This is a genomic window from Actinomadura gamaensis (genome assembly GCF_042652125.1).
GTDB lineage: Bacteria > Actinomycetota > Actinomycetes > Streptosporangiales > Streptosporangiaceae > Spirillospora > Spirillospora gamaensis.
The window spans coordinates 343,604-399,498 of the sequence record NZ_JBHSIT010000009.1; the positions used below are offsets into that span (position 1 = coordinate 343,604).

At 73.7% G+C, this 55,895-nt stretch carries 56 protein-coding genes (2 of these 56 running past the window's edge); 35 read left to right on the plus strand and 21 right to left on the minus strand.

What is annotated here, in order from left to right; translation table 11 throughout:
• The 9 genes from ACFPCY_RS29620 to ACFPCY_RS29660 all read left to right on the plus strand — a co-directional run.
• Positions 1–517: the 3' end of a sensor histidine kinase gene (locus ACFPCY_RS29620; protein WP_378260454.1), read on the plus strand. Its footprint begins 2,294 nt before the window's first position; only the last 517 of its 2,811 coding nucleotides appear in the window; the start codon falls outside the window, past its left edge; it ends in the stop codon at positions 515–517.
• Positions 514–933 carry a roadblock/LC7 domain-containing protein gene (locus ACFPCY_RS29625; RefSeq protein ID WP_378260456.1) on the plus strand — a complete coding sequence of 140 codons (420 nt, stop codon included), beginning with the start codon at positions 514–516 and terminating at the stop codon, positions 931–933. The genes ACFPCY_RS29620 and ACFPCY_RS29625 overlap by 4 nt, the downstream gene beginning before the upstream one ends.
• 6 nt (positions 934–939) lie before the next feature.
• Complete coding sequence (locus tag ACFPCY_RS29630) at positions 940–1,308, plus strand: DUF742 domain-containing protein (protein WP_378260458.1); 369 nt, start codon at positions 940–942, stop codon at positions 1,306–1,308.
• Positions 1,289–1,897 (plus strand): GTP-binding protein, encoded by a 609-nt coding sequence (locus tag ACFPCY_RS29635; RefSeq protein ID WP_378260460.1) that lies wholly within the window; start codon positions 1,289–1,291, stop codon positions 1,895–1,897. Before ACFPCY_RS29630 ends, ACFPCY_RS29635 begins: the two co-directional genes overlap by 20 nt.
• Before the next feature lie 55 nt (positions 1,898–1,952).
• Entirely contained in the window at positions 1,953–2,717 is a 765-nt protein-coding gene (locus ACFPCY_RS29640; RefSeq protein ID WP_378260462.1) for a glucose 1-dehydrogenase, read from the plus strand.
• A gap of 106 nt (positions 2,718–2,823) precedes the next feature.
• Positions 2,824–3,051 (plus strand): RNA polymerase subunit sigma-70, encoded by a 228-nt coding sequence (locus tag ACFPCY_RS29645; RefSeq protein ID WP_378260464.1) that lies wholly within the window; start codon positions 2,824–2,826, stop codon positions 3,049–3,051.
• Complete coding sequence (locus ACFPCY_RS29650; protein WP_378260466.1) at positions 3,051–3,509, plus strand: Clp protease N-terminal domain-containing protein; 459 nt, start codon at positions 3,051–3,053, stop codon at positions 3,507–3,509. Before ACFPCY_RS29645 ends, ACFPCY_RS29650 begins: the two co-directional genes overlap by 1 nt.
• A gap of 29 nt (positions 3,510–3,538) precedes the next feature.
• A complete protein-coding gene (locus tag ACFPCY_RS29655; RefSeq protein WP_378260708.1) occupies positions 3,539–4,363 on the plus strand; it encodes an ABC transporter ATP-binding protein in 825 nt (274 codons plus the stop codon).
• Positions 4,360–5,193: an ABC transporter permease gene (locus ACFPCY_RS29660; protein WP_378260468.1), complete on the plus strand. Its 834-nt coding sequence runs from the start codon at positions 4,360–4,362 to the stop codon at positions 5,191–5,193. Before ACFPCY_RS29655 ends, ACFPCY_RS29660 begins: the two co-directional genes overlap by 4 nt.
• Before the next feature lie 180 nt (positions 5,194–5,373).
• On the opposite strand, the gene ACFPCY_RS29665 is transcribed toward ACFPCY_RS29660, so the two are convergent.
• The gene (locus ACFPCY_RS29665) at positions 5,374–6,576 is read right to left on the minus strand and encodes a S53 family peptidase (protein ID WP_378260470.1); all 1,203 of its coding nucleotides are present in this window, start codon (positions 6,574–6,576) and stop codon (positions 5,374–5,376) included.
• A 223-nt stretch (positions 6,577–6,799) separates the two neighbouring features.
• Between ACFPCY_RS29665 and ACFPCY_RS29670 the strand changes: the two genes are divergently transcribed.
• On the plus strand, positions 6,800–7,393 hold the full coding sequence (locus ACFPCY_RS29670; protein WP_378260472.1) for a hypothetical protein: 594 nt from the start codon (positions 6,800–6,802) through the stop codon (positions 7,391–7,393).
• A gap of 105 nt (positions 7,394–7,498) precedes the next feature.
• Here ACFPCY_RS29670 and ACFPCY_RS29675 read toward each other — a convergent pair whose 3' ends face one another.
• The gene (locus ACFPCY_RS29675) at positions 7,499–8,620 is read right to left on the minus strand and encodes a serine hydrolase domain-containing protein (protein WP_378260474.1); all 1,122 of its coding nucleotides are present in this window, start codon (positions 8,618–8,620) and stop codon (positions 7,499–7,501) included.
• 339 nt (positions 8,621–8,959) lie between these two features.
• On the opposite strand from ACFPCY_RS29675, the gene ACFPCY_RS29680 reads away from it, so the two are divergent.
• On the plus strand, positions 8,960–10,498 hold the full coding sequence (locus ACFPCY_RS29680; protein WP_378260476.1) for a S53 family peptidase: 1,539 nt from the start codon (positions 8,960–8,962) through the stop codon (positions 10,496–10,498).
• 75 nt (positions 10,499–10,573) lie between these two features.
• Here ACFPCY_RS29680 and ACFPCY_RS29685 read toward each other — a convergent pair whose 3' ends face one another.
• Together ACFPCY_RS29685 and ACFPCY_RS29690 are read right to left on the minus strand one after the other, a co-directional pair.
• Positions 10,574–11,212 carry a response regulator gene (locus tag ACFPCY_RS29685; RefSeq protein ID WP_378260478.1) on the minus strand — a complete coding sequence of 213 codons (639 nt, stop codon included), beginning with the start codon at positions 11,210–11,212 and terminating at the stop codon, positions 10,574–10,576.
• On the minus strand, positions 11,209–12,339 hold the full coding sequence (locus tag ACFPCY_RS29690) for a sensor histidine kinase (protein WP_378260480.1): 1,131 nt from the start codon (positions 12,337–12,339) through the stop codon (positions 11,209–11,211). The genes ACFPCY_RS29685 and ACFPCY_RS29690 overlap by 4 nt, the downstream gene beginning before the upstream one ends.
• 165 nt (positions 12,340–12,504) lie before the next feature.
• On the opposite strand from ACFPCY_RS29690, the gene ACFPCY_RS29695 reads away from it, so the two are divergent.
• Entirely contained in the window at positions 12,505–13,044 is a 540-nt protein-coding gene (locus ACFPCY_RS29695) for a GlcG/HbpS family heme-binding protein (RefSeq protein WP_378260482.1), read from the plus strand.
• A 124-nt stretch (positions 13,045–13,168) separates the two neighbouring features.
• On the opposite strand, the gene ACFPCY_RS29700 is transcribed toward ACFPCY_RS29695, so the two are convergent.
• The 5 genes from ACFPCY_RS29700 to ACFPCY_RS29720 form a co-directional block, all read right to left on the minus strand.
• Complete coding sequence (locus ACFPCY_RS29700; RefSeq protein WP_378260484.1) at positions 13,169–14,902, minus strand: DUF2207 domain-containing protein; 1,734 nt, start codon at positions 14,900–14,902, stop codon at positions 13,169–13,171.
• 120 nt (positions 14,903–15,022) lie between these two features.
• A complete protein-coding gene (locus ACFPCY_RS29705) occupies positions 15,023–15,421 on the minus strand; it encodes a phage holin family protein (RefSeq protein WP_378260486.1) in 399 nt (132 codons plus the stop codon).
• A 128-nt stretch (positions 15,422–15,549) separates the two neighbouring features.
• Positions 15,550–17,178 carry a phospholipase C gene (locus ACFPCY_RS29710; protein WP_378260488.1) on the minus strand — a complete coding sequence of 543 codons (1,629 nt, stop codon included), beginning with the start codon at positions 17,176–17,178 and terminating at the stop codon, positions 15,550–15,552.
• Positions 17,179–17,393: 215 nt separating this feature from the next.
• Entirely contained in the window at positions 17,394–18,584 is a 1,191-nt protein-coding gene (locus tag ACFPCY_RS29715) for a Dyp-type peroxidase (protein WP_378260490.1), read from the minus strand.
• 133 nt (positions 18,585–18,717) lie between these two features.
• A complete protein-coding gene (locus ACFPCY_RS29720; protein ID WP_378260492.1) occupies positions 18,718–19,863 on the minus strand; it encodes an EfeM/EfeO family lipoprotein in 1,146 nt (381 codons plus the stop codon).
• Between the two features lie 445 nt (positions 19,864–20,308).
• On the opposite strand from ACFPCY_RS29720, the gene ACFPCY_RS29725 reads away from it, so the two are divergent.
• From ACFPCY_RS29725 to ACFPCY_RS29745, 5 genes are all read left to right on the plus strand, one after another.
• A complete protein-coding gene (locus ACFPCY_RS29725; RefSeq protein WP_378260494.1) occupies positions 20,309–22,348 on the plus strand; it encodes a sensor histidine kinase in 2,040 nt (679 codons plus the stop codon).
• Positions 22,349–22,454: 106 nt separating this feature from the next.
• Positions 22,455–22,859: a roadblock/LC7 domain-containing protein gene (locus ACFPCY_RS29730; RefSeq protein ID WP_378260496.1), complete on the plus strand. Its 405-nt coding sequence runs from the start codon at positions 22,455–22,457 to the stop codon at positions 22,857–22,859.
• Entirely contained in the window at positions 22,856–23,209 is a 354-nt protein-coding gene (locus ACFPCY_RS29735) for a DUF742 domain-containing protein (RefSeq protein ID WP_378260498.1), read from the plus strand. The genes ACFPCY_RS29730 and ACFPCY_RS29735 overlap by 4 nt, the downstream gene beginning before the upstream one ends.
• The gene (locus ACFPCY_RS29740) at positions 23,190–23,792 is read left to right on the plus strand and encodes a GTP-binding protein (protein WP_378260500.1); all 603 of its coding nucleotides are present in this window, start codon (positions 23,190–23,192) and stop codon (positions 23,790–23,792) included. Before ACFPCY_RS29735 ends, ACFPCY_RS29740 begins: the two co-directional genes overlap by 20 nt.
• Before the next feature lie 11 nt (positions 23,793–23,803).
• Positions 23,804–25,111 (plus strand): cytochrome P450, encoded by a 1,308-nt coding sequence (locus tag ACFPCY_RS29745; RefSeq protein ID WP_378260503.1) that lies wholly within the window; start codon positions 23,804–23,806, stop codon positions 25,109–25,111.
• Between the two features lie 62 nt (positions 25,112–25,173).
• Here the strand turns inward: ACFPCY_RS29745 and ACFPCY_RS29750 are convergent, their stop codons facing one another.
• Entirely contained in the window at positions 25,174–26,391 is a 1,218-nt protein-coding gene (locus ACFPCY_RS29750; protein ID WP_378260505.1) for a cytochrome P450, read from the minus strand.
• A 239-nt stretch (positions 26,392–26,630) separates the two neighbouring features.
• Between ACFPCY_RS29750 and ACFPCY_RS29755 the strand changes: the two genes are divergently transcribed.
• The 7 genes from ACFPCY_RS29755 (at position 26,631) to ACFPCY_RS29785 (ending at position 32,677) form a co-directional block, all read left to right on the plus strand.
• Complete coding sequence (locus ACFPCY_RS29755) at positions 26,631–26,774, plus strand: hypothetical protein (RefSeq protein ID WP_378260507.1); 144 nt, start codon at positions 26,631–26,633, stop codon at positions 26,772–26,774.
• A gap of 217 nt (positions 26,775–26,991) precedes the next feature.
• Entirely contained in the window at positions 26,992–28,461 is a 1,470-nt protein-coding gene (locus ACFPCY_RS29760; RefSeq protein WP_378260509.1) for a hypothetical protein, read from the plus strand.
• Positions 28,462–28,556: 95 nt separating this feature from the next.
• Positions 28,557–28,982 (plus strand): hypothetical protein, encoded by a 426-nt coding sequence (locus ACFPCY_RS29765; RefSeq protein ID WP_378260511.1) that lies wholly within the window; start codon positions 28,557–28,559, stop codon positions 28,980–28,982.
• A gap of 72 nt (positions 28,983–29,054) precedes the next feature.
• Positions 29,055–29,714, plus strand: a complete 660-nt coding sequence (locus tag ACFPCY_RS29770) for a DUF5701 family protein (protein WP_378260513.1) — start codon at positions 29,055–29,057, stop codon at positions 29,712–29,714.
• Between the two features lie 34 nt (positions 29,715–29,748).
• Positions 29,749–30,906, plus strand: coding sequence for a hypothetical protein (locus ACFPCY_RS29775; protein ID WP_378260515.1), 1,158 nt, complete (start codon positions 29,749–29,751; stop codon positions 30,904–30,906).
• Positions 30,903–31,850 (plus strand): ABC transporter ATP-binding protein, encoded by a 948-nt coding sequence (locus ACFPCY_RS29780; protein ID WP_378260517.1) that lies wholly within the window; start codon positions 30,903–30,905, stop codon positions 31,848–31,850. The genes ACFPCY_RS29775 and ACFPCY_RS29780 overlap by 4 nt, the downstream gene beginning before the upstream one ends.
• Entirely contained in the window at positions 31,847–32,677 is an 831-nt protein-coding gene (locus ACFPCY_RS29785; RefSeq protein WP_378260519.1) for an ABC transporter permease, read from the plus strand. Before ACFPCY_RS29780 ends, ACFPCY_RS29785 begins: the two co-directional genes overlap by 4 nt.
• Before the next feature lie 57 nt (positions 32,678–32,734).
• On the opposite strand, the gene ACFPCY_RS29790 is transcribed toward ACFPCY_RS29785, so the two are convergent.
• Positions 32,735–33,550 (minus strand): esterase/lipase family protein, encoded by an 816-nt coding sequence (locus tag ACFPCY_RS29790; protein ID WP_378260521.1) that lies wholly within the window; start codon positions 33,548–33,550, stop codon positions 32,735–32,737.
• 172 nt (positions 33,551–33,722) lie between these two features.
• Between ACFPCY_RS29790 and ACFPCY_RS29795 the strand changes: the two genes are divergently transcribed.
• Positions 33,723–34,700, plus strand: a complete 978-nt coding sequence (locus ACFPCY_RS29795) for a quinone oxidoreductase family protein (protein WP_378260523.1) — start codon at positions 33,723–33,725, stop codon at positions 34,698–34,700.
• A 35-nt stretch (positions 34,701–34,735) separates the two neighbouring features.
• On the opposite strand, the gene ACFPCY_RS29800 is transcribed toward ACFPCY_RS29795, so the two are convergent.
• Entirely contained in the window at positions 34,736–35,137 is a 402-nt protein-coding gene (locus ACFPCY_RS29800; protein WP_378260525.1) for a VOC family protein, read from the minus strand.
• A 55-nt stretch (positions 35,138–35,192) separates the two neighbouring features.
• Between ACFPCY_RS29800 and ACFPCY_RS29805 the strand changes: the two genes are divergently transcribed.
• Positions 35,193–36,086 carry an aminoglycoside phosphotransferase family protein gene (locus tag ACFPCY_RS29805; RefSeq protein WP_378260527.1) on the plus strand — a complete coding sequence of 298 codons (894 nt, stop codon included), beginning with the start codon at positions 35,193–35,195 and terminating at the stop codon, positions 36,084–36,086.
• Here ACFPCY_RS29805 and ACFPCY_RS29810 read toward each other — a convergent pair.
• Positions 36,067–36,726 (minus strand): response regulator, encoded by a 660-nt coding sequence (locus tag ACFPCY_RS29810; protein ID WP_378260529.1) that lies wholly within the window; start codon positions 36,724–36,726, stop codon positions 36,067–36,069. The genes ACFPCY_RS29805 and ACFPCY_RS29810 overlap by 20 nt on opposite strands.
• Positions 36,723–38,033, minus strand: coding sequence for a sensor histidine kinase (locus ACFPCY_RS29815; RefSeq protein ID WP_378260710.1), 1,311 nt, complete (start codon positions 38,031–38,033; stop codon positions 36,723–36,725). The genes ACFPCY_RS29810 and ACFPCY_RS29815 overlap by 4 nt, the downstream gene beginning before the upstream one ends.
• A gap of 200 nt (positions 38,034–38,233) precedes the next feature.
• On the opposite strand from ACFPCY_RS29815, the gene ACFPCY_RS29820 reads away from it, so the two are divergent.
• Together ACFPCY_RS29820 and ACFPCY_RS29825 are read left to right on the plus strand one after the other, a co-directional pair.
• The gene (locus ACFPCY_RS29820; RefSeq protein ID WP_378260531.1) at positions 38,234–38,902 is read left to right on the plus strand and encodes an ABC transporter ATP-binding protein; all 669 of its coding nucleotides are present in this window, start codon (positions 38,234–38,236) and stop codon (positions 38,900–38,902) included.
• On the plus strand, positions 38,899–41,319 hold the full coding sequence (locus ACFPCY_RS29825) for an FtsX-like permease family protein (RefSeq protein ID WP_378260533.1): 2,421 nt from the start codon (positions 38,899–38,901) through the stop codon (positions 41,317–41,319). The genes ACFPCY_RS29820 and ACFPCY_RS29825 overlap by 4 nt, the downstream gene beginning before the upstream one ends.
• Positions 41,320–41,347: 28 nt before the next feature.
• Here ACFPCY_RS29825 and ACFPCY_RS29830 read toward each other — a convergent pair whose 3' ends face one another.
• Both ACFPCY_RS29830 and ACFPCY_RS29835 read right to left on the minus strand, forming a co-directional pair.
• Complete coding sequence (locus ACFPCY_RS29830; RefSeq protein ID WP_378260535.1) at positions 41,348–41,578, minus strand: hypothetical protein; 231 nt, start codon at positions 41,576–41,578, stop codon at positions 41,348–41,350.
• A 92-nt stretch (positions 41,579–41,670) separates the two neighbouring features.
• The gene (locus tag ACFPCY_RS29835; RefSeq protein WP_378260537.1) at positions 41,671–42,249 is read right to left on the minus strand and encodes a TIGR03086 family metal-binding protein; all 579 of its coding nucleotides are present in this window, start codon (positions 42,247–42,249) and stop codon (positions 41,671–41,673) included.
• A gap of 66 nt (positions 42,250–42,315) precedes the next feature.
• Here ACFPCY_RS29835 and ACFPCY_RS29840 point away from each other — a divergent pair, with 66 nt between their 5' ends.
• Together ACFPCY_RS29840 and ACFPCY_RS29845 are read left to right on the plus strand one after the other, a co-directional pair.
• Positions 42,316–43,095, plus strand: a complete 780-nt coding sequence (locus tag ACFPCY_RS29840) for an AraC family transcriptional regulator (protein ID WP_378260539.1) — start codon at positions 42,316–42,318, stop codon at positions 43,093–43,095.
• A gap of 100 nt (positions 43,096–43,195) precedes the next feature.
• The gene (locus tag ACFPCY_RS29845; RefSeq protein ID WP_378260541.1) at positions 43,196–43,780 is read left to right on the plus strand and encodes a TetR/AcrR family transcriptional regulator; all 585 of its coding nucleotides are present in this window, start codon (positions 43,196–43,198) and stop codon (positions 43,778–43,780) included.
• A gap of 141 nt (positions 43,781–43,921) precedes the next feature.
• Here the strand turns inward: ACFPCY_RS29845 and ACFPCY_RS29850 are convergent, their stop codons facing one another.
• The 4 genes from ACFPCY_RS29850 to ACFPCY_RS29865 all read right to left on the minus strand — a co-directional run bounded on the left by ACFPCY_RS29850 (position 43,922) and on the right by ACFPCY_RS29865 (position 48,570).
• On the minus strand, positions 43,922–45,055 hold the full coding sequence (locus ACFPCY_RS29850) for a family 2 encapsulin nanocompartment cargo protein polyprenyl transferase (RefSeq protein ID WP_378260543.1): 1,134 nt from the start codon (positions 45,053–45,055) through the stop codon (positions 43,922–43,924).
• A gap of 35 nt (positions 45,056–45,090) precedes the next feature.
• On the minus strand, positions 45,091–46,476 hold the full coding sequence (locus ACFPCY_RS29855) for a family 2B encapsulin nanocompartment shell protein (protein WP_378260545.1): 1,386 nt from the start codon (positions 46,474–46,476) through the stop codon (positions 45,091–45,093).
• Positions 46,473–47,867: a family 2B encapsulin nanocompartment shell protein gene (locus ACFPCY_RS29860; protein ID WP_378260548.1), complete on the minus strand. Its 1,395-nt coding sequence runs from the start codon at positions 47,865–47,867 to the stop codon at positions 46,473–46,475. Before ACFPCY_RS29860 ends, ACFPCY_RS29855 begins: the two co-directional genes overlap by 4 nt.
• Before the next feature lie 295 nt (positions 47,868–48,162).
• Complete coding sequence (locus ACFPCY_RS29865) at positions 48,163–48,570, minus strand: hypothetical protein (RefSeq protein ID WP_378260550.1); 408 nt, start codon at positions 48,568–48,570, stop codon at positions 48,163–48,165.
• 154 nt (positions 48,571–48,724) lie between these two features.
• Between ACFPCY_RS29865 and lpdA the strand changes: the two genes are divergently transcribed.
• The 5 genes from lpdA to ACFPCY_RS29890 all read left to right on the plus strand — a co-directional run bounded on the left by lpdA (position 48,725) and on the right by ACFPCY_RS29890 (position 54,925).
• A complete protein-coding gene (gene lpdA / locus ACFPCY_RS29870) occupies positions 48,725–50,128 on the plus strand; it encodes a dihydrolipoyl dehydrogenase (protein WP_378260552.1) in 1,404 nt (467 codons plus the stop codon).
• A gap of 457 nt (positions 50,129–50,585) precedes the next feature.
• A complete protein-coding gene (gene ddaH, locus ACFPCY_RS29875; RefSeq protein WP_378260712.1) occupies positions 50,586–51,431 on the plus strand; it encodes a dimethylargininase in 846 nt (281 codons plus the stop codon).
• A gap of 43 nt (positions 51,432–51,474) precedes the next feature.
• On the plus strand, positions 51,475–52,275 hold the full coding sequence (locus tag ACFPCY_RS29880) for a tyrosine-protein phosphatase (protein ID WP_378260554.1): 801 nt from the start codon (positions 51,475–51,477) through the stop codon (positions 52,273–52,275).
• A 91-nt stretch (positions 52,276–52,366) separates the two neighbouring features.
• On the plus strand, positions 52,367–53,905 hold the full coding sequence (locus ACFPCY_RS29885) for a serine/threonine-protein kinase (RefSeq protein WP_378260556.1): 1,539 nt from the start codon (positions 52,367–52,369) through the stop codon (positions 53,903–53,905).
• A 27-nt stretch (positions 53,906–53,932) separates the two neighbouring features.
• On the plus strand, positions 53,933–54,925 hold the full coding sequence (locus ACFPCY_RS29890; RefSeq protein ID WP_378260559.1) for a hypothetical protein: 993 nt from the start codon (positions 53,933–53,935) through the stop codon (positions 54,923–54,925).
• A 20-nt stretch (positions 54,926–54,945) separates the two neighbouring features.
• Here the strand turns inward: ACFPCY_RS29890 and ACFPCY_RS29895 are convergent, their stop codons facing one another.
• On the minus strand, positions 54,946–55,895 hold the 3' portion of the coding sequence (locus tag ACFPCY_RS29895) for a WS/DGAT/MGAT family O-acyltransferase (protein ID WP_378260561.1). It continues 505 nt past the right edge of the window; 950 of the gene's 1,455 nt are visible here — the last part of the coding sequence; its start codon lies beyond the right edge, outside the window; its stop codon occupies positions 54,946–54,948.

Here is a 55,895-nt window from a genome sequence, read left to right on the forward strand (position 1 = left end):
CGGGATCGGCGGTTGGGGCGACGGGTCCGAGGTGCAGCAGGGGACCGGCGCCCACGCCCGCCCCGCAAACGAGCCCGACGCCCAGGACCCGCACGCCCGCCCCGGAAGCGGGGCCGACGCGCAGGGCTCGCATGCCCGGCCCGCGAGCGCGGCCGAGACGCACGGCACTCACGCCCGGCCCGAAGGCGAGCCGGAGATGCCGAGGGCGCGCGCTCACTCCGAAGGCGAGCCCTCGACGCGGGGAACGCACGCTCAGCACGCAGGCGAGCCGGAGATGCATGCCGGGATGCCCAGGCGGGTTCGGCGGGCGAACCTGGCTCCGCAGCTACGGGACGGCGAGGCCCGGCGGGGCGCCGCCGCTCCGCCGGACGACGAGCCCCAGCGGACGCCCGGACGGTCCCCCGAACGCGCGCGGTCGGTGATGGCGTCCATGCAGAGCGGCTGGCGGCGCGGGCGGGCCGAGGCGCCCGCGCCGCCGCGGTCGGTGCGGTGGAACGACGACGAGGGGGAGCGATGACGGAAGCGGCGATGAGCGCCGAGCAGGTGGGCCGGGCGCTGGACGGCCTGGTGGCGCGGGCGGTGCCGGACGGCGGCGGCGCGGTGCTGCTGTCCAGCGACGGGCTGGTCGTGGCGGCCTCGTCCGGGCTGCCCAGGGAGGACGCCGAGCATCTGGCGGCGCTGGTCGCGGGCGTGCAGGGGCTCGCGCGCGGCGCTTGCCGCCGGTTCTCCGGCGGCGAGGTGATGCAGAGCGTCATCGAGCTGGACTCGATGCTGGTGTTCATGGTGCCCGCCGGCGAGCACGCCGTCCTCGCGGCGCTGAGCCCGGCCGAGGCGGACGCGGGCGCGGTCGCGTTCGCGCTGGCCGATCTCGCCGAGCGGTTCGCCGAGCGGCCCCCGATCCTCCCCCGGCTGTCGGGGTTCGGCGTGAGGTGAGCACGGGTGAGCAATGACCGCTGGCTCGACGAGGACGCGGGGCCGATCTTCCGGCCCTACACCGTCACGCGCGGCCGGACCCGGCCGCGCGACGACACCCTCGACCTGATCTCCCTGCTGGAGGCGACCGGCCTGCCCGCCCCGCGCCGGATCCGGCTCGATCCCGAGCACCGCCGGGTGCTGGCCGTCTGCGCGCAGCCGATCACCTTCGCCGACCTGTCGTCGGAGATCGATCTGCCCGTGGGCGTGGTGCGCGTCCTGGTGGACGACCTGCGCGACGAGAACCTGCTCAGGGTCCTCCGGCCGACCCCGACCGGCGACGTCCCGGACGAGCTCGTACTAAGGAAGCTGCTGCATGGACTACGCGCACTCTGACACCGCCGTCCACGATCCCGCGGTCTCCCGGAGCCAGCCGATCGCGGCGAAGATCCTCGTCGCGGGCGGGTTCGGCGTCGGCAAGACCACGATGGTGGGCGCGATCAGCGAGATCCGCCCGCTGCGCACCGAGGAGCTGCTCAGCGACCGCGGCGTCGGCGTGGACGACACGACCGGCGTCGCGGGCAAGACCAGCACGACCGTGGCCATGGACTTCGGCCGCATCACCATGCGGGACGGCCTGGTGCTGTACCTGTTCGGGACGCCGGGCCAGCAGCGGTTCTGGTTCATGTGGGACGAGCTGGCCCTCGGCGCGGTCGGCGCGGTCGTGCTCGCCGACGTCCGGCGGCTGGCCGACTGCTTCGCCGCCGTCGACTACTTCGAGGACCGCGGCACCCCGTTCGTGGTGGCGGTGAACTGCTTCGACGGCGCCGAGCGCAAGGACCCGGCGGACGTCCGGATCGCGCTGGACCTGGACGAGGACGTCCCGCTGGTCATGTGCGACGTGCGCAGCCGCGAGTCCGCCAAGCAGGTGCTCATCGCGATGGTCGAGCACGTCCTCGCCCGTACGACCGCCGTCCGCGGCTGACAACCCAGCCCCCGCACAGGCTGGCAACCCAACCCCCGCACAGAAGGAGACAAGCGTGAGCGGAAAGCTCGCCGGCAAGGCCGTCCTCATCACCGGTGCCTCGCAGGGCATCGGCGCGGCGACGGCGCGCGTGTTCGCCGGTTACGGCGCGCGCGTCGCGATCGCCGACGTCAACGAGGAGGGCGGGCGCGAGACCGCGGCCCAGATCGAGAAGGACGGCGGCGAGGCCCTGTTCGTCCGCGCCGACGTGACCGTGGGCGCGGACGTGGAGGCCGCCGTGGCCGCGACGGTCGCCGCGTACGGGCGCCTGGACGCGGCCGTCAACAACGCGGGCGTCGAGGAGCAGGGCTCGGCGCTGCACGAGGTCACCGAGGACGCCTGGGACAAGCTCGTCGCGGTGAACCTCAAGGGCGTCTGGCTGTCGATGAAGTACGAGATCCGGCAGATGCTCGCGCAGGGCGGCGGGACGATCGCCAATATGGCGTCCGTCGCGGGCCTGGTCGGCCTGCCGCTCGGCATCTCGGACTACTCGGCGACCAAGGGCGGCGTCGTGGCGATGACGCGCACGGCCGCGATCGAGTACGTCCGGCAGAACATCCGCGTCAACGCGGTCTGCCCGGGCGTCGTCCGCACCGCCCTGCTGGACGCCGCGATCGAGGGCGGCATGTTCACCGAGGCCGAGGCCGCCGCCCTGCACCCGTCCGGCGTCCTGATGGACCCGGAGGACGTCGCCGAGACCTTCGCGTTCCTCTGCTCCGACGAGTCGAAGCACATCACCGGCCAGTCGATCGCCATCGACGCCGGCATGTCCGCCGGCTGACCCCGGTTCCACTCCCGAAGGCCCTCCCCGGCAGCCCGCCGGGGAGGGCTTTCGCGTTAAGCAACCTCGGTTGACAAAGCGAGATTAAGCAACCTAGGTTGCTTATATGAGCGGGGACGAGGCGGGGCGGGATCCGGGGGACGATCTGGCGGCCGTCGTGGCGATGCGGAAGCTGGCGGACCGGCTGGAGGACGCGGCGGTCGAGCGGGCCATGCGGGCCGGGTGGAGCTGGTCGGACGTCGCGCAGGCGCTCGGGGTCACGCGGCAGGCCGTGCACAAGAAGCACGCGAAGCGGCTCATCGACGCCGGGGTCCGGCTGCGGAGGAGGAAGTGATGGGCCGGGTGTACGTGGACGCGCTGCTCGTGCGGGCGGCGGAGGAGGCGCGGCGGGCCGGGTCGCGGACGATGGAGGCCGAGCACGTGCTGCTCGCGCTCGCGGCCGAGCCGGACGGCGACGTGGCGGAGGTGCTCGGGGCCGCGGGGCTGGATTACCAGGGCGTCCAGGACGCTCTGCGGCGCGAGTTCGAGCACGGCCTCGGGACGGCCGGGATCTCGATCGACGACGAGGACGTTCTTCGGCCGCGTGCGGCGCGGCGGCAGCCGTCCGATATCGGGGAGTCGGGGAGGTTCGTCCTTGAGCAGGCGATGGGCACCGTCCGGAAGCGGGACATGCGGGCGCCGCACCTGCTGCTGGGGATTCTGGAGCTGAAGGTCGGGACCGTCCCGCGCGCGCTCGACCTCGCCGGCGTGGACGTCGAGGGCCTGAAGGCCAGGACGCGGGCGTTGCTGTGAGCGTCGCCCTTGAGGTCGAGGACCTGCGGATGCGGTACGGCGACCACGACGTGCTGCGCGGGGTGAGCTTCAGCGCGCGCCGGGGCGAGGTGCTGGCGCTGCTCGGGCCGAACGGCGCGGGGAAGACGACGACGATCGAGATCCTCGAAGGGTTCCGGACGCGGTCGGGCGGACGCGTCGAGGTGCTCGGCGTCGATCCGGCGCACGCGGGCGAGGGGTGGCGGGCTCGGATCGGGATCGTCCTCCAGTCGTGGCGCGACCACGGGCGATGGCGCGTCCGGGAGCTGCTGGCGCATCTCGGGTCGTACTACGCGCGGCCGTGGGACGCGTCGGAGCTGGTCGCGGCCGTCGGGCTGGCCGACCAGGCGGACCACCGGGTGCGGACGCTGTCGGGCGGGCAGCGGCGGCGGCTGGACGTGGCGATCGGCATGGTCGGACGGCCCGAGCTGCTGTTCCTGGACGAGCCGACGACCGGGTTCGATCCGGAGGCGCGGCGCGAGTTCCACGACCTCGTCCTCGGCCTGTCCCGGGCGGACGGCACGACGATCATGCTGACCACGCACGACCTGGCCGAGGCCGAGAAGCTGGCCGACCGGATCGTGATTCTGAACGACGGACGGATCGTCGCGGACGGCACGGCGGCCGAACTCGCCGAGCGGATCGCGGGCGAGGACGAGGTGCGGTGGACGCTGGACGGCCGGCGGCACGTCCGCACGACGCGGGACTCGACGCGGTTCGTCCGGGAACTGTTCGAGGAGCACGGCGACGCGGTGGAGGCGCTGGCGGTCCGGCCGTCCTCGCTGGAGGACACCTACCTGTCGCTCGTCCGCGGCGCGGAAGAGGCGGTCCGATGAGAGCGTTCAGGGCGGGGCTCGCGCGCGGGGTGATCGAGCTGCGGCAGGCGTTCGGCGGGTCGGAGCTGGTCAACCACCTGCTGTGGCCCGTCCTCACGCTGGTCGCGATCTCCTTCTACCGGAACCGGGAGTTCCGGCACACCGGGGTCAGGCTGGGGACGCTGGTCCTGCCGGGCGTGCTCGGCATGTTCGTCGCGCTCGGGACCGTCCTGGTGATCCAGTACCTCACGGTCGAGCGCGAGGACGGCACGCTGCTGCGGGCGCGCGCGACGCCGCACGGCGTCCGCGCGTACTTCGTCGGGAAGCTGTTCATGACGTCCGGATGCGTGCTGGCGTACCTGGCGATCCTGCTGGTGCCGGGTGTGTTCCTGGTGGACGGCCTGAGACTCGGCTCCCCGGCGGCCTGGCTCACGCTGGCGTGGGTGCTGCCGCTCGGGCTGGTCGCGACGCAGTCGGTCGGCGCGGCGCTCGGCGCGCTGGTGGCCGGCCCGCGCGCGGCCGGGCTGATCACGCTGCCGGTGATGGCGGTGATCTCGGTCTCCGGGATCTTCTACCCGATCACCGCGCTGCCCGGCTGGCTCCAGGACGTCGCGCAGGTCTTCCCCGTCTACTGGCTCGGCCTCGGGATGCGCTCGGCGCTGCTCCCGGACGGCATGTCCGCGGTCGAGATCGACCACTCCTGGCGTCATCTGGAGACGTTCGGGGTGCTCGGCGCGTGGGCGGCGGTGGGGACGCTGGTCGCGCCGGTCGTCCTGCGGCGGATGGCGCGCCGCGAGTCCGGCGCGCGCGTGGCCGCCTACCGGGAGAAGGCGCTCCAGCGGATCGGCTAGGACGCGACGCGTGCGAGGCGGTCGGACCCTGCGGGGTAGGGGTCCGACCGCCCCGGGCGTTCAGCCGGTCGGTCAGTCGTTCAGCCGGTCAGCCGATCGGTCAGTCGTTCAGCCGGTCAGCCGGTCAGCCGGTCGGTCAGTCGTTCAGCCGGTCAGCCGGTCGGTCAGTCGTTCAGCCGGTCAGAAGGCGCCGGTGCCGTTCGGCGTGCCGAGGCCGGTGGGGCCGTCCCAGCCGGTGCGGGCGGTGCACAGCTGCGACGGCGAGCACGAGCCGTTGCTGCCGCTGGTGACGTCGAACAGGGACGTCTTGTGGTTGTACGGGTAGTTGTTGTCCACCGAGGACGCGTTGCCCGCGAGGGCGTAGACGGCCGCGATGAGCGGGGCCGACGCGCTCGTCCCGCCGAAGACCATCCAGCCGCTCTGGCCCTGGTAGGCGGTGCTGTCGTAGACGGCCACGCCGGTCGCCGGGTCGGCGACGGCGGAGACGTCGGCGACGGCGCGCCGCGAGCAGCCGGTGCCGGCGCTCGCCTGGCCGGACAGCGCGGTGTTGTAGGACGAGCAGCCGCTGCCCGCGCCGCTCCAGGCGCTCTCGGTCCAGCCGCGCGCGTTGCTCGACGACCGGAGCGAGGTGCCGCCGACCGCCGTCACGTAGTGGGACGAGGCCGGGTACTCGACGCCGTAGCCGTTGTCACCGGAGCTGACGGTGATCGCGACGCCCGGGTGGTTGTAGTACGAGCCGTACGAGGAGTCCGACGCGTCGGAGCCGCCGTAGCTGTTGCTCACGACGTGCGCCAGCTTGGCGGCGGTGTTCTCGGCGGCACCGAGGTTGGCGAACGACGGCGTCTTGGCCTCGACCAGGACGATCTTGCAGTTCGGGCAGGCCGCGGAGACCATGTCGAGGTCGAGGGAGATCTCCTGCGCCCAGCCGCCGTCCTTGGACGGGTAGCTGGTGCCGCCGTTCTGGTCCACCTTCTTGAAGCAGCCGTTGGCCGTGGTGCAGGCCGACAGCCCGTACTGCTTGCGGTAGACGTTCAGGTCGGCCTCGGCGGTCGGGTCGTCGTAGGCGTCGACGATCGCGACCGTCTGGCCCGAGCCCGCCGTCGAGGACGGCAGCTTGTAGGCGCTCTGCAGGTTGGCGGGGCTCAGGCCGCTCGGGGCCGCGGCGGCGGCCTTGAGCGTCCGGTCGGCCACCGCGACGTCGTTGCGGACGATCGCGTGGCAGTGCGCCCTGCCGGCGGTGACGGTGGCGCAGGAGTGGTGCGTGCCGGCGGGAGCTGCCGGGATCGCGGGGCTCGCCGAGGCCGTACCGAACGGGGTGCCGAGCACGGACGCCGCGGCCAGGATCATTCCGGCCATGGCGGTCCGCATGGGGGGTCGCCGCATGGGCTCTCCTCGTGAAGCGGGGGGACAAGGGCGGCGCGCGGGGAAGGCGTGCCGCCCTGGAGGATCACATGCGAAGACCTGGCCCGAATAGACCAGAAAAAGACCTTTCATCACTTCTGTCACTGGTCGCCAGCCGGACCCCCGGCCGGGTGTGACGAGCCGCCAAAGTTGCCCGCTTGAGCAACCGGTAGGGATTCCCCCCTTGCCGCGGAAGGTGCAGCATGTGCGGGTGCCCAGCCTCGACGACCTGCGCCGCCTCTCCCCCGGCGAACGCGCCGAACTGCTCCGCGAGCTGATCCGGCTCGCCGACGACGACCCGCTCGCGCTGCCCGGCGTCCGGCTGCGCCGCCGGTTCGCGCTCGCCGTGCTCACCGCCTGCTGCGTCTGGCTCGTCCCGTGGACGGTGCTGCTCGCCTTCACGCTCCCCGCGCACTACGAGGCCGGCCAGTGGCGGATCGCCTGGATCGGCTTCGACATCGCGCTGACCCTGGCGATCGGCGGGACGGCGCTCGCCGCCTACCGGCGGCTGCAGGTCGTCGTGTTCGGGCAGATCGTCTGCGGCACCCTCCTGATCTGCGACGCCTGGTTCGACATGATGCTGTCCTGGGGGACGCACGACTTCCCGCTGAGCCTCGCGACCGCGCTGCTCGGCGAGCTCCCGCTCGCCGGGCTGCTCTTCTACGCGGCGCGGCACGTGGTGATCGAGACCGTCCACACCATGTGGGTGCGCGAGGGCCGGCAGGGTCCGGCACCGCGCCTCCGGGAGATCCGGATCTTCACCATCGACCCCCGTCATCACCACCACCGCCACGACTGAGCAGCCCGAGCGAAGGTCGGCCGCGCAGGCCAGCCGCGCGGGCCAGCAGGGCAGGCCAGCCCTGGGCCAGCCCCGCGGGCCAGCCCCGCGGGTCAGCCGCGCTGGTCAGCCGCGCTGGTCGGCTACCGCCTTGGCGACGGCGTGGAGGGCGGGGAAGGTGTCGGCGTCGTTCACCGAGAACAGCGTCGAGCGGACGATCACGACGTGGCGCACGGGGTCGACGTAGATGAGCTGGCCGCCGAGGCCGCTGGCGTAGTAGCCGTCGTTCCCGTCGATCCACCAGTGCAGGCCGTAGGACGGGCTGACCCCGGACGGCTTGTGCACCGCGTCCACCCAGGACGCCGGGACGACCGTCCGGCCCGCGACCCGGCCGCCGTCCAGCATCATCTTGCCGAAGCGCGCGAAGTCGCGGTCGGTGGAGTAGATGCAGCAGTAGCCGAGCGCGTGCCCGTGCGAGTCGGTGCCGACGTAGTCGGTGTCGGCCATGCCGGTCGGCTCCCAGATCCGGTCCTGGAGGAACTTGGAGAACGGGATGCCGTAGGCGTTGGCGACGACCTGCGCGAGGACGGCGCTGTTCAGGCTCGTGTAGTTGAACTTGCTTCCCTGCGGCCAGCCGGTGTGCCGTCCGGCCGCCCACTGGACGGGCGTGGCGAGGCCGAGGCTGAACGCGGGGTGCATCGCGATGTCGTCGGTGGTCTCGTTCCAGTCGATTCCGGACGACATCCGCAGCAGGTTGTAGAGCGTGACCTTGCCGTAGTCGGCGTTCACCAGCTCGGGGATGTACCGGGCGACGGTGTCGTCCAGCGAGTGGATCTTCCCCTCGGAGAGCGCGATGCCGACCGCGTCGCCGGTGAACGACTTGGCCATCGACCAGGACTGGAAGCGGCTGTCCTTGCTGTAGCCGGGCGCGTACCACTCGGTCACGACCTTGTCGCCGTCCAGCACCAGGAAGCCCTGCGTGCCGGACGAGCTGAGGTAGTCGTTCAGCGTCTTGGTCTGCCCGCCCGACTGGTAGGTGACGTGCAGGTCGCGCTGCGCGTCCACGAGCCGGACCGGGTCGCCGGACGGCTTGAGCGGGTCGAATCCCGGCAGGATCGACATGATGTCCGGGACGGCGGGCGGCCCGGGCGGCGCGGCGTCCGCGCGCGCGGGGGCGGACGGCACGGCCAGCGCGGCGGCGCTGAGGACGGAGGCGGTGGCGAGGGACAGCATCCTGCGGCGGCGCATGGCAGCTCCCGGGGGTGGGCCGCGATCTGATCATCCGGACGCTAGCCCCGGGGCCTATTGGACAACAAGTACATCGAGTGACAAGAGCGGCGCTTCGCGGCACTCAAGCGAACACAAACGTTCTTCTACCACGCGATTCCGGTCACACCGTCGCGCAAGGACGGCTGACCGGAACCGGACGGGCCGCGCCCTCTTGACCGACCGATCATCAGCGTCTTCAATGCTCCTGCGGTGCACGCGGTCCCGCGCACTGGGCGGTGCGCGGGCCAGGAGCGGCCCCGGGGACACTGCCCGCGCGGCGACCGCCGCGCGGTGGCCCGACCGTGCCGGGAGTCCCCCTTGTCCCAGCCCACCACCGCGTTCCGGCGCGCCCCGATGTTCCGGCGTGCCCCGATCGGGCGGCGCCGGACCGTCCCCGCCCGGCTCGCGGCGATCGCGCTCGCCGGGGCCGCGCTGTCGGCCGTCCCGGCGGCGCAGGCGTCCCACGACGGCGACGCGCTGCCCGTGCCGCGCCCGCACGCGACCGACTTCGCCTACCTCGGCGCGTCCGAGACACCCCCGACGCAGGCGCAGTGCGCGTCCGTCGGCCGCCGCTGCTTCGGCCCGCAGGCCCTCCAGAACGCCTACAACGTCGGCCCGCTCCACGCCAAGGGCCTCGACGGACGCGGCCGCACGATCGCGATCGTCGACTCGTTCGGCTACGACCAGGCCGAGGATGACCTGAAGGTCTACAGCCAGCAGTTCGGCCTGCCGCTCATGTGCGGAATGCCGGGCGTCGCGTGCAAGCCGGGGATGCCGTCCTTCACGCGGCTGCGACTCGGGGACCGTCCGGTCAAGGAGCCGCCGTCCGGCAGCAACGGCACCGGCCAGGAGGACAGCAACGGGTGGGCGCTGGAGGTCGCGCTCGACCTCGACATGGCGCACACCATGGCGCCCGGCGCGAACATCGTCCTGGTCAGCACGCCGACCGCCGAGACCCTCGGCACGCAGGGCTTCCCGCAGCTCATGGACCTGGAGCAGCAGGTCGTGGACGGCGGCATGGCCGACGTCATCTCGCAGAGCTTCGGCTCCGGCGAGGAGGCGTTCCACTCGACCGCCGCGCTGGAGAACCTCCGGCACGCGTTCAGGTCGGCGGCGGCGAAGGGCGTGACCGTCCTCGCCAGCTCCGGTGACGACGGCAGCGAGAACGGCTTCAAGACGCCGGTGAAGAACCCGGCGGCCATCCCGTACGCGTCCGTCGGCTGGCCCGCGTCCGACCCGCTGGTCACCGGCATCGGCGGCACCTACCTGTGCCTGGACGGCGCGACCGGCACGCACGTCGACAACACGAGCCCTCCGGCCTCGTGCTCGACGTTCCCCGGACAGCGCGAGGTCGGCTGGACGTTCGCGGGCGGCGGCTTCAGCCACGTCTTCGCCAAGCCCGCCTACCAGAACGCGCTACCGGCCGGATCCACCCCGATCGGGTCGATGCGCGGCGTCCCGGACATCGCGTCCCAGGCCAGCTCGGGGACCGGCGTCCTCGTCCGCGACACCGCCCCCGGCGCGACCGGGATCACGTGCCCGAGCGGCGACCCGTGCAGCTCCGGCTGGTACGTCGTCGGCGGCACCTCCTCGTCCACCCCGCAGTGGGCGGGCCTGGTCGCCATCGCCGCGCAGATCACCGGCCACGGCCTCGGCCAGATCAACCAGTCCCTCTACGCCCTGGCGAACGGCCCGGACTACGGCACGTACTTCCACGACGTGACGACGGGCAACAACTCCAACCCGGACTACCCGAACATCCCGGGCTACCCCGCCACCAAGGGGTGGGACCCGATCACGGGCCTCGGCACCCCCGACGCCGCCACCCTGATCCCGGCCCTGGCGGCCCGCTCCTGACCCTCCCCCCACGGTCCCGGCGCGGAACCTCCCAGCTCCGCGCCGGGACCACCCTTCTCCGCCCGCGCGGCGGAGTCACTCGGAGAGGCGGATGAGGCGGCGGTCGGCGGCGGCTCGGACGGCGGCGGTGCGGGAGTCGACGCCGAGCTTGCCGAAGATGTGGACGAGGTGGGTCTTGACCGTGGCCTCGCTGATGAACAGGGCGCGGGCGATCTGGCGGTTGGACATGCCCCGGGCGAGGTGTTCGAGGATCTCGATCTCGCGGGGGCTGAGGGCGGGGGCCGGGTCGCGGACGCGGTTGACCAGGCGGGTCGCGACGGCCGGGGAGAGGGCGGTCTCGCCGCGGGCGGCGGTGCGGACGCCCTGGAACAGCTCCTCCGGCGGGCCCGCCTTGAGCAGGTAGCCGGACGCGCCGACGTCGAGGGCTCGGGCGATGTCGGCGTCGGAGTCGTAGGTGGTGAGGACGAGCACGCGCGGCGGGTCCGGGAGGGCGAGGACGCGGCGGGTGGCCTCGACGCCGTCGATGCCCTCGCCGAGGCGCAGGTCCATCAGGACGAGGTCGGGGCCGAGCAGGCCCGCCTGCCGGACGGCCTCCTCGCCCGTCCCGGCCTCGCCGACGACCTCGATGGCGTCCTCGCCGGCGAGCAGGGCGCGCAGGCCCGCGCGGACGACGGGGTGGTCGTCGGCGATCAGCACGCGGACGGGCACGGTCACGGGTGGCTCCTGGGCAGGCGGGCGGCGACGACGGTGCCCTCGCCGGGTTCGCTCTCGACGACGAGGGTGCCGCCGAGCGGGACGAGGCGGTCGCGCATGGCGGGCAGGCCGTAGCCGCGGTCGGGGGCGGCGGCGCGCGGCGCGGACGGGTCGAAGCCGCGGCCGTCGTCGGCGACGTCCAGCGCGACCTCACCGTCCAGGTAGGACAGGGTGATCACGATCGTGGTGGCGGCGGCGTGCTCGCGGGCGTTGGCGAGCGCGGCCTGCGCGACGCGGTGCAGCGCGGCCTGCGCGTCGGCCGGCAGCGGGTACTCCTCGCCCTCGACGCGCAGCAGCGCGTTCTCGCGGTCGGCGAGCGAGCGGAGCGCGTGCGGCAGGGACCCGGCGGCGAGGTCGGACGGGGCGAGCGCGCGGACGAACCGGCGCGCCTCGTCCAGGTTCCCGGCCGCCTCGCCCGCCGCCCGCCGGACCAGCTCGCGGGCCGCGCCGGGGTCGGTGTCGAACGCGCGGTCGGCGGCCTGGAGGAGCATTCCCATGCTGGTCAGGCCCTGCGCGAGGGTGTCGTGGATCTCGCGGGAGAGGCGCTGGCGCTCGCCGAGGATCCCGGCCGTCCGCTGGGTCGCGGCGAGCGCGTCCGCCATCCGGTGGAACTCCAGGAAGATCACCAGGATCATGCCGGACACCGCGACCGGCGCGAGGACGAGGCTGAGGTCGATGGTCGCGGCCAGCCTGAGCTGCGCGAACACCACCGCGGCCGTGACGACGACCGCGCCGAGGACGGCCGTGCGGCGGGTGAGCAGCCGCAGCGCGGCGAAGTACAGCGGCGGCGCGCACCAGGCGAAGCTCGGCGCGATCAGCACCAGCGAAAGCCACACGACCATGACGACGACCAGCCAGGCGAGCAGTCCCCGGTGGCCGAGCCGGTCCCACAGGACGGTGCCCGCGACGTAGAGGAGGGCGAGCGCGCCGCAGAGCGCGAGCTTCGGCCACGCGCTCTCCGCCAGCCCGTGCCGGGCGGCGAACCGGGACGCGGACGCGGCCAGCAGCAGGAAGAACGCCACGTGCATGGCGAGGTCGATGCGCGACTCCGCCGTCCGCGCCACGCGCGCCGCATCGGCACTGGTCACCGGGCCCTCCTTCCCCGTTCCCGACGGTACTCGGAGCGTGGCTTCCGGCAGGGCATCAGGCATCCATCATTCGGTTGATGTCCGTGCCCACCGTCCTTGCGATGGAAAGGGAATCCCCGGCGACCAGGCTTGGAGACAACGCAGACGGAAGGGACCGAAAGCATCATGAAGAACATCAAGACTCTGGTCGGCATGGCGGCGGGCGTGGCGCTGGTGGGCGGCGCGGTCGCGACGACGGCGGCGACCGCGTCCGCCGCCCCGGCGGCCCCGGCGAAGAGCGCCGGCGCGGTCACGCAGACGCGCGTCCTGACCGCCGACGCGGCGATGAAGGCCGTCCAGGCCGCGCAGAAGGAGGCCGCGAAGCAGAACCAGCGCGTCGCCATCGCGGTCGTGGACCGGTCCGGCGACCTGAAGCTGGTCGTCAAGGGCGACGGCGCCGGCCCGCAGACCGTCGAGTCGGCCAAGCGCAAGGCCTACACGGCCGTCGCGTGGGGCCAGCCGACGTCCAAGCTGGCGCAGAACGCGGGCGGCACCGGCCCGTCCGTGCGGGACATCCCGAACACGCTGTTCCTGGCGGGCGGCGTCCCGGTCGCGTCCGGCGGCGCGCCGATTGCGGGCATCGGCGTGGGCGGCGCTCCGCAGGGCTCGATCGACGAGTCCATCGCGCAGGCCGGGCTCAACGCCATCGCGAACCAGCTCGGCTGACGCGTTTTCTCGGCCTCTCCTCCGGGCCCCTCCCCTGTGGGCCCCGAACCGGCCCGTGGCCTCCCCTGCCACGGGCCGGTTCGCTGTTCTCGACCTTGCGTCACCAGGAGCCGCCGTTCTCCGCTCACCAGGAGCCGCCGCCTCCGCCGCCGTCACCGCCGCCGCCGTGACCGCCACCGCCGCCCAGCCCTCCGCTGAAGCCGCCGCCGTCGTAACCGCCGGCCCGGTAGCCGCCCAGGCCTCCGACCGAAGGACGGCTGCCCCGCCTGCTGCTCTTCCCGGCCCGGACGGGCCGGACCCGCCGATGCTCGCGCTCGGTGTTCGGCCTGCCCACGAACATGTGGACGAGCGCCACGAACCGGTCCTCGGCCTCGGCGTCCTCGCCCGTGTAGGAGTACCAGGGCAGCGGAGTACCGGCTTCCCTGCGTTCCTGGATGAAGGTCCTCATCCAGGAACGCTGGTCCGTGGCGACGGCGTACGGAAGGTCGGCCTCCCTGCGCGGTTCCTTGCGGTTGGCCCACATCGCGTTGAGGTAGCGCTGGTAGCGGACGCTGAGCGCCTGCCCCTTCCGCGTGACGGGACCGTTCCGCGGCCGGAGGAAGGCGACCGCCACCGCGAGGACGAGCAGGGAGGTGCCGAGCGCGGAGCGGTCGTCGAAGCCGCCGTTCGCCCGGAGGCTCCAGAGGACGAGGATGAAACCGATGATTCCGGCGGTCCACGACGCCGCGAGCAGCCAGGTGCCGATGTGCGTCGTCCGCCGGCGCTCGTACTGGCGTCCGCGCTCGTGGCTCGCCGAGCGGATCCGCCGCTCCACCGACTTCAGCCGTGTCCGCGCGGACGGCCCCGCCTCGGCGCCGTCGCCGTCGGCGTCGGCGTCGGCGTCGGCGTCGGCGAAGAACTCGTCCAGGAAGGCCCGCTCGTAGTCGAGGAGCTCGTCGGGAGCGTCGCCCGTGCGGGTCAGAGTCACGTGCTCGCCGTCGTCGGCTATGCGCACGTGGCCGCGGATCGCGAGATCGACGGCCACGGTCGCGAGCAGATCCCACGGGACGATGCCGTTCGGCAGGCTCTCCACCTCGGCCGGGGGTGCGATGCTCCGCGGCATCTTCGCGGGCAGCCGGTTCCGGCGGCGGTGGTCGAGAAGCCGCAGGCCGAACCCGGAGACCGCGGCCAGCAGCGCCAGCGCGAGCACGGCCGCGCCCGGCGCGCCGACGTCCACCGGGAACGGCCCGGGACGCTGGTTCCGCACCACGCCGGCCGGGAACCGCGCCCGGACGATCATGCCCTCGCCCGCGCCGAGCCCCTGCCCGAACACGGCGTTCCCGCCGCCGGCGTCGTGCGCGCTCCGGCACGGCTTCATGCCGAGCGCCGGGCCCGCGAGGCACTCCAGCGACCTGAACGCGCCGGGACCCTTGAGTTCGACGGTCGCGGCGTCGATCGGCACCGTCCATTCGGCGCCGATGGCGTTCCAGTTCAGCTTGTCCGAGGCGACGGCGTGCCGCACGTCGTAGTCGATCGTGTAGTGCCGCTGCCCGGTGACCGTCTTCGTCGGGTCGCCGATCCGGATGTCCAGCTCGTTGCCGTGATGGGCGATCTGGCTGGCCGCGGGCGCGTCCGTGCTGGTGGCGCGCACGTGGTCGATCTCGATGCGGTTGGTGGGGATCTTCCGCTCGATGCCGTGCCGCGCCGACGCGTCGCCGAAGTCGTAGGCGATCTCCTCGTGCACGCGGAGCAGGCCGTCCGCGCCGAGGTCGAGGCGGACGTCGTAGGTGCGGACGTGTTCGGGTGACGCCGCCTCGGCGGGCGTCGGCGCGGCGAGGACGGCCAGGCCGACCGCGGCGCAGAGGGGGAGCCAGCGCATGACACTTGGACCTACCAGACTCTCGCGCCGGTTCCCAGCCCCCACCGGGCTCCCTTGCCCGGCCGGCCCGGACGGTCAGTCGCCGGACGGTCAGTCGCCGAACGGTCAGTCGCCGAACGGTCAGTCGGACGACTGGTCGGTGATGACCTCGACGACCTGGCGGGCGGTCTCGGTCGGCAGCGGGACCGGATGCCCCCGCCAGCGGTTCGCGGCGAGGATGGCGGCGCCGGTCGCGCCTCCCCCGTAGGCGGCCGCGGCGACGAGGGCGGCGAGTTCGGGTGGCAGTTTGCGTTCGAGGAGTTGGACGCTCGCCCGGTAGGACGCGGCGGTGGCGCACGCCCCGAGGACGCTCGCGACCGCGCCGAAGCGGAGGGCGGGGAGGCGGAGGCGGGCTTTCCGGGCCATCTCGCGCTGGGCCGCTTCCATGACGGCCTGCGCGAGGTCGAGGTTGTCGTCCAGCGGCTCGGCGGGGACGGTGTCGGTGCCCGCGCGGCCGGAGACGTTCGGCTGGCGGCTCATGCGCCTGCGATACCCGGGAGAAAGTCGGAAAAACACCAGGAAGAGCGACCGCCCCCGCCGTCCGGGGAGGCGGACGGCGAGGGCGGGCGATCAGGCGGCCCGGGCGTTCCGGGGCCGAGGCGCGGGCGTCAGGCGCGGGCGCCGGTCTTCGGGTCGAGGATCAGCTTCCCGGCCCGCGGGTGGCGGAAGTCGAACATGCCGCCGAGGCCGTTCGAGCGGGTGTCGAACGAGTGGTCGCCGATGCGGCCGAGGCCCCAGTTGTCCTCGATGAACCGCAGCACCGAGGTCTGCTCGCTGTAGGAGTGGTCCACGTGGTTGACCTTGCTGTAGGGCGAGATCACCAGCAGCGGCAGGCGCTGGGACGGGCCGCAGCGGTCCTGGTAGCCGCCCGCGACGCGGGCCTTGCCGCACAGCTTGGCGTCGTCCGCCGACGCGTCCTTGGAGCCGTTGAGGATCGGCGGCTTCTGGTGGTCGTACCAGCCGTCGGAGTCGTCGTAGGCGACGACGATCGCGGTGTCCTTCCAGAACTTCGACTTCTGGATCGCGTTGATGTACTTCACCAGGAAGCGCTGCTCGTCCAGCGGGTCGGAGTAGCCCGCGTGGCCGTCCTGGTAGGCGCCGGCCTTGAGGAAGGTGACCGACGGGAGGTTGCCCGCCTTGAGCGCGGCGTCGAAGTCGGTCAGGTCGTACTGGTGGTTCGCCCGGTCCTGGTGGCCGATCTTGGCGACCGACGACGGCGGCAGGTGCTTCTCGTTCGCCGTCGACTTGTAGTACTGGAACGGCTCGTGGTGCGGGATGTAGTCGGTGGACGAGATGCCGCCGACGTTCGGGTGGGCCGCGTCGCAGGCCGCGTAGGACCCGTTCTTGCCGGTCGGCTTGAAGCCGCCCTGGAACCAGCCCCAGGTGACCTTCCGCTTGTTCAGCAGGTCGCCGACGTTCGGACCGGTCATCACGCCCAGGTTGTTGGTCGCGGTGTGGTTCTTCGCCGAGCAGTCGTCGAACGCGGGCTGCGGGTCGTTGATCATCGTCCCGACGCCGCGGCCGTCCGGCGACTGGACGACCGCCGGGTCGGTGACCTTCTTGTGGGTCTTGTTGTCCACGGCGTAGATGCCGTGCGTCTGCCCCGAGACGAGGTTGATCGCGCCCGGCGAGGACGGCCCGAACACCGTGTCCCACGAGTTGTCGCTCATGGAGTAGTGCTGCGCGTAGTTCCACAGCGCGGTGGTGGTGTTGCCGTCGTAGTAGTCCATGACCAGGCCGGGCTCACCGAAGAGGACCGGCTGGCCGGTGCACTTGTCGCGCTCGGTCGACTGGACGAACTTGTCCATCTTCCCGGCGTTGACGGCCTTCTGCTCGTGCCCGTAGCTGTGGTCCTGGTCGCAGGTGAGCGCCTGCTTCGGCGACAGCCGCTTGGGGTTGTACTGGTTCGGGTTGTGCGTGAGCAGGTTCTTGGTCAGCCCGTTCACCCGCGGCGTGTTCCGCGCGGCCGTGAACTTCGTGCCGTCGGTGTTCGCCGCCTTCGGGTAGGTGCCGAAGTAGTGGTCGAACGAGTTGTTCTCGTCGAACAGCACGACCACGTGCTTGATCGGCGTCGCCGTGCGCGCGTGGGACGCGTCGGTGAAGGTCTCGGCCGCGGTCAGGGCCGTGCCCCGGCCCGTGGCCGTGCCGCAGCCCGCGGCGGTGGCGAGCGCGAGCACGCCCGCCGCGGCCGTGGCGACCAGGACGGGGCGCCGCCTGGTCCAGTTCCCGGGGGTCATCTTTCTGCCTCCTGAACGGTTCACGGCCTGCGACCTCGGTTCCCGCGGTCGCGCCGATCTCCGGATCGATCTCCGGGCGGTATCCCACCAGCGCGCGGCGACTAACTCAAGGGCCTCGGGTAACACGCAGGTGACCAGCCGAAATCCGGAAGATGATCCGACCGGAAAGGTTAGCGAAAGGTTAATGAGCCAAGCGATCTTTAACCGTTCGCTGCTCAGGACAGCAGCGCGCGGCCCAGGAAGTCCCTTTCATCGCGGACGCCCGGCAGGACGAGGAAGTACCCGCCGCCGAAGGGGCGGATGTAGTCCACGAGCGGCTCGTCCTTGAGCCGGTGCTGGACGGCCTCGAACTGGGACGGGATGTCGCGCTGGTAACAGGTGAAGATCAGGCCCATGTCGAGGTCGCCCGCCGCGTCCACGCCCCGGTCGTAGTTGAAGCCGCGGCGCAGGATGCGGTTCCCGTCGGTCCGCGGGGTGCGCGGGTTCGCCAGCCGGATGTGGCTGGTCAGCGGGATGATCTTCCCGATCGGGTCGGCGGCGAACTTCGGCTGATCCGACTCGTGCTCGCCGTCGAGCGGCGCGCCGGTGTCCCGCGCGCGTCCGATGAGCTGCTCCTGCTCGGCGATGCCGATCCGGTCCCAGAACTCCACCAGCATCCGGATCAGCCGGACGACCAGGAAGCTGCCGCCGTCGCCCGTCCAGACCAGCCGGCCGAAGTCGGCGGGCGCGGGGTTGGAGATCCCGTCCCGGAAGCCCAGCAGGTTGCGCGGGGTGCCGCTCGGCCGGGGCGGGCTGACGAACCCGTCGATCTTCCAGCGGATCTGCGCCGCGCCGCGGGTGTGCCGGGCGATGTCGCGCAGCGCGTGCAGCACGGTGTCCTCGTCGCGCGCGGAGAGCTGGAGGCTGAGGTCGCCGTGGCACCACGCCGGGTCGAGCGCGTCGTTCGGGAAGGTCGGCATGGCGGTGAACCGCTCCGGACGGCGCTCCGCCAGGCCGTAGCGCCGGTCGAACAGGGACGCGCCCACCCCCACGGTGACCAGCAGGTTCCCGCCCGGGACGTCCGGGCCGAGCACGCCGGAGTCGGTCGGCGGTCCGGAGATGCCCGCGCCGTCCGGCGTGCCGCCGGCGGTCAGCACGCGCGCCCGGTCGGTGATCGCGCGCATCAGGTCGGTCAGCTCGCGGCGGTCCTTGGCGATGACGTCGAACGAGACGACGGTCGTGCGCGGAAGCGGCGACTCCTCGATGCCCGCCTGGTGCACGCCGTGGAACCCGCGCAGCGGCTTCGCGTCCGGCTCGGACGCCGCCGCGCCCCGCTCCGACGCCGCCGCGCCCGCCACCGACGTCGCGGCGACCCCGCCGACACCCGCGGCGAGCGCTCCTCGCAGGAACGACCGGCGATCGGTCACTTCACCCTCCCGGTCATACGGACGACTCTCCCGGACGTGCGGACGCCGTCCCCGGACGCCGCGATCCCGTGCGTGTTCCGGCCGTTCACGAGGTCGTTCACGAGGTCGTTCATAGGCCCGTTCACGAGGTCGCTCATGAGGTGCGGCGGGGGGCGGCGATCTCGGCGATCGGGGCGAGCAGTTCGAGCGCCTGCCCGGTCGCGCCGTTCAGTCGGCGGCGGTCGGCCGCGGACAGCTCCGACGGCGACGAGCGCCCCTTGAGCTCGGCGTCGAGGCGGTCGAGCCAGGCGTCCACCTGCGGCAGCGCCGGGTAGCGCGGGCGCAGGACGGGACGCAGCGCGTCGAGCACGAGCCGCGTCCCCTCGACGTTCGCCGCCGCCGTCCGCAGCGACGTGCCGGAACCCTCGTCGGACGCGCCGGTCAGCTCGAACTGGAGCGTCCCTTCGAGGATCTCGTGCGCGCGCAAGGGCAGGTCGCGCGGGTCGATGCGCTGCTGCGGCAGATCGGCTTGCAGAGCGCGGACGTCCTGGTCGAGCCGGTCGGCGACGCGTCCGAGCGAGGACGCGTCCTCGCCGTGCCACAGCCCGTACTCCAGCCGGTGGAAGCCCGTCCAGTCCGGGTCGCGGACGCCGCCGGGCAGCCCGTCCGGACGGCCGTTGATCTTGCCGTCGAAGTCGCCGAACGTGCCGTAGGCCGCGCCGAGCCGCTCGTACGCCAGGTGCGCGGGCAGCCACGCGCGCCGCGCCGCGCCGACGTCGCCCGACGCGACCGCCGAGCGCAGCGCGCCGGTGAGGCCGGCGAGCCGTCCGACGCCCGCGGTCACCTCCGTCCAGTAGGTGGTCACCGCGCCCGCCAGCTCGTTCTCGTCCACCGCGCGGACGGCCGGGCCGCCCGCCCCGCCGCCCTGGACGCGGACCATCGGGCCGGTGCGCGGGTCGCTCGCGCCGTCGTCCGAGCAGCGCAGCGCGTACTCGCCCGCGCCGAGCGTCACCCGCAGCGGCCGCGTCACGCCCGGCCCGAGGCCCTCGATCTCGCCGTGCACCGCGCCCGTCCGGTCGACGAGCGCCACCTCGGCGATCGCGTTGCCGCTGTTGCGGACGAGCAGCGTCTGCGGCCCCGCGTGCGCCGAGGTCCAGCCCGTCCCGCAGCGCCCGATGGCCGCCTCCAGGACCGTCGCGGACGGCCCGGAACGCCCACCCGGGAACACCTCGTCACCGCCCACGGCCGCCGCCGCGATCGCGACGACGGCGACGGCTACCAGCGGCAACCACGGACGCATCGGGGGAACTCCATCGACGAGCGGACGAACGGGCACACTGTAGCCCCCGTCCCGGAGCGCGGCGCCCGCCGCTTCCCGCAGGTGAACACGGTCCGGCGGGCGGATGAACGGGCCCGGGCGAGTTGACCGCGAGCGAGCGCGGGAACGCGCAGAGTGGGGGCCGGGTTCGCATGGCGGAGCGTGATCATCTAACGTCCTGATCCATGGCGCGCGCGGTTTTTTCTGCGAATATCCGGTGTCGCACGATCGGGGTGCTGCATCCTACGGTACGTGTCCGAACGCTCGACGCGCCGTCGCGGCGGCCGGCCCCATCGGCCGCGTGACGGGCATCAGGCACGTCACCACGAGCAGGTTCGCGCGCACGCCGTCCGCCTGACCCCGCCCCCCGAGGACCTGATCCATGTCAGCTTCCGTCCCCGCAGGCCGCAGGGGTGACCATGCCCCGTTGGAACGTGCTCTCGCGGTGTGGCTCGTCGCCGTCGTCGTGCTCGGCGCGGCCTGGCTGTACGGCGTGTTCCGGGCCGGGCACGACCTGCGTCCCGTCGTCGCGTGGGGCGGCGGCGCCGCGGCCCTCGCACTCTGCGTGACGCTCGCGGTCGCCGCCTACTACGCCGCGCTCGCCCGCCGGGCGCAGGAGGCGGTCCGGGCGGAGACGGGCGGCGCGGCGTCGCTGGAGCGGCAGATCACCGAGGTCGCCGACTCCACGCTGCCCGCCCTGCTGCACCGGATCGCGGCGGGCGCGCCCCCCGAGGCGGCGCTCGGCGAGATCCTGCCGCCGCCGGATCCGGGGCTGCGCCGCGTCCTGCAGCTCACCGCGCTGGACGCCGCGGCCCGGCGGCGCGACGCCGCCAACGCGCAGACCGTCCTGGACGGCCTGGAGGCGGAGGTCGACCGGATCATCGACGAGGCGATGCCGGTGATCGTGGCGCGCATCCGCCGCGACCGCGTCGGGCCCGAGACCGTCCTGCCGGAGGTCGGCGAGCCGGAGTCCCCGATGCTGCGCCGCCTGCTCGCCCGCGTCGTGGACGACCTCGCCACCGGCGAGCGCGGCAGCGCGGCCGCGATGATGTCCTGCGCGAACGCCGCCGCGCGCATCCAGGCCGCCTGCACCCGCCTGCTCGGCGACCTGCGCGACCTGGAGCACCGCTACGGCGACGACCCGGTCTTCCACGACCTGCTCGACATCGACCACGAGGTGTCCCAGGCCGGGCGCATCGCCGACTCGATCGCGCTGCTCGCGGGCGGCCGATCCGGCCGCCGCTGGACCAAGCCGATCGTGATGGAGTCGATCCTGCGCGGCGCGATGGGCCGCATCCACGACTACCGCCGAGTCAAGCTGCACTTCACCACCGGCTCGGCGATCGCCGGGTACGCCGCCGAGGGCGTCATGCACTGCCTCGCCGAGCTGATGGACAACGCCGCGTCCTTCTCCGCGCACAACACCGACGTGCACGTGTACGTCGAGGAGGAGGACGCCGGGATCGTCGTCACCATCGAGGACAGCGGCCTCGGCATGCGGCAGCGCGAGCGCGCCCGCGCCGAGCGGCTGGTGAACGAGCCGTCCGACCTGACCGCGCTGCCCGGCACCCGGCTCGGCCTCGCCGTCGTCGGCCGCCTCGCCGCCAAGCACGGGCTGCGGATCAGCTTCCGGCCGTCCTCGCGCGGCGGCACCGCCGCGATCGTGCTGATCCCCCGCCAGCTCGTCACCCAGCCCCGCCAGGACCTGCTGCCCCCCGAGCTGCGCGAGCCGTGGGACGGCTCGACCCGGCCGCCGCTCGCGGGCACCGGCCTGCCCGGGCCGGACGCGTCCGCGGTGCCGCCCGGCCGGCTCCTGTTCGACGCGAGCCCCGACGGCGCGTCCCCCGCCGCGCCGGCTCCGTCCGCGACCTCATCCTCGGCACGCTCGTCCTGGACGGACGACGCGCCCCTTCCCCCGGCGATCGTTCCCCCGGCGACCCCGGTGGAGCGCGACACCGCCCCGGACGACGCCTCCGCACTCACCCTCGGCACGCCCGACCAGGGCGAGCACCGAACGGACGGCGCCGGGGCGGACGGCGCCGGAACGGACGGGAACGACGACGGGACGGACGGGGACGACGACGGCTTCGAGCTGCCGCAGCGCAGGCGCGGCGCGACGCTCGCCGCCTCGCCGGACCCGGTTCCCGTCCCGGCCGCCCGGACGGAGGAGGACCGCCCCGCACCCGGCGCGCGGTTCGCCGCCTTCCGGTCGGCGACCGGCGGCCCCCGGACGGTCACCCGCGACACGGGCGGCGACCCCGCCCCCGCCGGCACCCGCACGCCCACCGCCGAGCCCACCACCGGACCCACCTCCGGGCCCACCGCCGGCACGCCGGAGACGACCGTCACCGTCGAGCTCGGCGGCGGCCCGCCCGCCGGTTCCGAGGCACCCTCCGCGTCCGGCAACGGCGCGCCGGCCACCCCGCCGGACGGCGCGACCCCGGACCGGGACGGGGAGCGGTCCTGACCGCCCCCGCAGCCCAGCGCCCGCACGGCGGACTGCCCCCGGTCCGCCCAGCACAACAGATTGGAGGCAGGGGCGGACGTCCCGTGGCGTTCCCCCCGCGATCCCGATGAGTCCCGAAGAACGCGACCTGAGCTGGCTGCTGGACGGGCTGCGCGACCGGACCCCCGGCGTGCGGCACGTGCTGGTGCTGTCCAAGGACGGGCTGAAGATCTGCTACACCGGCGACCTCGACGTGGACCGGGCCGACCAGCTGTCCGCCGTCGCGGCCGGCGTGCAGAGCCTGTCGCTGAGCGCGTCCGCCGAGTTCGGCACCGGCCTCGGCGTCGGCCAGTCCATGCTGGAGTTCGCCGGCGGACTGCTGCTGATCGTCCCGGCCGGGGAGGGCGCGCACCTGGCCGTCGTCGCCACCGAGGACGCCGACGTCGGCCTCGTCGGCCACTCGATGAACGAGCTCGTCGAGCAGATGGGCTCGTTCCTCACCGCCCCGCCCCGGCATCCGGCGCGGCGATGAGCGCGCGGCGGCACGAGCAGGAGGACCCGGACCGGTACTTCACCATCACCGGGGGCCGCCGCGACGCGTCCCTCGACCTGGTGGCCCTCGTCGTCGCCGAGATCGGCCCGCTGCCCGGCATGTCGTCGGAGCAGGTGCGGATCCTGCGGCTCTGCCGCGACAACCCGGTCGCGGTCGTGGAGCTGTCGGCGCACCTCGCGCTGCCGGTGAGCGTCGTGCGGATCCTGCTGCGCGACATGCTGGCGGACGGCCGGATCTCCGTCCGGCACCCGGTGTCGGCCCCCGAACCCGAGCAACTCCCCGACCTGGAAACCCTGAAGCAGGTGCTCGTTGGACTCCAGAATCTCTGACCCCCCGCCGGCGGTGACGCCGCTGCGCGGCACCGCCGCCGACGGGCTGAAGATCGTCATCGTGGGCGGGTTCGGCGTCGGCAAGACCACCATGGTCGGGTCGGTGAGCGAGATCCGCCCGCTGTCGACCGAGGAGGTCATGACCCGGGCGGGCGTCGGCATCGACGAGCCCGGCGCCGTCCCGGAGAAGACGACGACGACCGTCGCGTTCGACTTCGGCCGGATCACCCTGAACGACCGGCAGGTGCTGTACCTGTTCGGCGCGCCCGGCCAGCAGCGGTTCTGGTTCCTGTGGGACCAGCTGTTCGGCGGGAGCCTCGGCGCGGTCGTCCTGGTGGACACCCGCCGCATCGAGGAGTCCTGGTACGCCATCGACCGGCTGGAGCAGCACGGCATGCCGTTCGTGGTGGCGGTGAACCGGTTCGGCGAGCGCGGGCCGTCGCTGCCGAAGGTGCGCGCCGCGCTCGACCTGGACGCGCACGTCCCGCTGGTGGAGTGCGACGCCCGGCTCCGCGAGTCGAGCAAGACCGTGCTGATCGAGCTCGTCCGTTACCTGACCGCGCTGCACGAGCGTCCCGCCTGAGAGGACGAGCGATGACCGATCCCCTCCACGAGTCCGTCCCCCCGTCGGCGTTCGGCTCGGCCGCCGGGGCCGCGCCGCGGGACGTGCCGGAGCATCCGGGGCATCCCCGGCCGTTCCGGCTGTACGGCCCGACGATCGCCGACGACCCGGCCGAGCTGTACCGGTCGCTGCGCGAGCGGTACGGGCCGGTCGTGCCGGTCCTGCTGGACGGCGACGTCCCGGCCTGGTTCGTCCTCGGCTACCGCGAGGTGCACCACGTCACCGCGAACCCGCAGCTGTTCGCGCGCGACTGCCGCCGCTGGAACGCCTGGGACCTGATCCCCGACGACTGGCCGCTGATGCCCTACGTGGGCTGGACGCCGTCGATCATGTTCGCCGAGGGCGCCGAGCACCAGCGCCGGGCGGGCGCGATCGGCGACGCCCTGGACGCCTTCGACCGCACCGAGCTCGGCATCACCGTCGGGCAGGTCGCCGACCGGCTCGTCGACACCTTCGCCGGGCACGGCCACGCCGACCTGATCGAGCAGTACTCGCACCAGATCCCGCTGCACGTGGTCGCGCGGCTGTTCGGCCTGCCCGAGGCCGACATCCCGATCCTGGTGAAGGACGTCGCCGACTCGCTCGACGTCGACTCCGACCCGGTGGCGGCGCACCAGCGCATCCACGAGCGGATGGTGCGGCTCGTCGGCGACAAGCACCGCGAGCCCGGCTCGGACGTGCCGTCCCGGCTGCTCGCCCACCCGGCGCGGCTGACCGACGACGAGGTGGTCATCGACCTGCTCGTCGTCCTCGCCGCCGCGCAGCAGCCCACCGGCAACTGGATCGGCAACGCGCTGCGCCTGATGCTGGTGGACGACAAGTTCTCCAACACCATGCAGGGCGGCCGGGGCAGCGCCTCGCACGCCCTCAACCAGGTCCTCTGGGAGGACACGCCGACCCAGAACTTCATCGGACGCTGGGCCGTCCACGACTGCCAGCTCGGCGACCAGCGCATCCGCCGCGGCGACCTGCTCGTGCTCGGCCTCGCCGCCGCGAACCGCGACCCGGAGGTGAAGCCGCGCGAGTTCGGCGGGCCGGTCGCCAACCGGGCGCACATGTCGTTCGGCCACGGCGAGCACGGCTGCCCGTTCCCGGCCCCGGAACTGGCCGAGGTGATCGCGAAGACCGCCGTCGAGGTGCTCCTGGACCGCCTGCCGGACATGGAGCTCTCGGTGGCCCCGGAGGAGCTGCAGTGGCGTCCGTCGGTCTGGATGCGGGGCCTCTACACCCTTCCCGTCAGGTTCACTCCCACGGCCGACCTGCCGATCGGCATGCGCTGACCATCCGGTGGGGGCCGCCGGGCGGCCCCCACTCCTCTCCGGTCAGGCGGACGGCGTGAGCTTCAGGCGGACGGCGTGAACTCCAGCAGCAGTTCGGCCGGGCCGCGGGTGAACAGCCCCTTCTCGGACGGCACGTGCCCCTCGGCCAGCCGGACGTCGGGCATGGCGTCCAGGAGCTGGTTCACGCCGACCTCGACCTCGGTCTTGGCCAGCAGGGCACCGACGCAGAAGTGGCGGCCGAGCGCGAAGGCCAGGTGGTCGGCGGCGGCCGAGAAGGCGTTGGCGGCGGTGAGGTCGTCGCGGAAGACGTCGAAGGTGTCGGGGTGCGCGTAGCGGTCGGGGTCGCGGTTGGCCGCGCCGATGAGCGCCGTCACCGTCCTGCCCGCCTCGATCGTCCCGCCCGCGATCTCCACGTCCTCGGCGGGCTGCCGCATGATCATGTGGACGGGCGGGGTGAAGCGGAGCGTCTCGGCGAAGGCGCGCGGGATCAGGTCGCGGTCCTTGCGGACGGCGTCGAGCTGCTCGGGGTGGGTGAGCAGGTTGGCGAACACGGCGGAGATCGCCTTGTCGGTCGTCTCGCCGCCCGCGGCGAGCAGCAGCGACACGAACGACTTGATGTCCTCGTCGCTCATGGCGGTGCCGTCGATCTCGGCGGAGCAGAGCGTGGACAGCAGGTCGTCGCCGAGGTTCGCGCGGCGCTCCCGGATGATCGGGATCATGTACTCGGCGAGCTCGACGCGGGTGCGCTCGCCCGCGGCGGCGACCTCGGGGTCCTGCCCGAGGTTGCCGAGGAACGCGATGATCGAGGTGTACCACTTCTGGAAGCGGGCGTGGTCGGCGCGGTCCAGGCCGAGCATGTCGACGATCACGCGGATCGGGAAGTGCGTGGAGTACTGCGAGACCAGGTCGACGCGTCCGTCCCGGCGGAAGGCGTCGATGAGCTCGGCGGAGTTGCGCTCGATCACCGGCAGGAACCGGCTCTCCAGCTCGCTGCCGCGGAACGCGGGCGCGACCAGCGCGCGGCGGACGGCGTGCTCGCGCCCGCTGAGCTGGAGGATCGTCCGTCCGTGCACCGGTTCGAGCTGCCAGTCGTAGTTCGCCGTGGTGAACACCGGGTCCTTGAAGACGCGGGCGACGTCCTCGTAGCGGGAGACGATGTAGCTCTGGGTGGGCTCGTGCCACAGCAGCGGCGCGTCCTGCCGGTAGGCGGCGTAGGCGGCGTAGGGGTCGGCCGCGAACTCCGGCGACAGGATGTCCGGCACCTCCGGGGCGGTGGTCATTTCTCTCCCTCGCTCGCGTCTTCACTGTGCGTCGGCAACCCGAGCCTAGGGAGTGACCGCCTCCCGGTCCATACCCAAATGATCAAGAATGTCCGGGCCGGCGGCGGGCCGCAGGTCTAGACCAAATTGCGGTCCGGGCGGGGTCATCCGCGAAAATGTGTGCACTGCACTCACTTCCGTCCCGCCGCCGGCGAGGCACGCCGACGAGCGGACGGGATCACGGGAGGACGACGACAACGATGAGCGCCGCTCTGGCCAATCCCCGCCGCACCCGGCTCGACACCTGGCCGTCCCAGGGCCGCCAGGACCACGAGCCCGAGCCGACCGCAGCCCCCGTGGGCTCCGCGACGCCGAGGTCGGACGAGGAGAAGACCGCTTCCTGAAGCGGCTCCCGGGGCCGTCCGCCGGACGGCCCCGGGGTACACGGCCGACCCGCTCTCCTTCGGATCCCTGCCGTCCGCACGGACGGCCAGGGATTCTTCTCGTTCGCGCGCCAAACCTCCCTGAGGCCGGTGGCGCGGAACGGCGGCGTCCGATATGCCGTCCATGTCACTGGGACGATCACGGTCACCGGGACGATCACGCGCGGAAGGGGGCGGCGTGCGGCGGAGCGAGCTGTCGCGGGCGGAGCGGCGGGTCTGGCGGGCCTTCGCGCGCGGCGAGGAGGTCGACTTCCGCGCCTCGCCCGACGAGGACGCGTCGGACGGCGCGTCCTGGGGACGGGACCGGACCGTCCGCGCCTCGGTGCTGCGCGCGCTGCTCCTGGACGGCCCCGCGCAGGACGGCGAGATCCCCGCGCTGCGCGTGTCCGGCGCGCGCGTCGTCGGCGCGCTGAACCTGCGCTACGCGACCGTCGAGCACCCGATCCGGCTCTGGGGCTGCCACTTCGAGCAGGTCCCGAACCTGTACGGCGGCCGGTTCCGCCAGGTCAACCTCAGCAGGTCGTTCCTGCCGGGCCTCGAAGCGGCGACGATCCGCGTGGACGGCGTGCTGCGGCTCACCGACTGCGTCATACCGGGACAGGTCCAGCTCGGCGGCGCCCGGCTGAGCGGCGTCCTGTTCATGGAGCGGCTGCGCATCGGCGAACCGGGGCGTTCCGGCGTGAAGGAGATCCTGCACCTCAACCACTCGTCCTTCGGTGACGACGTGTGGGGGCCGGGCCTGCGCGCGTACGGCCTGGTCACGCTGGTCGGCGCGCGGATCGCGGCGACGCTGAACCTGGAGGGCGCCGAGCTGGTCCGTCCCGGCCACACCGTCCTGGACGGCGAGATGCTGACGGTCGGCAACGACGTCCGCGCCAAGGGGCTGCGCGCCGACGGACGGCTCAACCTGCGCGGCGCGAAGGTGGGCGGCCAGATCAATTTCGCGTACGCGCGGCTGTCGAACCCGGGCGGTGTCGCGCTGCGCGCGAGCGGCTGCACGATCGGCGAGATCTGGTTCCGGAAGGCCGAGCCGATCGTCGGCGAGGTGAACCTGCGCCACTCGACGCTCAAGCTGCTGCACATCGTCCCCGAGGTGTGGCCGGACGTGGTGAGCCTGGACGGCCTGAGTTACGACTCCCTGACGCCGCGGCTGCCCGCGCGTCCGCGGATCCACGTGTTCCAGCGGGACGCCGGCGGCTACGTGCCGCACTCGTACGAGCAGCTCGCGGCGTCCTACCGGCGGATCGGGGACGAGCACGCGTCCCGCAACGTCCTGATCGCGAAGCAGCGGCACTACCGCCGGACGCTCCCCTGGTACGGCCGCGCGTGGGGTTACCTCCAGGACTGGACGATCGGCTACGGCTACCGTCCGCTGCGCGCGGCGGGCTGGCTCATCGCCCTCTGGGCGGTCGGCGCGACGGCGTTCTCCATCCACCACCCGCCGCCGCTGAAGGTCGACGAGCATCCGCCGTTCAACGCGTTCTCCTACTCCCTGGACCTGCTGCTGCCGATCATCAGCCTCGGCCAGGAGGACCGGTTCGCCCCGCACGGCGGCTACCAGTGGCTCTCGTACGCCCTGATCCTGTCCGGCTGGACGCTGGCGTCCACGACGATCGCCGGGGTGAGCCGCGCGCTGAACCGCCAGTGAACACGGCCCTCTCGGGCGAACTCTGGTGGCGCTCGCGGACGGCGTGGTGCACTGTAAGCGACGACTGGACGAGGGCCCCAGGGGAGCGTTTTCTGATGGATCCGATCACGATCGCCGTTGTCACCGCCGCGACCGGCAAGGCCGTCGAGCTGGCGGGCGATCCGGTCAAGAACGGAGCGAAGCAGCTGTACGCGCTGATCAGGGGACGCTTCAAGGACGACGACGAGGAGCTCGCGAAGATCGAGCGGACGCCGGACGGCCCGGAGAAGGCCGCCGTCCTGGAGGGCGTGATCCGCCGCGCCGCCGAGCAGGATCCGGAGATCAGGCGCCAGGCGGAGGCCCTGGAGGCGCTCGTCAGGCAGGCGATGGAAGCGAACGCGCAGTACCGGCGGGAGCTGGAGGATCTGCGGGAGGCTGTGCGGGAGCAGGCGGCGCCGCAGTACGGCAACAGCTTCAGCGGGGTGGCGAACAAGGTCGTCGAGGTCGGGCAGATCTCCGGGGACGCCACCTTCAATTTCTGATCCCCCAGCGGGAATGATCCCTCTTCTCCGTACGTTGTACAGAGTAACCGCGACGGAGAGGATCCCACCCGCATGCCCGAGACCGGCCGCAACGAGTTCGACCGCCAGCTCGCGAACCTGCTCGACAAGGGGTACGCCGAGCTGGCGGGGATGTCCCGCGACGAGTACGCCGCGCTGCTGGACCCGCTCCGCGCGCACGCCGCAGAGCCGACCGCCGAGGAGGGACGGGCCTCGTTCGTCCTGGTGGTGACGCGCGAGCTGGCCCCGATCGGCGAGATGGTCGCCCGGACGACCCTCGCGAACAAGACCAAGCCCGGCGTCATCGACCGCAACTACCGCGAGGGCGAGCCCGTCGACTTCGTCGCCACCAAGGAGGTCGCGCTGCCCGACGCGCGCGCCTACCTGCTGCGCGACGTCGAGCGCGGCGAGGAGTTCTGCGGCGTCGTTCCCAACGACGCGATGGCGACGATCGCCGAACGCGGGCGGACGCTGCTGACCATCGAGGAGGGGCTCGCGGTCGTCACGCAGTTCCCCGGCCTGCTGGCGAAGAACAAGTGCTTCTCGCTCGGCGGCTCCCGGTGCGGGGACCGGCGCGTCCCGGCGGTCTGGATCAGCCAGAACGCGCCCAAGCTGGGCTGGTGCTGGGAGGGCAACCCGCACACCTGGCTCGGCATGGCGTCGGCGGGCGGGCGCGTCGCCGCGTCCGGTGATCACTCGGGCCGGACGATCTGACGCAAACCGGGACGCGCCGCGTAATCTCACTGACGTGAGCGTGGTGCGTCGCGAAGCCCGGCGTCGCTGGGCGGTGGTGGTGGCGTTCGTGGCCGCGCTCTGCGCCACGCCGGTCGCGCTCGCCGCCATTCCCGCGCCGTCGTCCGGCCGGGCTCCGGCGGAGCTGCTGCGGCGCGCGCTCGCCTCGGGCGGGCGCGCGCACGAGGGCCTGATCGAGGTGTCCGGCTCGCTCGGGTTGCCCGACCTGCCCGGCCTGGACGAGACGACCGGCCCGCTGCACGGCACGTCCAGGCTGCGCACCTGGTACGACGGCGCGCGCCGCTGGCGGGTCGCGGAACTCTCCACGACCGGCGAGCGCGACTATCTCACCAACGGAGACAGTCTCGACGTGTGGGATTACGAGCGGAACCAGCTCACCCGCATCGTCGGACGGCCCGCCGTACGGTTGCCCAACGCGTCCGACCTGACGCCGCCTTCGCTGGGACGTCGCCTGCTCGGCCTCGTGCGCGCGCACGACAAGGTGACCGCCCTGAAGGCGCGTCGCGTGGCCGGACGTCCGGCGGACGGCGTGCGCGTCACCACCAGCGACCAGGAGACGACCATCGGCGCGGTGGACCTCTGGCTGGACCCGTCCAGCGGCGTCCCGCTGGAGGTGCACGTGCTGGCGCGCGGCGCGACGCGGCCCGCGCTGTCCACGCGGTTCCTGGAGTTCGCGGCGCGGCGTCCGGCGGCGGCCGAGGTCGCGCCGCGTCCCGCGCGCGGCCTCATGCGCGGCACGGTGGACGCCCCCGACCTGCTGTCCCGCCTGGTCACCTTCACGAACCTGCGGCTGCCCGACACGCTCGCCGGACGCGCCGCGATGCCCGGCACGGCCTCGGTCGCGAGCATCCGCGGCTACCAGGGCGGGTTCGCGTCGCTCGCGGTCGCGCCGCTGCCGCCGCACTACGGGCAGCGGCTCGTCGGCGCGGCGCAGGACGCGGGCGCGGCGATCACCCCGCTCCGGACGTCCGCGCCGGCGAACCGGAACGCGGGCGAGAGGTCCGCGATCGCGCACAGCGGCGAGTACCTGATGCTGACCACGCCGCTGCTCAACGCCATGCTGTTCCACGCGGACGCGGGCACGACGTTCCTGCTGGTCGGGGCCGTCCGGCCGGACGTGCTGCAGGCCGCCGCCGCGGAGCTGACGCCGTGAGCGGCGGCGGGGGCGGGCCGATCGTCGTGACGCGGGGGCTGACCAAGCAGTACGGGCGGGTCGTGGCCGTCCGGGACGTGGACCTCGACGTCGGCGCGGGCGACCGGTACGGGCTGCTCGGGCCGAACGGGTCGGGCAAGACGACGCTGGTCCGGATGCTGCTCGGGCTGGTGTTCGCGACGTCCGGGCGGATCGAGGTGATGGGACGGCCGATCCCGCGCCGCACCGGCGAGGTGCTGCCGCTGGTCGGGGCGATGGTGGAGGGGCCGGGCGCGTACGGGCACCTGTCCGGGCGCGCGAACCTGGCGTTGCTCGACGCGTCCGGGCCGGGGCGCGGGTCCCGGCGCACGCGCCGCCGCAGGGTGGACGAGGCGCTCGAACGCGTCGGGCTCGGCGGCGTGGACGACCGTCCGGTGAAGGCGTACTCGCTCGGCATGCGGCAGCGGCTCGGCCTCGCCGCCGCGCTGCTGCACGCGCCGAGGCTGCTGATCCTGGACGAGCCGACCAACGGCCTCGACCCGCGCGGCATCCGCGAGGTCCGCGACCTGCTGCGCGCGCTGAACGAGGACGGCACGACGATCCTGCTGTGCAGCCACCTGCTCGGCGAGGTCGAGGAGCTGTGCACGCGGGTCGGCGTGATGGACCGCGGACGGCTCGTCCTGCAGCGGGACATGGCCGACGTTCGCGCGCCGACCGGACGCGTCGAGGTCCGCACCCCGGACGCCGCGCGCGTCGTCGCGCTCCTGGACGGCCGGGTCGAGCACCGCGACGGCGACCGGCTGCTGGTGCGGGCCGCCGACGCCGCCGAGCTGAACGCGCGGCTCGTCGCCGGCGGGCTGCGGGTGACCGAGATCCGGCCGCAGCGGCACACGCTGGAGGAGGTCGTCCTGTCCCTGACCGGCGCGAGCGCCGACCGCTTCGACCGGCCGGCGGAGGGCGCGTGATCCGCACCGAGCTGGTGAAGATGCTGCGGCGGCCCCGGACCTGGGTGTCGCTGCTGCTGCTCTGCGGGCTGCCGGGGATCGTCGCGGCGTTCCTCGGCGTCACGAAGGTCGCGCCGCCGGCCGGGCAGGGCCCGGCGTTCCTGTCGGCGGTGCTGTCGAACGGGACGCTCTACCCGGCGGCGGCCCTCGCGATGGTCCTGCCGCTGTTCCTGCCGGTGTCGGTCGCGGTCGTCGGCGGCGACGCGGTCGCGGGCGAGGCGAACTCGGGGATGCTGCGCTACCTGCTGCTGCGTCCGGTCGGCCGGACCCGGCTGCTGGTCGCCAAGCTCGCCGCGCTGGTCGCGTTCGTCCTGATCGCGGTCGTCGCGGTGACGCTCAGCTCGTACGCGATCGGGGTCGCGGTGTTCGGCGCGAAGCCCGCCTCGGCGGTGACCGGCGCGAGCCTGGTGACGTCGATGTCCGGGACGGGCCTCACCACCACGCAGGTGCTGCTGCGGCTGGCGTGCGCGATGCTCTACGTCGGGGTGTCGATGCTGGGCGTCGGCGCGATCGCGCTGTTCCTGTCCACGCTGACCGACTCGGCGCTCGGCGCGGCCCTGGGCGCGCTCGCCGCGCTCGTGACCAGCCAGATCCTCGTCTCGCTGGACGCGGCGGCGGCCGTCCACCCCTACCTGCCGACGCGGTACTGGCTCGCGTGGATCGACTTCTTCCGCGCCCCGGTGCTGTGGCACGACATCGAGCGCGGGCTCGCCCTGCAGGCGGTGTACGTCGCGGTCTTCCTCGCCGCCGCCTGGGCCAACTTCGCCACCCGCGACGTCACGAGCTGAAGCCCTTCCGCCGCTCCGACCTGGGCGTCCCGTCCGCTGAGTGCCGCGGGCTCCGCACTACGAGCTGATGCGGCGGAGGGACGCGCAGTCGGACTCGCTCGGCGGCGCCATCGGGTCGCTGCCCAGCGCGCGCAGGACGATGCCGTCCACGAGCGGGTCGGACGGCAGGTCGCCATGGCCGGTGCGCGCGTCCGGGCACACCTCTTGGAGGACGACGTTGACCGCGCCGTCCAGCCGGGCGGACTCGGGCGGCGTGACGGTCTGGTCGCGGGTCGTCCAGATCGACATCCACTCCGGCCGGTCGCCGACGCGGTCGCCGAGGCCGCGCAGCAGCGCGCTTCCGGGCACGAGCTGCTGGCACGCCAGCGGGCACGCGCCGGGCGACAGCGCCGCGCCGACCGCCGAGACGTCCGCGCCCTGGTGCGGCGAGCCGAGCGTGACGATGCGCCTCGCCTTGTGCGCGCCGTCATGCCGCCGCGCCCACAACCGCGCGACGACGCCGCCCGCCGAGTAGCCGACGACGTCCACCGACGGCGCCCCGCCGCGCAGCAGCTCGTTGACCTTCCGGTCCAGCGCGTTCGCCTGCTTGCGCAGGTCACCGGTGCCGTCGCCGGGCGGGACGACGATCGCGGTCCGGCGTCCGGCGCGCTCGAACCGCATCGCGAGCACGGCCAGCCCGTCCGTCGAACCGCCGTAGCCGGGCACGAGCACGACCGCGCCCGGCGCGGCCTGGTCGGCCGCGGGCCCGCCGTCGCGCCCGGCGCGGGCCAGCGCGAACCGCCCCGCGACCAGAAGGACCACCATCGCGACGAGCGCGGACATCCCGCCGACGTACCAGCGCCGCCGCGGACTCAGCCCGCCCAGCCACACCACACGTCCACATATACCCGCCCGCGACCGATCCCGACCGCCACCGGCGCTGCCCACGGTCGGAGCACGGCGTCCTCCGGGCGGTGAACATCGGCCGCCGGCTCGCGCGGTGGAATGACGCGCGCGACCCTGAGGTTGCCGGATGGCAGGAGCACCGACAACGGAGGAGTGACACATGCAGTCGACGGCGATCGTGGTGCGCGAGCAGGGCGGCCCCGAGGTGCTGCGACCGGAGCAGGTGGACGTGCCGCAGGAGGTCGGACCGGGCGAGGCGCTCGTCGAGATCGCGTACGCGGGCGTCAACTTCCTCGACATCTACCAGCGCGAGGGCCGCTACGAGATGGACCTGCCGTACGTCCCGGGCAGCGAGGGCGCCGGACGCGTCATCGCGGTCGGCCAGGGCGTCACCGACGTCAAGCCCGGTGACCGCGTGGCGTGGGAGGGCATCCTCGGCTCCTACGCCCGGCACGTCGTCGCGCCGGTCCCGCGCCTGCTCCCCGTCGCGGACGGCGTCAGCGACGCGCAGGCCGCCGCGCTCCCCCTGCAAGGCCTGACGGCGCACTACCTCGCGACCGAGTCGCATCCGCTGCGTCCGGGCGAGACCGTCCTGATCCACGCGGGGGCGGGCGGCACGGGCCTCGTCCTGACCCAGATCGCGAAGATCCTCGGCGCGACCGTCATCACCACGGTGTCGTCGGAGGAGAAGGCGAAGATCTCCCGCGACGCCGGGGCCGACCACGTCCTGGTCGGCTACGAGGACTTCACCGGCCGCGTCCGCGACCTCACCGGCGGACGGGGCGTGCACGCCGTGTACGACGGCGTCGGCAAGAGCACCTTCGACGGCTCCCTCGCCGCGCTCCGCCCGCGCGGCACGTTCGTGCTGTTCGGCGGCTCGTCCGGCGCCGTCCCGCCGGTCGACCCGATGCGCCTCAGCGCGGCGGGCTCGGTCAAGTTCACCCGCCCGACCCTCAAGCACTTCGTCGCCGACCCGGCCGAACTCCTCTCCCGCTACCGCGACCTGCTCGACTGGGCGTCCCAGGGCCGCCTGTCCGTCCGCGTCCACGCCGAGTACCCGCTGGACGACGCCGCCCGGGCCCACCGCGACCTCGCCGGACGCGGCACGGTCGGCAAGCTCCTGCTCCGCTGCGCCTGACCGGCCCCCGGGCGGGCCTCACCGCCGGGCGGGCCTCACCGCCCGCCCGGCTTCCCCAGCAGGTCCCATCGGTTCCCCGCGACGTCGAGGAAGACCGCGACGCGCCCGTACGGCTCGTCCCGCGGCTCGGAGACGAACCGGACCCCGGCCGCGACCATCCGCTCGTACTCCGCGTCGAAGTCGTCCACGTGCAGGAAGAACCCGACCCGTCCGGCGACCTGCTCCCCGACCGCGGCCTCCTGCCGCTCCCCGTCCGCCCGCGCGAGCAGCACGCCCGTCTCGGCCCCCGGCGGACGCACCACGACCCAGCGCTTCGCGCGCCCGTCGTTCGTCCGCGCGGGCACGTCCTCCACCAGCTCGAAGCCGAGCGCCCCCGTGAAGAACGCGATCGCCGGGTCGTACTCCTCGACCACCACCGTCACCAGCCCGATCCGCATCCGGCGATCGTAATCCCGTTGCCCGCCCTCGGCCTCCCGCGATGGAATGCGGCTGATGAGCATGCACGCCGACGAAGCGACCATCACCGCCGACCTCGTCCGCGGCCTGCTGGCCGAGCAGTTCCCCGAGTGGGCCGATCTGCCGATCGAGCCCGTGAGGTCGTCGGCCGGGACGGTGAACGCGATCTTCCGGCTGGGCGGCACCAGGTCCGTTCGCCTTCCGCGCCGTCCGAGCGGTGCGAAGGGCCTGCTCAGGGAGCAGGAATGGTTGCCGCGCCTGGCCCCCTGCCTGCCCGTGCCCGTCCCCGACCTGCTCGGCCGCGGCGTGCCCGGCAGCGCGTTCCCCCGCCCGTGGTCGGTGCACCGCTGGCTGGACGGCGCGCATCCCGCTCCCGACGCCGACCTGGGCCGGGATCTGGCCGAACTGGTCCTGGGGTTCCGGCGGGTCCCTTTTCGCGAGGGCCCGGCGTCCTACCGGGGCGGTTCGCTGCGCGAGATGGACGCCGCCGTCCGCACGGCCATCGCCGATCTCGAGGCCGACCTCGACACCTCGCTCGCGACCGCGCTGTGGGACGAGTCCGTCCACGCCCCCGCCTGGGACGGCCCGCCGACCTGGACGCATTCCGACCTGCTCCCGGCCAACCTCCTGGTCGCCGGCGGCCGGCTCAGCGGCGTGCTCGACTTCGGCACGGTCGGTGTGGGCGACCCCGCCTGCGACCTGATGCCCGCCTGGACGGTCCTGTCGGCGCCCGCGCGCCGCGACTTCCGCGAAGCGCTCGAACCGGACGAGCCGACCTGGCTGCGCGGACGCGGCTGGGCCTTCTCCATGGCGCTGCTCGGCCTGCCGTACTACCGCGAGACCAATCCGCCGTTCGCCGCCATGTGCCGCCGCACGATCGACGCCGTCCTCGCGGCGGCGAGCCCGGACGTCAGGGGTTGCCGGGGGTGATGAGGCCGGTCTCGTAGGCGACGATGATGGCCTGGGCCCGGTCGCGGAGGTCGAGCTTGGAGAGGATGCGGGCCACGTGGGTCTTCACGGTGGCCTCGCTGAGGTGCAGGTGGGCGGCCAGCTCGGCGTTGGTGCGGCCGCGGGCGAGCAGGCGCAGGACCTCCAGCTCGCGGGTGGTGAGCGGGGTGAGGTCGCGGTGCAGGGTCGCGCCGTCGGGACGGGTGGCGAAGCGCTCGACGAGGCGGCGGGTGATGGACGGGGCGAGCAGCGCGTCGCCGGTCTCGACCAGCCGGACGGCGGCGGCGAGGTGCTCGGGCGAGACGTCCTTCAGCAGGAAGCCGCTCGCGCCCGCGGTGAGGGCGGCGTAGACGTAGCGGTCCAGGTCGAAGGTGGTCAGCATGATCACGCGCGGCGGGTCGTCGGCGGCCAGGACGCGGCGGGTGGCGGTCAGGCCGTCCAGGCCGGGCATCTGGATGTCCATCAGGACGACGTCGGGCCGCAGCGCGCGGACGGCCTCGACGGCGCGGGCGCCGTCCTCGACCTCGGCGACCACGTCGATGCCGGCGGCGGTGAGGATCATGCCGAAGCCGGTGCGGACGAGGGCCTGGTCGTCGGCGATCACGACCCGCGGCGCGGTCACCGGACCGCCGGGAAGACGGCGCGGACGCGGTAGCCGCCCGACGGCAGCGGGCCGTTCTCCAGGGTGCCGCCGTAGACGGCGACGCGTTCGCGCAGGCCGATGAGGCCGCGTCCGTTGCCGGCGTGGGAGGTGGGCGCGCCGCCGGTGTCGACGACCTCGACGGTCAGGGCGTCCGGGGCGTGCTCGACCAGGATGCTGACGCGCGCGCCCGCGGCGTGCTTGACGGTGTTGGTCAGCGACTCCTGGACGACCCGGTAGGCGGCCAGGTCCATGCCCTCGGGCAGGTCGGACGGGTCGCCGCCGACGGTGAGGTCGACCTGGACGCCGGTCGCCCGGACCCGGTCGGCGAGCGCCGGGACCTGGTCGAGGCCGGGCCGCGGCGCGAGGTCGGCCTGCTCGGGCTCGCCGTCCATGGTGAGCAGGTCCATCACGTGCCGGAGCTCGGTCATCGCGGTGCGCCCGCCGGACTCGACGGCGCGCAGCGCGGCCTCGGCCCGGTCCGGTTCGTCCCGCAGGACCATGCGGGCCGCGCCCGCCTGCACCACCATCACGCTCACATTGTGGGTCACGACGTCGTGGAGTTCCTGCGCGATGCGCGCGCGTTCGCGTTCGACGGCGCGGCGGGTGGCCGCCTCCTGCTCGTCCTCCAGGACGCGGACGCGCTGCTGCCAGGTGTGGACGGCGTTCGCGACGAGCCCGATGGGGATCAGCGCGAGGAAGCCGAGGAAGCCGGGGCGCAGCTGCGGCAGCAGCGAGTGCCGGAGCGTCACGGTCACCACGGCGACGGCCACGGCGCTGGCGATGGCGGGCCAGTGGTACCGGCTGTACAGGACGGCGCTGTACGCCGCGACGACGCAGGACGCGAAGGTGAACGTCGGGTCGAGCGGCGTTCCCCAGTGGTACAGGAGGGTCGCGACCGCCACGGCCCACAGGGCGGCGAGCGGGTAGCGGCGGCGGGCGACGAGTGGGAGCGCCGTCAGGACGCCCAGCAGCAGGTGCAGGACGAGCGACGGGTGGCTGAGCGCGACGTGCGTCACGCCCGGCGGTAGCGGACGCGGTCTCGGCGGCGCTTCCGGAGGGTCCGGCGGATCGGGCGGGTCGATGCGGTCCGGCGGTTCGGTGCGCGGGAACTTCACCGGCGAAGGGTCGGTGGAGTCCGAGACGTGCAGCGTGCCGTTCACGGTGCCCGCGGCGAGGAGCAGCGCCAGCGCCACGTCCGCCGCGAAGGCCCAGCGGGACAGGCGGGGCGGCGGGAGGGCGGCCGCGCGCAGCACGGCGTTCCAGCGGTCGCCGAGAGCGGAACCCATCACGCCGCCATCCTGACAAAACACCACTTCTCCGAACATCCTCCCGGAGACGAACCGGCCCCGCCGCGCGGACTACATCGCGCGGATGACCCGCCGCCGGATTCACCCGCCCGGACGACCCCGCCCCATCAGCGCGGCCGACGCGCCGGGCACCGCGCGCTGCCTAGCGTCGGGGCGACCCCAGACGACGAGGAGACGCCGTGATCGAGATCCGCGCGGTGACGAAGACCTATGACGGCGGCGGCCCGGCCCTCGCCGGGCTGACCCTGGACGTGCGGGAGGGCGAGGCGCTGGCGGTGCTCGGGCCGTCCGGCAGCGGGAAGTCGACGCTGCTCAACCTGGTCGCCGGGCTCGACCGGCCGACCGAGGGGACGGTCACGGTCGCCGGGACCCGGGTGGACGAGCTGTCCGAGACGGCGCTCGCGCGGTACCGGCGGGAGCGCGTCGGGATGGTGTTCCAGTTCTTCAACCTCCTGGACGACCTGACCGTGCTCGACAACGTGCTGCTGCCCGCGCAGCTGTCGCGCGTGCCGCGCCGCGCGGCCCGCGACCGCGCGGAGGAGCTGCTCGGCAAGCTCGGCGTCCTCGGGCACGCGCGGGCGTTCCCCGGACGGCTGTCGGGCGGCGAGCGGCAGCGCGTCGCGGTCGCCCGCGCGCTGATGAACCGGCCGCCGCTGCTGCTCGCCGACGAGCCGACCGGCGCGCTCGACAGCGCGTCCGCCGCCGGCGTCCGGGACCTGCTGGCCGAGCTGAACGCCGAGGGCCAGACGATGCTGCTGGTCACGCACGACACGGTGCTCGCCGAGGCGTGCGCGTCCCGGACGATCGAGCTGGCCGACGGGCGCGTCACCCGGATGGTGACGCGATGAGCGCGCTCGGGCGGATCGTCCGGTCCGGGGTGGCGCGGCGGCGGGTGCAGACGCTCGTGCTGGCGCTGACGACGATGCTGGCCGTGACGGCGTCCGTGCTGGCGGCGGGGCTGATCGTGGCGTCGCGGGCCCCGTTCGACCACGCCTTCGCCCGGCAGCACGGCGCGCACCTGACCGCGCAGTTCGACGGGGGCCGGGCGACGCCGCAGCAGCTCGCCGCGACGGCGCACGCGTCCGGGGTGACGGCCGCCGCCGGGCCGTTCTCGGTCGTGACGCTGCGGCCGAGCTTCGCGCTGGACGGCGACGAACCGCCCGCTCCCCCGATGACCGTCGCCGGACGGGCCGGACCCGGCGGCGCGGTGGACGCCCTCGACCTCACCGAGGGCCGCTGGGCCGCCGCCCGAGGAGAGATCGTGCTCGCCGCCGACGGGCCACCGGTCCGGCTCGGCCGGCGGGTCACCTTTCCCGAGCTTCCGGGCCGTCCGGCCCTGACGGTCGTCGGGCACGCCCGCTCGATCGGCCGCAGCGCCGACGCGTGGGTCGTCCCCGCCCAGCTCGCGGCGCTGAACGGGCGGCACGCGCCCGGGTACCAGATGCTCTACCGCCTCCGGAACGCCGCGACCGACGCGCAGGTGTCGGCGGGCCGCGCCGCGGTCGCCGCCGCCGCGCCGCGCGGCTCGCTCACCGGCGCGGGCTCCTACCTGCGGATCCGGCACGCGGCGCAGCGCGCGACCGCGACGTTCGTGCCGTTCATCGTGGCGTTCGGGGTGCTCGCGCTCGCGATCTCCGTGCTGACGATCGGCGTCGTGGTCAACGCGGCCGTCGCCGCCGCGACGCACCGGATCGGCGTGCTGAAGTCGCTCGGTTTCACGCCGTCCCAGGTGGTGACCGCGTACGTCGGCAAGGCGCTGATCCCGGCGGCGATCGGGACGGGTCTGGGCGTGGTCCTCGGCAACCTGCTCGCGATACCGGCGATGCGGCAGGAGGGCAGCGCGTACCAGACCGGCGCCAGGACGGTCGCGCCCTGGATCGACGTCGCCGTCCCCGCCGCCGCGCTCGCGGCCGTGGCGCTCACCGCGCTGGTCCCCGCGCTCCGCGCCGGACGGCTCCGGGCGGCCGAGGCGATCGCGCTCGGGCGCGCGCCGCGTCCGGGCCGGGGGCGCGCGGTGCGCCGCGTGCTGGGACGGCTGCCGCTGGCGCGTCCGCTGAGCCTCGGGCTGGCCGCGCCGTTCGCCCGTCCGGCGCGGTCGGTCGCGATGGGCCTGGCGCTCATGCTCGGCACGGCGGCCGTCGCGTTCGGAACCGGCCTCGCGCTGTCGCTGAACGGCATCGAGAACGGTCTCAACCGGGACGAGCCCGGTGCCGTCATCGCCCACACGTTCGCACCGCTCCGGCAGAACGGCGCACCCCCGAGGGAGGGGTCACCCAACGGAGGACCGCCGAACGGGAAGCCGGGCGCGGACAGCGGGCCGCCGCGCCGGCCGAAGCCCGCCTCCCCGGCCGCCATCGCCCGGACGATCCAGGCCCAGCCCGGCACGCGCCGCTACTTCTCGACGTCCCAGGCGCAGATCGGGGTCGCCGGGCTGACCAGCGCCGTCTCCCTGATCGCCTACGACGGGGACGCGTCGTGGGGCGCCTTCCAGCTCGTCTCCGGACGCTGGTTCCACGGCGCGGGCGAGGCGGTCGTGCCGTCCGGGATGCTGAAGGCGACCGGGACGCGCCTCGGCGACACGATCACGATGACCAGCGCCGGCCGGACGGCCCCGGTCCGGATCGTCGGCGAGGCGCTGATGCTGCGGCAGGACGGCCTGGTCGTGTTGACCGGCACGGCCTCGGCCGCCCCGCTCGGCCTGCGCTTCGACCCCGGAGCGACCGAGTTCCAGATCGACCTGAAGCCCGGCACCGACGCGCGCGCCTACAGAACCGCGCTGAACCGCGACCTGCAGGCGATCGGGGCGTCCGCCGAGCGGAACGGCGCCGAACTGAGCGCCACGGTCGTCGCCATGGACGCGCTCGCCGGGATGCTGACCGCGCTGCTCGTCGCGGTGGCCGGGCTGGGCGTGCTCAACACGGTCGTCCTGGACACCCGCGAGCGGGTGCGCGACCTGGGCGTCCTGAAGGCGCTCGGGATGGCGCCGAGGCAGGTCGTCGCCATGATCATCACGACGGTCGGGCTGGTCGGGGTGTGCTTCGCGGCGGCCGGGATCCCGATCGGCATGGCGCTGCACGCGGCCGTCCTGCCGCTGATGGGACGGGCGGCCGGGACCGGCATCCCGCACGCCGACCTGGCCGTCTACCACGTGCCGCTGCTGGCGCTGCTGCTGCTCGGCGGCGTGCTGATCGCCATCGCGGGCGCGCTGCTGCCCGCCGGCTGGGCCGCCCGCACCCGCACCTCGACGGCCCTGCGCACCGAGTGAATCCCGTCCCGACCGAGCGGCGCGGGGATCAGGGCCAGCGGTAGGGCGTGTCCGGGTCCGGGATGTGGTGGGGCAGGTAGCACATGGTGGTCACGTGCTCGTCCTTGCAGGTCAGGCAGAGGTAGGTGCGGTGGCCGCGCAGGCCCCGCCCGCGCTCCAGGCACGGCGGGCAGCCGCACGGGGACCAGCCGACGATCACGCGGCCGGGCCCCAGGCGGTGCCCGCGCGGGCACAGGAACGGCACGTGCTCGGACGTCACATCCGACACTCTAGTCGAACATACGATCGAAACAAGCGGCGGGCCCGACCCTGAACGGACCGGGCCCGCCGCCCGTCACGGCGCGGGGCGCGTCAGCGCTTCCAGTCCGGGTCGCGGCCGGACAGCGCGAGCGCGCGGTCGAAGACCGGCGCGGACGCGTCGACCTCGACCGGCTCGGCGAACCCCTGGTACTGCCGGTAGATCTCGGCGTTCTCCTCGACCACCGACAGCACGTACCCGGCCGCCTCCGGCGAGATCTCGAACCGCTGCCCGGTGGACGCCGCGACGTCCCAGCCGTGCACGGCCATCTCCTTGATCACCATGCCGGCGATGGCCACCGCCGGCATGGACATCTCGCCCAGGTCGATGTCGCCCTCCCAGACCGCCGGGTCGGCCCAGGCCGCGACGGCCCGGTCGAGCTGGGCGGCGTACGCCTCGGCCCAGCCGGGCTCGGCGGTGAAGTCGCGGTTGACGAGCTCGTCCGGCAGGGGCTCGCGGCGCGCGCGGTGCTCCAGGCCGTGCGAGGTGTACAGGACCCAGTGGTTCACCAGCGTCCGCAGGTCGAAGTCGGCGCAGGTCGTCGAGGCGTCCCAGCGGTCCGCCGGGACGTTGCGGGCGACGCGCGCGGCCTCGGCGGCGCATTCCTTCATGTGGCTGTGCAGGTCCCTCATACCGTCCACACTAGGGGCCCGCGACCTCCCGGTTCTTGGAGATTCGCGCCAGATACGCTGGTGGCCGTGGAGAGCGTGGCGCGCGGCGTCCTGTACCCGGGACGGCACGCGGAGGTGGTCGAGACCCGGCGGCGGGACCCGTCCCCCGAGGCGGCCCGGTTCGTCGAGCTGTACTGGCACGTGCGGTGGCGGGTGGACGAGCCGCACGACAGCAAGGTGCTGTCGTATCCGAGCGTGCACCTGGTGTTCGAGGAGCCCGAGCCGAGGATCTACGGGGTCGTGCGGGACCTGTTCGTCCGGCGGCTCGAAGGCGAGGGCCAGGTGCTCGGCGTGAAGTTCCGTCCGGGCTGCTTCCGGCCGTTCGCGGACGGCCCGGTGAGCGCCTACACCGACCGCGTCGTCCCGGCCGCCGAGCTGTTCGGGCCCGAAGTCGCGGCGGTCGGACGCGCCGTCCTCGCCAAGCAGGACACCGCCGACCTGGCGAAGCTCGCCGAGGAGTTCGTCCTGTCGCGGCTGCCGGAGCCCGATCCCGTAGCCGAGGACGTCGCGGGCATGGTCGAGCGGATCACCGCGCGTCCGGACCTGTTCCGCGTCGACGAGGCCGCCGAGGCGCTGCACGTGTCCACCCGAACGCTCCAGCGGCTGTTCGCCGAGTACGTCGGCGCGAGCCCCAAGTGGGTGATGCGCCGCGCCCGCCTCCAGGAGGCCGCGACCCGCGCGGACGCGGGCGACCCGGTGGACTGGGCCGCCCTGGCCCGCGACCTCGGCTACTTCGACCAGGCCCACCTCGTCCGCGACTTCACCGCCACCGTCGGCGTCCCGCCGGCGCGCTACGCGCGGTCCTGACCGGGCCGTCCGTGGGACGCTGTGGCGCTGTGGGGCGCGGAGAAGCGCCGCGGAGCGCGGTGGGACGCCGTGGGGCGCGGCGACCGGACGAGGGAGAGGCATGGCGCGGGCGGGACTGACGGTGGACAAGATCGTCCAGGCGGCGGCGGAGCTGGCCGACGAGGGCGGCATCGAGAACGTCTCGGTGTCGGCGCTCGCGCGGCGCTTCGGCGTGCGGGACGCGAGCCTGTACTCGCACATCCGCAACCTCGCGGACCTGCGGCGGCGCGTCGCGCTGCGGGCGGGCGACGAGCAGGCCGAGCGCATCGCCGAGGCCGTCGCCGGACGCGCCGGACGCGACGCCCTGGTCGCCTTCGCCAACGCCTTCCGCGACTACGCCCGCGAGCATCCCGGCCGCTACGCCGCGATGCAGATCCCCGTCGAGCGGGACGCGGCGGAGGGGTCGCGCGGCGTCGAGGTCACGGTGGCGATGATGCGCGCCTACGACCTGCCCGATCCGGACCTCACCGACGCCGTCCGGTTGCTGCGCAGCACCTTCCACGGGTTCATCTCCCTGGAGGCGAGCGGCGCGTTCGGGCATCCCCGCGACGTCCAGAAGTCCTGGGAGAAGGCGCTGGAGGCCCTGCACCAGCTACTGCTGGCCTGGCCGCGCGAAACGCCGGCCGGCAGCCCCGACGGCAGGTGAGGGTAAGGCCCAGCGGCGGGCGGGGGTAACCCCCGACGGCGGACGCGGGTAACCCCCGACGGCGGACGCGGGTAACCCCCAACGGCGGGCGGGGGGAAGGCCCGGCACACCCCCGACGGCGTGCCGGGCCCTGGGAGCGGGTCAGTGGTCCCGGGTCGTGACGAGCACGGCCAGCGCCCGGAGCCGGTCCGCGGCCGTGCCCGAGGGCGCGGCGGCGTCGAGCTCGGCGAGCGCCTCGGCCAGCAGTTCCCCGGCGCGGCGGCGGGCCCACTCGCGGCCCCCGGCGGCCTCGATGAGCTCGGCGGCGCGGGCGCGTTCGGCGTCCCCGAGCGGACGGTCCTGGTAGTACAGGGCGGCGAGCTCCCGTGCCGCCGCCGTCCCGGACGTGAGCGCCGCGACCACCGGCAGCGACTTCTTGCGGCTGCGCAGGTCGGAGTGGGCGGCCTTGCCGGTGGCGGCCGGGTCGCCCCAGATGCCGAGCAGGTCGTCCACGAGCTGGAAGGCCAGCCCGAGCCGGTGCCCGAAGGCGGTCAGCCGGGCCGCCTGCTCGGCCGTGCCGCCGCCGTAGGACGCGCCGAGCCCGCAGGACGCCCCGATCAGCGCGCCCGTCTTCCGGTCGGCCATCGTGACGCATTCGGGCAGGTCCACATCCGTGCGGCGCTCGAACGCCATGTCGCTGGACTGGCCCTCGCACAGCTCCAGCACCGCCCGCGACAGCACCCGGACGCCGTCGCCCGGACCGGCGAGCAGCTCGGTCGCGCGGGCGAGCAGCGCGTCCCCGGCGAGGATCGCCGCGCCCGCCCCGAAGACGTTCCACGCGGTCGGACGGTGCCGCCGGGTGAGATCGCCGTCCATCACGTCGTCGTGTAGCAGCGAGAAGTTGTGCACCAGCTCGACCGCGACGGCGGCGGGCAGCGCGGCCCGCGCCGTGCCGCCCACCGCCTCCGCGCACAGCAGCGTGAGCGCGGGCCGCAGCACCTTGCCGCCGTCCGCGCGCGCCGGACGTCCCCGCGCGTCCTCCCATCCGAAGTGGTAGGCCGCGATGCGGGCCATCGAGCCCGGCATGGCCTCGACGGCGTCCCGCAGGCCGGGCTCGATCAGCTCCCGCGCCCAGGTGAGGGTCTGCGCCGCCGAGGACGCCGCGTCCGCGCGCCGCGCCGGGCCGGGCGCGCGCCGGGCGCCGGGCGGCTTGGCGGGACTCTGGTGCGCGGCCGCGGCAGCGGGCGCGGGCGCGTTCGCTGCGGCACGGGTCGGCGCGGGACGTCGGCGGGGCACTACGGCCTCCCTGGTGTGGATGCGGGGGACGGGGGTCATCGGCTGACTTCGACGTTCTCCAGAACACCGAGCGCGTCCGGGACCAGGACGGCGGCGGAGAAGTAGGCGGACACGAGGTAGGACATGACGGCGCGCTCGTCGATCCCGGTGAACCGCGCCGACAGGCCGGGCTGGAGCTCGTCCGGGAGCCCGGTGCGGTGCAGGCCGATCACGCCCTGGTCGTCCTCGCCGACGCGCATCGCGAGCACGGCGCTGGTGCCGCGGTCGCTGATCCGGATCTTGTCGCAGGGGAAGATCGGCACGCCGCGCCAGGCGAGCGTCCGGCGGCCGAACCGCTCGACGGTGCCGGGGTAGACGCCCTGCCGGGTGCACTCGCGGCCGAACGCGGCGATCGTGCGCGGGTGCGCCAGGTAGAACTTCGTGCCGCGGCGGCGGCTGAGCAGGTCGTCCATGGCCTCGGGGGTCGGCGGCCCGGACCGCGTCTGGATCCGCTGCTTCAGGTCCGCGTTGTTCAGCAGCCCGAAGTCGCGGTTGTTGATCAGCTCGTCCTCCTCCTTCTCGCGCAGCGCCTCGACGGTCAGCCGGAGCTGCTGCTCCACCTGGTCCATCGGGTGGCTGTAGAGGTCGGCGACGCGGGTGTGCACGCGCAGCAGCGTCTGCGCGACGCTCAGCTCGTACTCGCGCGGGGCCGGGTCGTAGTCGGCGAACGTGCCGGGCAGCGGGACCTCGCCCTCGTGCCCGGACGCGAGCGCGATCTCGGCCTCGCCCTTGGCGTTGGTCACCGGCGCCCGCGCGCCCGCGACCGCCACGAGGTGGTCGCGCAGCTCCGGGTACCGGCCCAGCAGCTCGCCGATCCGCTCGTTCGGCAGCTCCAGGACGGTCGTCGGGGTCACCGCGCGGTAGGCGTGCTCCCACTCGCCCGGCGCGGGCAGCAGCGCCGTGTCGCCGAAGTAGCGGCCGTCGGCCAGCAGGTCGAGGACGACCTCCGCGCCGTACTCGCCCCGGCCGACCTTCTCGACCTTGCCGTGCGCGAGCAGGATCACCCGGTCGACCGGGCCGCCGGGCGAGACGATCACGTCGCCGGGCTCGTACTCCCGCTGGACGAACCGTCCGGCGGCGTCCGCGAGCAGCGCCTCGTCGGAAACGCCCGCGAGCTGCGGCAGCTCGCCGAGCTCGGCCGGGATCACGCCGATGTCCGCGCCGGTGTTGACGAACTCCACGACGCCGTCGCCGACGGTGTGCGCGAGGCGGCGGTTCACCCGGTACGACCCGCCGGGGACCTCCACCCAGGGCAGCAGCCGCAGCAGGTACCGCGGCGTGATGCCCTGCATCATCGGCGCGGACTTGGTGGTCGTCGCCAGGTTCCGCGCGGCCCTGGTCGACAGGCTCAGCTGGTGCTCTGCGGCGCCGGGCGTCGTCACTGCGCCACCCCGATCTCCACGCTCTCCAGCACGGCGAGCGCGTCCGGCACCAGCACGGCGGCGGAGTAGTAGGCCGAGACGAGGTAGGACATGATCGCCCGCTCGTCGATGTTCATGAACCGGACCGACAGGCCGGGCTGGACCTCGTCCTGGAGGCCGGTGCGGTGCAGGCCGACCACGCCCTGCGCGGCCTCGCCGGTCCGCATCAGCATGATCGAGCTCGTCCTGGTCCTACTGACCGGGATCTTGTTGCACGGGAAGATCGGCACGCCGCGCCAGGCGGGGATGTGGTGGCCCTGCACCTCGACCGGCTCGGGGTAGACGCCCCGGCTGCTGCACTCGCGGCCGAACGCGGCGATCGCGCGCGGGTGCGCCAGGAAGAACGCGGGCTCCTTCCACACCAGGGTGAGCAGCTCGTCCATGTCGTCCGGGGTGGGCGGGCCGGACCGGGTGTGCACGCGCTGGCGCAGGTCGGCGTTGGCGAGCAGCCCGAACTCGCGGTTGTTGACCAGCTCGTGCTCCTGCCGCTCGCGCAGCGCCTCGACCGTCAGCCGCAACTGCTGCTCGACCTGGTCCATCGGCTGGCTGTACAGGTCGGCGACGCGGGTGTGCACGCGCAGGACGGTCTGCGCGACGCTCAGCTCGTACTCGCGCGGCGCGGGCTCGTAGTCCACGAACGTGCCGGGCAGCGCGACCTCGCCCTCGTGCCCGGCGGCGAGCGCGATCTCGGCCTCGCCGTCCGCGCTGGCCGCCTTCGCCGGACGGTCGCGGAACGCCTCGACGTGCGCGCGCAGGCCGTCCGAGCGGTCGAGCAGCTCGCGGAAGCGCGCCGCGTCCAGGGTGAGGACGGTCACCGGCGTCACGGCCCGGACGGTGTGCTCCCAGTCGTGCGGCTCGCCGTGCAGGGCGTCACCCCCGAAGAAGTCGCCGTCGGCGAGGACGCCGAGGACCGCCTCGCCGCCGTACTCGCCGCGGCCGATCCGCGCGAGCTTGCCGTGCACGACCAGCACGACCGAGTCGGCGGGCCGGCCCTCGGTGACCACGACGTCCCCGGGCTCGAACTCGCGCTGCTCGAACCGGGTCGCGAGCTCGCCGAGGACGTCCTCGTCCTCGTAGCCGCGCAGCACCGGCAGCTCGCCCAGCTCCAGCGGGATGACCCGGACGTCCGCGCCGGTCTGCACGAACTCGATCCGGCCGTCCCCGACGGTGTAGGCGAGCCGGCGGTTGACCCGGTACGCGCCGCCCGCGCACTGCACCCACGGCAGCAGCTTGAGCAGCCAGCGCGTCGAGATCCCCTGCATCTGGGGGACGGACTTGGTCGTCGTCGCGAGGTTGCGCGCCGCCGCCGTACCCAGACTCCGCTGCTGTTGGTCGGTCTGCTGTTCGGTCACGCTGGACACCACCGTTCCGGTTCCTCTTCGGCTGCCGTATGGCGCGGTCGCGCGCGGTCCGACTTGACCGAAGATTTGCGGGTCGTTGGACCGCGTGCAACAGTGACATTACCCAGCGTAATCTCCATGACACAACGGAAGTGTTCCCTCACCTTCCGTCACACAAGGGACGGCTTCGGAGTGACTCCGTCTTGGTCAGGCGGCGGTCGTCCGGGAACCGGTTTTCGGTCGCAGGACGGAAACCGCCCCCGGCGGCCATCGGGACGGCGGGGGCGGCGGCGAGATCGCGGCGGGCTTACAGATCGTCAGGAAGTTCGGGGAGCTTGTCCGTCCGCTGCGGGTCGTGATCGACGGCGAGGACCTCGTCCTCGTCCGGGATCATGAGCAGCGCCTGGGTCGCCTGCGCCTCGCGGGTGATCACCCCGCTGGACAGGATCGTGTTGCGGTGACGCAGCGCACCGTTCTCCCGCAGCAGGTCGTCGTTCTCCTTGCGCGCGCGGGCGAGCCGCCTCGACATGCGCACGAACACGGCGAACCCGCCCAGCGCCAGCCCCAGGACCAGGCCCGCCACGGGCAGCCCCACCGACCGCGGCAGCGCCAGCGCCGCCCCGGCGGCCACCACCAGCGCGACCACCGCCGCGAGCGCGCCGAAGTGCTGCTCCGCCCAGTCGAGGGCCGCGTTGACAGGCTTGGGGATCCGCAACTGGACTACTCCTCCGTGGGGAAGCCGGGGACGGGCATCTATTGAACGTTACCGTCCCGAAATCATGGCCGACCCTGACACAGTGTGACGAACGCCTCTCCGGCGGGGCCCCGGAAGATGCGAGCAGTGCTTCCCTCGCAATATCGTCGGAGGAATGAGCGAACACTTTGACGTCGTGGTCCTGGGCTCGGGCCCGGGTGGTTATGTGGCCGCGATCCGCGCGGCCCAGCTCGGACTGAAGACGGGCATCATCGAGGAGCGGTTCTGGGGCGGTGTCTGCCTCAACATCGGCTGCATCCCGTCCAAGGCGCTGCTGCGCAACGCCGAGCTGGCCCACATCTTCACCACCGAGCAGGAGAAGTACGGGATCAAGGCCGAGGGCCCGGTGTCGTTCGACTACGGGGTGGCCTACCAGCGCAGCCGTCAGGTCTCGGAGAAGCTCGTCAAGGGCGTCCAGTTCCTGATGAAGAAGAACAAGATCACCACTTACGAGGGCCGGGGCACCTTCACCGACCCCAACACCCTCCAGGTGACGAAGAAGGACGGTTCGTCCGAGACGGTCAGCTTCGACCACTGCATCATCGCGACGGGCGCGAAGACCCGCCTGCTGCCGGGCACCAGCCTGTCCGAGCGCGTGGTGACCTACGAGGAGCAGATCCTCTCCTCCGAGCTGCCCGAGAGCATCGTCATCGCGGGCGCGGGCGCGATCGGCGTCGAGTTCGGTTACGTGCTGCACAACTACGGCGTCAAGGTCACGATCGTCGAGTTCCTCGACCGGATGGTCCCGAACGAGGACGCCGACGTCTCCAAGGAGCTCGCCAAGCGCTACCGCAAGCTCGGCATCCAGGTCCTCACCTCCACCCGCGTCGACTCGATCGACGACTCGGGGGACAAGGTCAAGGTCACCGTCACCGGCAAGGACGGCGCCCAGCAGACCCTGGAGGCCGACAAGGTCCTGCAGGCCATCGGCTTCGCCCCGAACGTCGAGGGCTACGGCCTGGACAAGACCGGCGTCAAGCTCACCGACCGCGGCGCGATCGACGTGGACGGCCGCGGCCGCACGTCCGTCCCGCACATCTTCGCGATCGGCGACGTCACCGCCAAGCTGATGCTCGCGCACGCCGCCGAGGCCATGGGCATCGTCGCCGCCGAGACCATCGCCGACGCCGAGACCATGGAGATCGACTTCGCCATGGTCCCGCGCGCCACCTACTGCCAGCCGCAGGTCGCCTCCTTCGGCTACACCGAGCAGCAGGCCCGCGACCTCGGCTACGACGTCAAGGTCGCCAAGTTCCCCTACAGCGCCAACGGCAAGGCGCTCGGCATGGGCGAGGGCGACGGCTTCGTCAAGCTCGTCTCGGACGCCAAGTACGGCGAGCTCCTCGGCGGCCACCTCATCGGCCCCGAGGTCACCGAGCTGCTGCCCGAGCTGACCCTGGCCCAGCAGTGGGACCTCACCGTCCACGAGGTGGCCCGCAACATCCACGCCCACCCGACCCTGGGCGAGGCCGTCAAGGAGGCCGTCCACGGCCTCGCCGGCCACATGATCAACCTCTAGCGACCAGCCCCGGCCACGGCGCTCACACCGGCCGTCCCCGCCCCGGCGAGGACGGCCGCGTGCGTTCCACCCCCCTTTTCGGCCCCACCATCCCGAGCGCACCAGCCCCCGCAGGAAAACCCGCTCCGCGTAGCGCCCCGCCCCCCGACACGGAGGGCGCTCTACGCCCGCAGCGCCGGGCCCTAATTGGGCGGCCCACCCACCCGCGCGAAAGCACCACACCCCGCAAGCGCACTCACCCCACCCGCAGCGCGTCCCCACGCCCGGCGCGAAGGGCGCTTTGCGCCCGGAGCGCCGGGCGCAACGAATCACCGCTTTCAGCGGCTTAGACGCAATGAAACTCCTGGTCAGCGCAATCTCGGGGGCTTGGGTTGCGGGGGTGCGCGTTTCTAGGCTTTCGATCACCTGATGGCCCGTGGACTGAGCAGGAGCGCGTGTCATGACCGTCACCCCGGCGATGGAGCCGACCCAGCCGTCCGTTGCACCGGTGACCCCGGAGCGGACGGCGCTCCGGCGGCACTACCTGATGTGCCGTCCGGAGCACTTCGCGGTCACCTATGCGATCAACCCGTGGATGGACCCGGCGGCGGGTGCGAGCGCGGAGAAGGCCGTGGCGCAGTGGGAGGCGCTGCGGGAGGCGTACGTGGCGCTGGGGCACGAGGTCAGCCTCATCGACCCGCTGCCGGGGCTGCCGGACATGGTGTTCGCGGCCAACGGCGCGCTCGTGGTGGGCGGAAGGGCCTACGGGGCGCGGTTCACCTTCCCCGAGCGGGCCGCCGAGGGGCCGGCGTACGGCGAGTGGCTGCGCGCGGGCGGGTTCGATGTGCGGGAGCCGGAGCACACCAACGAGGGCGAGGGCGACTTCCTCACGCTGGACGGCCTGATCCTGGCCGGGACGGGGTTCCGGACGGACGTCGCCGCGCACCAGGAGGCGCAGGAGTTCCTGGGCCGTCCGGTGGTGACGCTGCGCCTGGTGGACCCGCGGTTCTACCACCTGGACACCGCCCTGTTCCCCCTGGACGGCAACAACGTCGCGTACTACCCCGGGGCGTTCTCGCCGGGCAGCCGCGCGGTGCTGGAGCGGCTGTTCCCGGACGCGCTGATCGCCTCGGAGGCGGACGCTGCGGTGCTCGGCCTGAACGCGGTGAGCGACGGCCGGAACGTGGTGCTCAACGCGGAGGCGACCGGGCTGGCCGAGGCGCTGGCGGCGCGGGGCTTCAACCCCGTCCCGGTGGACCTGACGGAGCTGCGCAAGGCGGGCGGCGGTCCGAAGTGCTGCACGCTGGAGCTGCGGTCCGTCTGACCCCGGTTCGTCCGGTTCGCCGGACATCCGGGACCATGGGGGCATGCTGCACGAGGACTCCCATGGCCACCTCCCGTTCGACGGCGCCGACAACGTGCGCGACCTGGGCGGCCATCCGCTGCCCGGGGGCGGGACGACGGCGCGCGGACGGGTGCTGCGCGCGGACGCGCTGAACCGGCTGAGCGACGCCGACGTGCGGCGGCTGGCGGAGTTCGGGGTCCGGACGTCGATCGACTTCCGGACCCCGACCGAGGTGGAGACCAACGGCCGGGACCGGCTGCCGGACGGCGTGCGGACCGTCCACCTGCCGGTCGGCGGCGGCAACCTCGGCGTGTTCTACGAGGTGATCGGCAGCGGGGACGCCGAGCGGCAGCGCGCGGCGTTCGGGGACGGCCGGCTCGAGGGCCTCATGATCGACATCAACCGGACGTTCGTCCGGGACGAGACCGAGCGCGGCCGGTTCGCGCAGGCCGTCCGGCTGGTCGCGGACGCCGGCGCGGTGCCGCTGGTGTTCCACTGCACGGCGGGCAAGGACCGCACCGGCTGGCTGGCGGCGGTGCTGCTGGCCGCGGTCGGTGTGGACCGTGCCACGATCATGGCCGACTACCTGCGCTCCAACCACTACCTGCGGAACGCCAACGACAAGATCCTCTCGGCGATGGCGGAGCTCGGCCAGATGCGCGAGCCCGAGCTGCTGCGTCCGCTGCTGGAGCAGCGGCCCGCCTACCTGGAGGCCGCCTTCGACGAGGCGGACGCCCTGTTCGGCTCGTTCGACGGCTTCCTGCGGGACGGTCTCGGCCTGGACGACGCCGCCCTCGGCGCCCTCCGGGCCAACCTCACCTGATCTCCTCCCGCCCGTGATCCGAAAACGGTTGACGGGCCGCGCGTCTCGTTCGATATTCGGCGCACGGGCTGCCGGGCGGAGGAGCGGGGCGTTGGAGCACATCGGGGCGGGCCGGACGGTCGCGGGGCGCTACCACCTGCGCGAACGGATCGGCAGCGGCGGCATGGGCACGGTCTGGCGGGCCGACGACGCCGTCCTGCACCGGGAGGTGGCGGTCAAGGAGCTGACCGCGTTCGCGGGCGGTGAGGGCGGGCGCGGCGCCGCGGCCGAGGAGGAGCTGCGGCTGCGCCGGGAGCGCTGCGTCCGGGAGGCCCGCGCGGTCGCGCGGATCGACCATCCCGGCGTGGTCCGGGTGCACGACGTGGTGGACGACCACGGCCAGCTGTGGATCGTGATGGAGCTGGTGCGCGCGCCGTCGCTGGCGAGCGTGCTGGAGACGCGCGGCCCGATGCCGCCGGACGGAGTGGCGGCGCTCGGCGCGCAGCTCGCGCACGCGCTCGCCGCCGTCCACGCGTCGGGGGTGCTGCACCGCGACGTCAAGCCCGCCAACGTGCTGCTGCGCGGGGACGGGCGCGCGGTCCTGACCGACTTCGGCATCGCGGTGATCAGCGGGGACGAGCCGCTGACCCGGTCGGGCCAGCTCGTCGGGTCGCCGGAGTACATGGCCCCGGAGCGGCTGACCGGCGACGGCGCGGGCCCGGCGTCGGACGTGTGGGCGCTCGGCGCGACGCTGGGCGCGCTGCTGGCGGGCAGGTCCCCGTTCCGGCGCGGCGACCTTCCGGCGACGCTGCACGCGATCACTTCCGGGCAGCCGGAACTGCCGTCGGGGACGGGTCCGGTCGGCGAGGTCGTCCGGGCGATGCTGCACCGGGACCCGTCGCGGCGGCCGAGCGCCGAGGAGGCCGCGCGGCTGCTGGAGAGCGGTTCCGAACCGCCGCGGCGGCGCCGGGCGGCCGTCCTCGCGCCGGTGATCGCGACCGCCGCCGCCGTGGTCGCGGGGACGGTCGCGGCGGTGCTGTTCACGCATCCCTTCGGCTCCCACCACACCGCCGACGCGCAGCCGCGCGCGGCGCTGACCAGCACGATCACCGTGCCGCCGGCGTCCGCGCCGAGCAGCGCGCCGCCGTCGTCCACGCCGCCCTCGCCGGAGCCCTCGACGTCCGACACCCCGGACGCGGCGAGCCCGTCGTCCAGCCCGCCCCCGTCCGGCCCGAGCGCGAACGCCAGCCCGTCGCCGACGCACCGGACCGAGACCGTCTCGATCCGCGTGGACGCCACCAGCGGCTGGCAGAGCACCGGCCTGAACGTGTCGTCGGGCGAGCGCATCGGCGTCGGCTTCGCGGGCGGCGGCTGGACCGTGGACTACCGCTACTTCCCGAAGGTCGGCCCGGAGGGCTACGACTCGGCGACCGACGCGCGCATCTACCAGGGCTGCAAGTTCTCCAAGAGCCTGCCCTACGGCGTGCTGCTGGGCCGGGTGGGCGGCGGGAGCTGGTTCGTGGTCGGGTCGCGGGACTCCTTCACCGCGCCGGACTCCGGGGAGCTCCAGCTCCGCATCCACGACCAGGACCACTGCCTGGTCGACAACTCCGGCAGCGTCCTGGTGAGGCTGACCCACACCGCGTCCTGATACCGCCGTGGGCCTACCGTGGGCGGGATGTGGGAGCGGACGCGGAACCGGCTGAACGACGATCGCCACGGCTTCGGGCTGGCGGCCTCGGCGCTGTATCCGGACGTGCCGCGCGTCGCGGACACGACGTTGATGGCGCGCACCGGCTGGATTCCGGACACGCCGCTACCGCTTTCGGACGTCCGGATGCGCTGGGAGGCCGCGCCGGAACGTCCGGCCGTCAGCGCCCCCACCGAGGGCCTGCCGGAGGGCTTCGCCGACTACGCCGACGCCATGGCCGCCCTCGCGCGCCCGCGCGTCTTCGAGGACCGGCCGTCCTACCGGCTGCTCGCCGTGGACGGCCCGTCCCTGACCTTCGGGCCCGCCCGGTACTTCGACGGGGTGAACGTGGGTGAGGCCGTCGCGCACGAGCTGGCCGCCGCCGTCCCCGGCCTGCCGGTGCGGTCGCTGGTCGGCGACCCGACCGATCTGACGCGGCGTCCGGCGCTCGTCGCGATCACGACGCTGACCGTCACGGCGTCCGGACGGTACGTCCTGCACTGGCGCGATCCGGCGAAGGTCGCGCACGCGGGCGGGCTGCACCAGGTGATGCCGGTCGGCGTGTTCCAGCCGCTGACGGGGCGGGGCGTCGAGCTGGACCCGTGGTTCACGATGGTCCGCGAGTACTCCGAGGAGCTGCTCGGCGCGCCGGAGGAGTACGGCGACGGGTTCGACCAGGAGGCGTGGCCGTTCCACCGGCGGATGACCGCCGCGCTCCGCGACGGCGCCCTGCGCGCGCACTTCCTCGGTCTCGGCGTCGATCCGCTGACGCTCGCCGTCGACCTGCTGACCGCCGTCGTCTTCGAGGACGAGGCGTTCGACGAGCTGTTCGGGGAGCGGCTCGTCCGGGAGAACGCGGAGGGACGCGTCCGGATCGCGGAGTTCGACGGGTCCGTGCCCGAGCCGATGCAGCCCGCCGGTGCCGCCGCCCTGGAACTGGCGTGGCGGCACCGGCGGGTGCTCGGCGTCCGGACGCGCTGAACGCGCCCCGCGAGGCGGGACTACGCCTCGGAGAGGGACCGGAGCTCGGCCATCGCGTCGTCGAGGTGGTCGATCAGCTCGCCGGGGTTCGGGACGAGGTCGCGGCACGACACCAGCCCCACGTGGACGGTGCCGTCGTAGGAGAACACCGTGATGTTGAGGCCGCCGCTGACGCCGGTCACCACCGAGAGCGGGTAGTAGGCGAGCACGCGCGTCCCGCACAGGTACAGCGGGAACTGCGGGCCCGGGACGTTCGACACGATCAGGTTCATCGGCCGGACCGGCAGCCCCGGCAGCACGCTCAGGGCGAGGCGGGCGACGGGTCCGGCGAGCGGGGCGGGCACCACCCCACTGAGCTCCCGCACCCACACGCCGGACGATCCGACGAACCTGCGCTTCGCGCGCTCCATGTCCTCCCGGACGGCCGCGTACCGGTCGGCCGGGTCCGCGACGTGCACCGCGAGCGGCGCGGACATGAGCGACACGTGGTTCCCGGCGTCCCCGGCCTCGTCGGCCGCGTCGCCGCGGCGCAGCGAGACCGGGACGCCGGCGACGAGCGGGCCGTCCGGGAGCGCGCCGCGCTTGTCGAGCCAGGTCCGCAGCGCGGACGCGCACACCGCCATCACCACGTCGTTGACGCTGCCGCCGAGCGCGGTCCGGATCTTCTTGATCTCGTCGAGCGGAAGGTCGCCGAACGCGACCGCGCGGTGCGGACCGACCGGGCCGTTGAACGGGGTCGGCGGCGCGCTGACGCGCGGCGCCTCGGGCACCTCCTCGCGGCCGAGCGCGCCCTGGACGGCGTGCGTGACGCGCGCGACGCCCGGCAGCGCGGCCAGGCCCGGCACCTCGTCCAGGTAGGGGGCGGTGCGGGCGACCGACAGCGCGGCGCGGAACGGGTGCAGCGCGGTCTTCAGCAGCCCGGTGCCGAGCCGGGAGAGGGGGTTCGGGGCGCGCAGCGGCGCGGCGTCGT

Coding starts and splice junctions, on each gene's coding strand:
- lpdA (WP_378260552.1), top strand. CDS start 48,725: ATGAGCGAACACTTTGACGTCGTGGTCCTGGGCTCGGGCCCGGGTGGT.
- ddaH (WP_378260712.1), top strand. CDS start 50,586: ATGGAGCCGACCCAGCCGTCCGTTGCACCGGTGACCCCGGAGCGGACG.
- ACFPCY_RS29720 (WP_378260492.1), bottom strand. CDS start 19,863: ATGCGTCCGTGGTTGCCGCTGGTAGCCGTCGCCGTCGTCGCGATCGCG.
- ACFPCY_RS29880 (WP_378260554.1), top strand. CDS start 51,475: ATGCTGCACGAGGACTCCCATGGCCACCTCCCGTTCGACGGCGCCGAC.
- ACFPCY_RS29625 (WP_378260456.1), top strand. CDS start 514: ATGACGGAAGCGGCGATGAGCGCCGAGCAGGTGGGCCGGGCGCTGGAC.
- ACFPCY_RS29845 (WP_378260541.1), top strand. CDS start 43,196: ATGGCGCGGGCGGGACTGACGGTGGACAAGATCGTCCAGGCGGCGGCG.
- ACFPCY_RS29800 (WP_378260525.1), bottom strand. CDS start 35,137: ATGCGGATCGGGCTGGTGACGGTGGTGGTCGAGGAGTACGACCCGGCG.
- ACFPCY_RS29650 (WP_378260466.1), top strand. CDS start 3,051: ATGGGCCGGGTGTACGTGGACGCGCTGCTCGTGCGGGCGGCGGAGGAG.
- ACFPCY_RS29665 (WP_378260470.1), bottom strand. CDS start 6,576: ATGCGGCGACCCCCCATGCGGACCGCCATGGCCGGAATGATCCTGGCC.
- ACFPCY_RS29695 (WP_378260482.1), top strand. CDS start 12,505: ATGAAGAACATCAAGACTCTGGTCGGCATGGCGGCGGGCGTGGCGCTG.
- ACFPCY_RS29735 (WP_378260498.1), top strand. CDS start 22,856: ATGAGCGCGCGGCGGCACGAGCAGGAGGACCCGGACCGGTACTTCACC.
- ACFPCY_RS29710 (WP_378260488.1), bottom strand. CDS start 17,178: ATGACCCCCGGGAACTGGACCAGGCGGCGCCCCGTCCTGGTCGCCACG.
- ACFPCY_RS29750 (WP_378260505.1), bottom strand. CDS start 26,391: ATGACCACCGCCCCGGAGGTGCCGGACATCCTGTCGCCGGAGTTCGCG.
- ACFPCY_RS29765 (WP_378260511.1), top strand. CDS start 28,557: ATGGATCCGATCACGATCGCCGTTGTCACCGCCGCGACCGGCAAGGCC.
- ACFPCY_RS29705 (WP_378260486.1), bottom strand. CDS start 15,421: ATGAGCCGCCAGCCGAACGTCTCCGGCCGCGCGGGCACCGACACCGTC.
- ACFPCY_RS29730 (WP_378260496.1), top strand. CDS start 22,455: ATGAGTCCCGAAGAACGCGACCTGAGCTGGCTGCTGGACGGGCTGCGC.
- ACFPCY_RS29635 (WP_378260460.1), top strand. CDS start 1,289: ATGGACTACGCGCACTCTGACACCGCCGTCCACGATCCCGCGGTCTCC.
- ACFPCY_RS29890 (WP_378260559.1), top strand. CDS start 53,933: ATGTGGGAGCGGACGCGGAACCGGCTGAACGACGATCGCCACGGCTTC.
- ACFPCY_RS29795 (WP_378260523.1), top strand. CDS start 33,723: ATGCAGTCGACGGCGATCGTGGTGCGCGAGCAGGGCGGCCCCGAGGTG.
- ACFPCY_RS29655 (WP_378260708.1), top strand. CDS start 3,539: ATGCGGTACGGCGACCACGACGTGCTGCGCGGGGTGAGCTTCAGCGCG.
- ACFPCY_RS29660 (WP_378260468.1), top strand. CDS start 4,360: ATGAGAGCGTTCAGGGCGGGGCTCGCGCGCGGGGTGATCGAGCTGCGG.
- ACFPCY_RS29805 (WP_378260527.1), top strand. CDS start 35,193: ATGAGCATGCACGCCGACGAAGCGACCATCACCGCCGACCTCGTCCGC.
- ACFPCY_RS29815 (WP_378260710.1), bottom strand. CDS start 38,033: ATGGGTTCCGCTCTCGGCGACCGCTGGAACGCCGTGCTGCGCGCGGCC.
- ACFPCY_RS29675 (WP_378260474.1), bottom strand. CDS start 8,620: ATGCGCCGCCGCAGGATGCTGTCCCTCGCCACCGCCTCCGTCCTCAGC.
- ACFPCY_RS29825 (WP_378260533.1), top strand. CDS start 38,899: ATGAGCGCGCTCGGGCGGATCGTCCGGTCCGGGGTGGCGCGGCGGCGG.
- ACFPCY_RS29700 (WP_378260484.1), bottom strand. CDS start 14,902: ATGCGCTGGCTCCCCCTCTGCGCCGCGGTCGGCCTGGCCGTCCTCGCC.
- ACFPCY_RS29645 (WP_378260464.1), top strand. CDS start 2,824: ATGAGCGGGGACGAGGCGGGGCGGGATCCGGGGGACGATCTGGCGGCC.
- ACFPCY_RS29745 (WP_378260503.1), top strand. CDS start 23,804: ATGACCGATCCCCTCCACGAGTCCGTCCCCCCGTCGGCGTTCGGCTCG.
- ACFPCY_RS29755 (WP_378260507.1), top strand. CDS start 26,631: ATGAGCGCCGCTCTGGCCAATCCCCGCCGCACCCGGCTCGACACCTGG.
- ACFPCY_RS29835 (WP_378260537.1), bottom strand. CDS start 42,249: ATGAGGGACCTGCACAGCCACATGAAGGAATGCGCCGCCGAGGCCGCG.
- ACFPCY_RS29770 (WP_378260513.1), top strand. CDS start 29,055: ATGCCCGAGACCGGCCGCAACGAGTTCGACCGCCAGCTCGCGAACCTG.